Consider the following 57,671-nt stretch of genomic DNA (forward strand, 5'->3'; position numbering starts at 1 on the left):
CGGCGAGCACCTCGCGAACCGCGCGCACCTGCTCGTCGGGGTCCGGGTGTGCGCCGTCGACGACGTGCACCAACAGATCCGCGTCGGCCACCTCTTCCAAGGTCGAGCGAAACGCCTCGACCAGGTGGTGCGGCAGGTGCCGGACGAAACCGACCGTGTCGGACAGCGTGTAGATCCGCCCGTCCGCGCTGGTCGCCCGCCGCGTCGTGGTGTCCAAGGTCGCGAACAGCGCGTCCTCGACCAGCACGCCCGCGCCGGTGATCCGGTTGAGCAGGCTGGACTTGCCCGCGTTGGTGTAACCGGCGATCGCCACCGCCGGCACCGCGTTCCGCCGCCGGGTCGCACGTTTGGTGTCCCGGATGGTACGCATCGACGTCAGTTCCCGCCGCAGCTTGGCGATGCGGTGGTTGATCCGCCGACGGTCGGTCTCGAGCTTCGTCTCACCGGGACCGCGCAGGCCGACGCCGCCGCCCGCGCCGCCACCGCGACCGGATCCACCGGTCTGACGGGACAACGCCTCACCCCAACCACGGAGCCGGGGCAGCAGGTACTGCAACTGAGCCAGCTCGACCTGGGCCTTGCCCTCCTTGCTCTTCGCGTGCTGGGCGAAGATGTCCAGGATGAGCGCGGTCCGGTCGATGACCTTGACCTTGATCTGCTGCTCCAGGGCGCGCAACTGGCTCGGCGACAGCTCGCCGTCGCAGATGACGGTGTCGGCGCCGGTCTGCTCGACGACCGAGCGGACCTCGTCCACCTTGCCGCGGCCGATGAAGGTCGCGGGGTCGGGCTGACTGCGCCGCTGGATCAAGCCCTCCAAGACCTGCGAACCCGCGGTCTCAGCCAGGGCGGCCAGCTCGGTCAGGGAGTTCTCGGCGTCGATCACGGTGCCGGCGGTCCAGACCCCGACCAGGACTACTCGTTCCAGTCGCAGCTGACGGTATTCAACTTCGGTGATATCGGTGAGCTCGGTGGACAGACCTGCGACGCGTCGCAGCGCGTGCCTCTCCGCGAGTTCAAGATCGCCCAGCGTCTCGGCGTCACCGGTCTCGACAAGCGGTTCAGCATGATAGTTCGTCAAAACTTGTCCTCCTCGCACTCAAGCGTGGCACGCCGGGACCCTCCCGCGCATCCCCATTTGCCCGTGTCCGTAGGTCACATGCGAAGGCAGCGGTTCGCTGGTGGGCGTACGACGGTGAGAGAATGGCTGGGCCACGCTGGAGTGTGATGAAAGGGACGAAAGTGTCGACAATGCGCCTGCCGAGTGCCGGATTCTCGATCACCATCCGGGTGGCGGTGACCGCAGACTCGTCGGCGATCGGCCGTCTCACCACCGCAGTCGGCGAGGCGGGGGCCATCGTCACGGCGCTGGATGTCGTCGACTCCGACCACGTACGCGTAGTGGCCGACCTGACGTGTGACACCGCTGACACCGTCCACGCCGATCAGGTGGTGAGCGCGCTCGAGGCGCTCGACGGTGTCGAGGTACGCAAAGTCTCCGACCGGACCTTCCTGCTTCACCTCGGCGGCAAGATCGAGGTCAGTCCCAAGGTCACGCTGCGGAACCGGGACGAGCTGTCGCGGGCGTACACCCCGGGGGTGGCGCGCGTCTGCATGGCGATCGCGGAGAACCCGGCCGACGCCCGGCGCCTCACCATCAAGCGCAACACCGTCGCTGTGGTCAGCGACGGCTCGGCCGTCCTCGGGCTCGGCAACATCGGACCGGCCGCGTCGCTGCCCGTCATGGAAGGCAAGGCGGCCCTGTTCAAGCGGTTCGCCAATGTGGACGCCTGGCCCATCGTCCTCGACACCCAGGACACCGACGAGATCGTCCGCATCGTGCGGGCCATCGCCCCGGCGTACGGCGGGATCAACCTGGAGGACATCGCCGCCCCGCGCTGCTTCGAGATCGAAGCCCGGCTGCGTGATCTGCTCGACATCCCCGTCTTCCACGACGATCAGCACGGGACGGCGATCTGCGTACTGGCCGCGCTGACCAATGCCCTCCGGGTCGTCGGCAAGCAGATCGAGGACGTACGCGTCGTCGTCTCCGGCGCGGGGGCGGCCGGCACCGCCATCATGAAGCTGCTGCTGAAGCAGGGCGTCGGTGACGTGATCGCATACGACCGGGCCGGGGCGCTGCACCGCGGGATGACCGGCTTGAACCCGACCCACCAGTGGCTGGTGGAGCACACCAACCAGGCCAACTATTCCGGGGATCTGCCCGGTGCCGTCAAGGGCGCCGACGTCTTCATCGGCGTGAGCGCACCGAACCTGCTGACCGGCGAGGACATCGCGCAGATGGCGGACAAGGCGATCGTCTTCGCGCTGGCCAACCCCGATCCCGAGGTCGACCCGCGAGAAGCCCGCAAGTACGCCGCCGTCGTGGCGACCGGCCGCTCGGACCAGCCCAACCAGATCAACAACGTGCTCGCCTTCCCCGGCATCTTCCGGGGCATGCTCGACGCCCAGGCCTCCGCGTACACCGAGGACATGGCGCTGGCCGCCGCCCAGGCGATCGCCGACGTCGTAGGCGAGGAGAAGGTCAACGCGAGCTACATCGTGCCGAGCGTCTTCGACCCGAAGGTCGCCCCGGCCGTGGCCGCTGCCGTCACCGCCGTATGCCGGGCGGCCTCGGCTCCTCCGGAGCCGGTCGCCTGACCGCACCGCTGCACAGCCCGGCTTCGGCGTCGCAGTATCCCGGGACTGCGCATTCCCGCGCTGCGGCGGCGCAGTATCCCGGGACTGCGCATTCCCGCGCTGCGGCGGCGCCGTATCCCGGGATAACGCGCTTATTCGGCCGCGGATAGCCGCGTTATGCCGGATAACGCGAAGCCGCACAACCCGGCGCGCCCCGCGACAACGCGAAGCCGCACAACCCGGCGCGCCCCGCGACAACGCGAAGCCGCACAACCCGGCGCGCCCCGCGACAACGCGAAGCCCTCGAAGGAGCTAGAAGCGAAGCGCGGAAGTGTCGACGAAGCCGTGACCGACGATGACAGCGGGCCCGGCGAGCCGGCTGGTCGCCTCGTCGACGTCGACGACAAGTCGCCCACCAGGGACGTCCACCGTCACCGTGCCAGTCGCCCGGCCCTGCGAGTGCAGGTACGCGAAAGCGACCGCACAAGTCCCGGTGCCGCACGAGAGAGTCTCTCCGCTGCCCCGCTCGTAGACCCGCATACGCAGATGGTCGTCGGCCAAGATTTCGTAGAACTCGACGTTGACGCCCTCGGGGTAGAAGTCGCTGTCGAAGGCGGGCGATTCCCACAGCCGCAACGGTTCGACGTTGGGCACCGGGCAGACGAGGTGGGGGTTGCCCATCGAGACGCCGATCCCGTCGAACTTGTGATCGCCGATCTGCGCCCACGACGTGCCCAGGAGGACCGGTGCGCCCATGTCGACCCGGAAGCCCGGACCGTCCGGCAGCGCAGTACGCAGACCGGCCCGGGTCGCGATGGGGATCGGCCCGTCCCCGGCGGCGCGACCGGTCTCGACGAGGTGCCGGGCGAAGACGCGTACGCCGTTGCCGCACATCTCCGAGAGCGAGCCGTCGGAGTTCCAGTAGTCCATGAACCAGGCGGCCTCCGGCGTCGTGCTCGGCAGCGCCCGCAGTACGCCGTCCGCCCCGACGCCGAAGTGCCGGTCGCACAACGCCGCGACCAGTTCCGGGGTCAACGGGGCGTCGCCATCGACGATGACGAAGTCGTTGCCGGTGCCGTGGCCCTTGGCGAAAGCCAGCCTCACTGCGCGTCCTCCTTGATCACGGAAAGCGCCTGTTCCACCAGATCCTCCCGCGCGCCGTCGAGCCAGACGATCGCGGGGTCCCGCCGGAACCAGGACCGCTGCCGCCGGACGAAGCGCCGGGTGCCCGTGACGGTCGCCTGGAACGCCTCCTCCTCCGTGCACAGCCCGTCGAGGTAGGCGAGCACCTGCTGGTAGCCCAGCGCCCGTGAGGCCGTCTTGCCGTCGCGCAGACCCTGGGGGATCAGCCCCCGCACCTCGTCGACGAGCCCGTTCTGCCACATTGCGCGTACTCGTTGCTCCGTTCGTTGATCTAGATCGGCACGATCGACGGCGAGTTGGAGACTCGCGTAGCGCGGGGTCGGATCGGGCAGCGCGGCCGTGAACGGACGCCCGGTGATCTCGATCACCTCCAGCGCGCGAACGATGCGCCGGCCGTTGCTCGGCAGGATCTTGGCCGCGGCGGCCGGGTCGCGATCGGCCAGCCGGCGATGCAGCGGGAGCGGCCCCACGGCCGCGAGTTCGGCCTCCAGCCGCGCGCGCACGTCCGGGTCCGTGCCCGGAAACTCGAACTCCTCCAGCACCGCGCGCAGATACAGGCCCGTGCCGCCGACGAGCATGGGGGTACGCCCACGTGCCGCGACCTGCGCTATCGCGTCGCGTGCGAGATCCTGGAAGACCGCCACGCTGGCCGTCTCGGTGACCGGCCAGATGTCCAGCAGATGATGCGGTACGCCTTCCCGCTCGGCCGGGGACAGTTTGGCGGTTCCGATGTCCATGCCGCGGTAGAACTGCATCGAGTCGCAGTTGATCACCTCGGCGTCCAGGAGGTGCGCGAGCTCGATCGACAAAGCCGACTTTCCGGCCGCTGTCGGACCCACGATGGCGATCACCCGCATCGGACAACCGTAACCTTTTCGTGCCCCGCGACCCGCGGGTGAGAGGCTGTCAGAATCATCAAGGACACCGTATGGTCACGGTCGGCCGCAGGCGGTGGACGCACACCGGGTAAGACCTGTGACAATGCGGGAGCAACTTTCTACGCGCGCTGGCGGGCGGCTCCGGAGGACCGGACCGGCCGGGAAGACTGAGGATGGGCACAATGAGCGACTGGACGACCTTCGGCCGGATCGACGAGGACGGCACGGTCTATGTGCGGACCGGCGAAGGAGAACGAGTCGTCGGATCCTGGCAGGCAGGCACGCCGGAGGAGGGCCTGGCCCACTTCGCGCGGCGCTACGCCGACCTGCTCACCGAGGTGGAGCTGCTGGAGACCCGGCTGGGCAACGGCTCGGCCGATCCCGGTCACACCCTGACGGCGGTCCGGAAGCTGCTGGCCGGGATGCCCGAGGCGCACGTCGTCGGCGACATCCCCACGCTCACCGCCCGTCTGGAGCGGCTGGCCGCCAAGTCGGAGGAGAAGGCCGGCGAGGCCAAGGCCGCCCGGGACGCCGCCCGCGTCGAAGCGGTCGCCCGCAAGACCGCACTGGTCGAGGAGGCCGAGAAGCTGGCCGCCGAGGCGACCGGCTGGAAGGCGGCAGGCGACCGGCTCAAGGAGATCCTCGATGAGTGGAAGACCATCCGCGGGATCGACAAGAAGACCGACGGCGAGCTGTGGAAGCGGTTCGCGGCCGCCCGCGACGGCTTCACCCGCCGCCGGGGCGCCCACTTCGCCAGCCTCGACGCCCAGCGCAAGCAGGCGCAGGGTGGCAAGGAAGAGCTCGTCGCCGAGGCGGAGAAGCTGTCTGACTCCACCGAGTGGAACGCGACCGCAGCCCGGCTCAAGGAACTCATGAACGAGTGGAAGGCCGCTCCCCGCGCCGCCAAGGAAGCCGAGCAGAAGCTCTGGGAGAGGTTCCGCGCCGCGCAGGACGCCTTCTTCACCCGTCGCAGCGAGGTCTTCTCCGCGCGCGACGCCGAGCAGAAGGCCGCCCTGGGCAAGCGCCAGGAGCTGCTGACCCAGGCCGAGGCGCTGGACGTGGACGCCGACCCGAAGGCCGCCCAGGCGGCGCTGCGGGACATCCAGGGCCAGTGGCACGACTCCGGCCGGGTCAGCCGCGAGGCCGCCGCCGGGCTGGAGCGCCGGCTGCGGGCGGTCGAGGACAAGGTGCGCTCGGCGATGGACTCGGCCTGGCGCCGGGTCGAGCCGTCGGCCAACCCGATGCTCGACCAGATGCGCAAGCAGGTCGCCGAGGCCGAGCAGAAGCTGGCCAAGGCGCAGGCGGCCGGTGACGCCAAGCGGATCAAGGAGGCCCAGGCCGCCCTCGACTCCAAGAAGGCGTTCCTGGCGCTGGCCGAGCAGGCCTGATCCCTTTCACGACAACGGCCGCCTCCCGCACGGGGGCGGCCGTTCCGCGTTGCCCACTTCTTCGCGTTGATCATGAACCCAGGGTCCGGATGGGCGGCCTAGAGCCTGCGTCGTCGCCTGGGGTGAAGGCTGCGGTTTCGGGTGGGCGCTGTCCGATATCGCACCGAAGAGGGTGGGGCGTGGGCTTTGTTCGTTGGCGAATTGTCCGAGTTTCATGATCATGGTCAATTCTGGGCGGTGATAGCGACGCAGAATTGACCATGATCGTGGGCGGCCATGATCAGCGGAAGATTCGCGGTGCCATAGCCCCACATTTTCTCCGTTGATCTCCGCCATGAACGTGACGGGCGGGCAGCGCGCGGGACGGGGGCGGTCAGCAGGCGCAGGCGTCGGCGGCCGGTTCGGTCTGCTTCGGGGCGCCGACGGTCGGCAGACCCAGCAGCACGCCGGGCGTACGGGCGACTCGGCCGGCTTCGAAGGCGTCGCCGGCTCGCGTACGCCGATGGCTGAGCACTGCGCCGTCCGCGTTGAGGTGGTGCGGGGCGGCGTACGTGAGCTCGGTGGTGATGACGTCACCGGGGCGGATCGTCGCCGCCTCCGCCGGCGTGACGGCGAAGTGGACCAGGCGGCCGTCTCGGGCTCGCCCGGACATCCGGCCGGTGGCGGCGTCCTTTCGGCCCTCCCCCACGGCCACGAGCACCTCGGGGCGCGTCCCGATGAGTTTCTTGTTCTCGTCCCAGGTGACTTCTTCGACCGCTTCCGCGAGACGCTGGTAACGCTCCTGCACGACCTGCTTCGGCAACTGATCCGGCATGGTCGCGGCGGGCGTACCGGGGCGGATCGAGTACTGGAAGGTGAAGGCCGACGCGAATCGAGCCTGCCGGACGACGTCGAGGGTGGCCTGGAAGTCCTCCTCGGTCTCGCCGGGGAAGCCCACGATGATGTCGGTCGTGATCGCTGCGTCCGGCATCGCCTCGCGTACCTTGTCGAGGATGCCGAGGTAGCGCTCCGACCGGTAGCTGCGCTTCATCGCCTTCAGTACCCGGTCCGACCCGGACTGCAGCGGCATGTGCAGCTGGTGGCAGACGTTCGGAGTCTCCGCCATGGCGGCGATGACGTCGTCGGTGAACGCGGCCGGATGCGGGCTGGTGAACCGTACGCGCTCCAGCCCCTCGATCGTCCCGGTGGCCCGCAGCAGCTTGCCGAATGCGAGGCGGTCCCCGAACTCCACGCCGTACGTGTTGACGTTCTGGCCGAGCAGGGTCACTTCGAGGACACCGGAGTCGACGAGCGCCTGAACTTCGGCGAGCACGTCGCCGGGGCGGCGGTCCTTCTCCTTGCCCCGCAGGCTCGGGACGATGCAGAACGTGCAGGTGTTGTTGCAGCCCACCGAGATGGAGACCCACCCGGCGTAGGTGGATTCGCGCCGGGTCGGCAGGGTCGACGGGAAGACTTCGAGGGACTCGAGGATCTCGACCTCGGCCTCCTCGTTGTGCCGGGCCCGTTCCAGCAGCACCGGCAGCGAGCCGATGTTGTGCGTACCGAAGACGACGTCGACCCAGGGAGCCTTCTTGACGATCTCGCCCTGGTCCTTCTGCGCCAGGCAACCGCCGACGGCGATCTGCATGCCCGGGTTCTTCACCTTCTGCGGGCGTAGGTGACCGAGGTTGCCGTAGAGCCGGTTGTCGGCGTTCTCGCGTACCGCACAAGTGTTGAACACCACGACATCAGCGTCATCGCCGGAAGCTGCCTTGACGTAACCAGCGGCATCCAGGAGCCCCGAAATCCGCTCCGAGTCGTGCATGTTCATCTGGCAGCCGTACGTGACGACCTGATAGCTCCTGGACACCCGCGGACTCCTTCGTTACCCGACCCCCCAGCGTACCGGGGGGTCGGGACGCGCGGACATGACGGCGACTGACTGCACTCCTGGCGGCTCGGGCAAGCCCTCCCCGGCTGGAGGGACGGTCCGGACCACCGCGGACGTCCGAAATGAAACGTTTATCGTCCTTCGACGGGCGGATAGTCGCGCGAGGGGTGACCGACGTAGAGCTGCCGCGGACGGCCGATCTTCGTCTCGGGGTCGTTGATCATCTCGCGCCACTGGGCGATCCAGCCGGGCATGCGGCCGAGCGCGAACAAGACCGTGAACATCTTGGGCGGGAAGCCCATCGCCTTGTAGATCAAGCCCGTGTAGAAGTCGACGTTCGGGTAGAGCTTGCGCGAGACGAAATAGTCGTCGGCGAGCGCGATCTCCTCCAGCCGCATGGCGATGTCCAGCAGCGGGTCCGGCTTGTGCAGACGGGCCAGGACGTCGCGGGCGGCCTTCTTCACGATGGCGGCGCGCGGGTCGTAGTTCTTGTAGACCCGGTGGCCGAAGCCCATCAGGCGGACGCCGTCCTCCTTGTTCTTGACCCGGCGCACGAACGCCTCGACGTCGCCGCCGTCGGCCTGGATGTCGCCCAGCATCTCGAGGACAGCCTCGTTCGCGCCGCCGTGCAGCGGCCCGGACAGCGCGTTCACGCCGGCTGAGATCGAGGTGAACAGGTTGGCCTGGGCCGAACCCGCGAGGCGCACCGTCGAGGTGGAGCAGTTCTGCTCGTGATCGGCGTGCAGGATCAACAGCATGTCGAGGGTACGCGCGAGGACCGGGTCGACGTCGTACGCCGCCGCCGGCACCCCGAAGGTCATGCGCAGGAAGTTTTCGACGTAGCCGAGGGTGTTGTCCGGGTAGAGCAGGGGCTGCCCGATCGACTTCTTGTACGCGTACGACGCGATCGTCGGCACCTTGGCGAGCAGCCGGATGGTGGAGATCTCGACGTGCTCCTGGTCGAACGGGTCGAGGCTGTCCTGGTAGAACGTCGACAGCGCGGTGACGGCGGAGGAGAGCACCGGCATCGGGTGCGCGTCGCGGGGGAAGCCGTCGAAGAAGCGCCGCAGGTCCTCGTGGAGCAGGGTGTGCAGGCGGATCTTGTCGGTGAACTCGGTGAGCTGGGCCGCGGTGGGCAGCTCGCCGTAGATGAGCAGGTAGGAGACCTCCAGGAAGGAGGACTTCTCCGCGAGCTGCTCGATGGGGTAGCCGCGGTACCGCAGGATGCCCGCGTCCCCGTCGATGTAGGTGATCTTCGACGAGCACGTGGCGGTGTTCACGAAGCCGGGGTCGTAGGTCACATAGCCGGTCTGGCTGAGCAACTTGCTGACGTCCGCGCCCGCCGGTCCCTCGACGGCCTCGTGTACCGGGAGGAGGATCTGCCCGCCCGGGTGCTCAAGCTTTACGTCCGACATGGTGGTCCCTCGCACGCTTGGTGATAGTCAAAGTCCTTGGTAATTCGCTTCAGGTTTACGGTAACGGCTTGGCCACAAGGTGCGGCGAGGTCCAGCGGTGTTGTCTGCGTCACGCGATCGGCGGTCCTGCCGATCCCCCGGACGGCCAGGCCGCCGCCACCAGGGTGTTATGACCCCGTGACCAAACGGGTTGACTCCTGTCACTCGGGTCGCTCTAGACTGCGTTCGCATCAAGACCCCTCATGCCGGCTCGGCTCACGGACGCGCCTCGCCGGTCACCTCTCGGAGGACATCTGCATGACCACTGCGTCACCGGCCGCGCCGCAGACCCTGATCGAGTTGGACGGTGTCAACAAGTGGTTCGGGAAGCTGCACGTCCTCCGGGACGTCAACCTCTCGGTGAACCGCGGTGAGGTGGTCGTCGTCATCGGCCCCTCCGGCTCCGGCAAATCGACCCTGTGTCGTGCGATCAACCGGTTGGAAACGATTGACTCCGGCTCGATCACGTTCGACGGCCAGCCGCTGCCGGCCGAGGGCAAGGCCCTGGCGCGCCTGCGCAGCGACGTCGGCATGGTCTTCCAGTCCTTCAACCTGTTCGCCCACAAGACGATCCTCGACAACGTCACGCTCGGGCCGGTGAAGGTACGCAAGGAGACCAAGGACGCCGCGCGCGGCCACGCGATGGAGCTGCTCGAGCGGGTCGGCATCGCCGACCAGGCCGGCAAGCATCCCGCGCAGCTGTCGGGCGGCCAGCAGCAGCGCGCCGCGATCGCCCGCGCGCTGGCGATGCGGCCCAAGGCGATGCTCTTCGACGAGCCGACGAGCGCTCTCGACCCGGAGATGGTCGGCGAGGTGCTGGACGTCATGACCTCGCTGGCTCGCGAGGGCATGACGATGATCGTGGTCACCCACGAGATGGGCTTCGCCCGGCACGCTGCCGACCGCGTCATCTTCATGGCCGACGGGCAGATCGTCGAGCAGGCGACGCCGGCCGAGTTCTTCGCCAACCCGCAGACCGAGCGGGCCCGGGACTTCCTGGGCAAGGTGCTGACGCACTGATCGTGCCGGGTAGCGCGACGACCAGAGTTCTCCGCTGCCGGCCCGATGCCGGCCAGCGGTGTTGAGGGAGGAGACACCATGCGTTTGACGCGCATCGCCGCGGTGGCGCTGGCCGCCGCGCTCGCGTTCGGCGCGGCCGCTTGTGGCGGCAGCGATGATGACAAGAGTTCGAGCAAGTTCGCCGCTGGTTCGACCATGGAGAAGCTGGCCAAGGCCGGCAAGATCAAGGTCGGCACGAAGTTCGACCAGCCGCTGTTCGGCTTGAAGGGCCTGGACGGCAAGCCGGCCGGCTTCGACGTCGAGATCGCCAAGATCCTGGCCAAGGAGCTGGGCATCGACGCCGACAAGATCGAGTGGGTCGAGTCGACGTCGAAGGTCCGCGAGGACTACATCCAGCAGGACAAGGTCGACCTGGTCGTGGCGACGTACACGATCAACGACACCCGCAAGGAGAAGGTCTCCTTCGCCGGCCCGTACTTCATCGCCGGTCAGGACATCCTGGTCAAGAAGGACGACACCTCGATCGCCGGGCCGGAGACCTTCCGCGCCGGTGACAAGAAGGTCTGCTCCGTGACGGGCTCGACCCCGGCCAAGAACATCGAGCAGTACCTCAAGGACAAGAACACCCAGCTGGTGCTGTTCGACGTCTACTCGAAGTGCCTGGACGCCCTGAACGCCGGTCAGGTCGACGCGCTGACCACGGACAACGTGATCCTGTCGGGCTACGCGAGCAAGGAGCCGGACAAGTACAAGGTCCTCGGCCAGCCGTTCACCCGTGAGCCCTACGGCATCGGCGTGAAGAAGGACGACAAGGTCTTCCGCGACTGGATCAACGACGTCCTCGAGGCGGCGTTCAAGGACGGCCGTTACAAGGCCGCCTGGGATGCGTCCATCAAGGACCTCATCAAGGTCCCGGACGCGCTGTCCATCCAGCGCTACTGAGTCAACCCGCGTGGCCCGGGCTGGATAGCCCGGGCCACGCCCCGTAAAGAGAAGGGGCACGCCGTGGAGGTCTTCTCCGAAAAGCTCGGCGTCTTCTGGGACGGCTATCTCGGCACGCTGCAGATGTCGCTGCTGGCCGCGATCGGCGCACTGATCCTGGGCGGCGTCGTCGCGGTCTTGCGCATCGCGCCGCTGCCGCCGTTGCGCGGCGTCGGGACGGCGTACGTGACGATCTTCCGCAACGTCCCGCTGACGGTGGTCATGTTCTTCACGGCGTTCGCCCTGCCGTTGCTGGGCAGCAACGCCGGCTTCCTGAAGATCCCCGGCCTGACCTCGGTGATCAAGCCGCTCGGCACGGACCTGCCCTTCTTCCGGTTCGCCACGATCGCGCTGACGGTCTACACCGCCGCGTTCGTCTGCGAGGCGCTGCGTAGCGGCATCGGCGCGGTCCCGCCCGGCCAGGCCGAAGCGGCCCGCTCGCTCGGGCTGACCTTCGGGCAGAACCTCCGGCACATCGTGCTGCCACAGGCTTGGAAGTACGCGGTGGTGCCGCTGGGCAGCGTGATCATCGCAATGATCAAGAACTCCGCGCTGGCAGCCGCCTTCGGCGTCATCGTGACCCTGATGGGCGTCGTCGACGAACTCGTCTCGCAGGAGTACTACGACGCCCTCCCGGTCTTCCTGGGCGTCGTAGTCGGCTACCTCACCATGACGATTCCCCTCGGCCTGGCGCTGGACGCCGTCGAACGTTCGCAGAAGAAGGCGGTCCGCCGATGAGCAGCGTCCTCTACGACTCGCCCGGTCCGCGTACCAAGGCGATGACGATCATCGGCAGCGTCGTCGCGGTGCCGCTCATCGGGCTCGCGGTCTACCTCTGGATCTACCGCCCGCTCGCCGACGCCGGCCAGTTCAAGGGCGAGCTCTGGGGTCCGATCGTCGACCCGAACAACCAGTACTTCTCGCTCGTCTGGGAACGCTGGGGGGACGGCTGGCTCAACACGCTCAAGGCCGCGGTCCTGTCCATCATCGCGTCTCTCCTGCTCGGATCATTGATCGCTTTGGTACGCCGAGAGCTGCGCGAATTGCGTCACCGGCGATTCCCCGGCTCCCCGTTCGGCGGCTTCGGCCGATTCGGCGTACTCGTGGGGCGGGGTCTGACCCGAGCCTGGGTCGAGATCGCCCGTGGTACGCCGGTCGTGACGACGCTGTACTTCGTCTTCCTGGTGCTGCCGATCTGGGGCATCGACTTCGACGACCGCATGTGGTTCCTGGTCATCGGCCTGACGATCTACAACAGCGTGGTCATCGGCGAGATCATCCGGTCCGGAATGGACGGTCTGCCGCAGGGCCAGGACGAGGCCGCCCGCGCAGTCGGCCTCAGCACTTGGCAGTCGTCCCGGATCGTCATGTTCCCGCAGGCGTTCCGCGTCATGCTGCCGGCCCTGATCAGCCAGGTCGTCGTGATCCTCAAGGACACCTCGCTGGGCGGCGTCATCATCTCCTACGAGGAGGCGCTCGGCGTCACCAAGCAGATGGTGGAGGCGTTCCGGGGCGAGCATCTCGCGATCGGCATCCCGATGTACTTCTCCATCGGCGTCATCTACATCGTCGTGAACTACGCCTTGTCGAAGCTTGCGGCGTACCTGCAGAAGCGGCTGTCCCGGCGCGGCTTCAAGCCCATCGACAAGCCTGCTACCGCGCTTGTGGCGGAGGCCTCCGCGGGCGCAGGCGGCGCGGGCAGCCTCTAGGCACGCATGATCCACATCCCGTTTCGTGTCGAGATCGGCCCCGATTCTGACGCGAAACGGGATGTGGATCTTCCGTTTCTGCGGGCTCTAGGGGTCAGCGGGCGATCTCGGTCGTCCGCGACTCGCGTACGACGGTGACCCGGATCTGACCGGGGTAGGTCAGCTCCTCCTCGATCTGCTTCGCGACGTCACGGGCGAGCACGGCCGCCCCGATCTCGTCGACGTCCTCGGGCCGGACCATCACCCGGATCTCCCGCCCGGCCTGCATGGCGAACACCTTGTCGACGCCGGTCTTGGAGCCGGCGATCTCCTCGATGCGCTCCAGCCGCTTGACGTAGGCCTCCAGGCTCTCCCGCCGAGCCCCCGGCCGCCCGCCGGAGCACGCGTCGGAGGCCTGCGTGAGCACGGCCTCGATGGTCTGCGGTGCGACCTCGTTGTGGTGCGCCTCGATGGCGTGGACGACTTCTTCGGACTCGCCGCACCGGCGGGCCAGGTCGGCGCCGATGAGCGCATGCGAGCCTTCGACTTCGTGGGTGAGCGCCTTGCCGATGTCGTGCAGGAAGGCCGACCGCTTGATCAGCGCGGGGTCGAGACGCAGTTCGGCGGCCATGATCCCGGCGATGTGGGCGGTCTCCACCAGATGCTTCAGCACGTTCTGCCCGTACGACGTCCGGTAGCGCAGCCGGCCCAGCATCGTCACCAGCTCCGGGTGGATCTCGGTGATGCCGACTTCGACCAGGGCGTCCTCGGCCGCTCGGTGACACAGCCGCTCGACCTCGTCGCGGGCGGTCTCGTAGACCTCTTCGATGCGGTGCGGGTGGATCCGGCCGTCCAGCACCAGCTTCTCCAGGGTGACCCGGCCGATCTCTCGGCGTACCGGATCGAAACAGGACAGCAGCACCGCCTCGGGCGTGTCGTCGATGATCAGGTTCACGCCGGTGACCTGCTCGAACGCCCGGATGTTGCGGCCTTCGCGGCCGATGATGCGGCCCTTCATCTCGTCCGAGGGCAGGTGCAGGACGCTGACGACGCTCTCGGCGGTCTGCTCGCTGGCCACTCGCTGGATGGCGTCGACGACGATGTGCCGGGCGCGGTGCTCCGCCGTGCTGCGGGCGTCGTTCTCGATGTCGCGGATCAGGAGGGCGGCTTCTCGCTTGGCCTGCACCTCCACCGCCTCCACCAGCTCGGCCTTCGCGCTGTCGGCGGTGAGCCCGGCGACTCGCTCCAGCTCCCGGCGGCGGGCCTCCTCGGCCCGGTCGAGCTCTTCCGACCGCTTGTTGAGCTCGGTCTCCCAGCGGACCAGGTCGAGTTCGGCGGCGGCGATCCGGCGATCCCGCTCGGCCAGCCGCTCGGCCTCCTCGCCGTGCAGGCGCTCCCGTTCGGCGAGTCGGTCCGCCTCCTCGGCGTGTCGCCGCTCCCGTTCGTCGAGCCGTTGAGCGCGCCGCTCGGCGTCCTCGGCCTGCTCCTTCGCGGTCGCGGTGAGCAGCCCGATCTCCCGTTCGGCGCTCCGCCGGGCGGCCTGCCGGGTCTGCTCGGCGTCGATCTCGGCCTGCTTGTTGGCCCGCTCCAGGATCTGCTCGGACTCGGCGTGGGCGGTGTCGATGATGCGCTGTGCCTCGGCCCGGGCCGCCGTAGCCTCCGCCTTCGCCGCGGCCGCGTCCGCCTTGGCCGTCGTCGCGTCACCCCGGGCCGAACTGGCCTCCCGCTGCGCGGTGACGGTCAGCGCCCGGGCCTGTTCCAAGGCGGCGGCCGCCTCGATGGCGGCCGCGTGGATCTGACGGGACTCGGCGTCGTCCTCTTGAGCGATGGGTCGCTGCCACAGCGAATGATCGTCGACGGCCTTCGTCCTCGGTTTACCGCCACCAAGCTGCCTGACGACGCGTACGCCGAGAAAGAGCAGCGCGACGACACCGAGGGCGAGTAGGACGACCGCGCCGGTCAGCACTCCTTCGAGCGGACTCATGGGTCGCTCCCTTCGCCGTCACACGCCGTTGTTTCGCGACGCCCGACCATGGCGAGGGTGCACGTCAGCTACTCGCGCCCGGATCAACGTTTGCCCAGGTAGGCGAGCGCTGAGCCGATGCCGAGAGGCAGATCGACACTAAAACTGTTGCTCTACTGTTACGCGATCTATGTTGTGTGCGTTAACCCAAGGTGGTCGGAGGTCGCCCTCGTACCACGAGGCTAGGTTGTACGGGACGCTCGGTCAAGAACTCATGATCAGACACGATCCGGGCGTTCCCCCTCCGAGTCCATCGCTTCGAGGGCCAGCCCTTCGGCCCACTCCTGCTTGGCCTCCCAGCCCATTTCCCACACCTTACGGCCCTCGGTGAACTCCTCCGCCTGGTCACTGACCTGAGCCAGCACGTCCTTCACAGCTCGGAAGGCGATGCCTGGTGGGTAGCCCTTCCGCGCCAGCATGGCGACCAGCTTGCGGAACATCGCCTCCGGGTCACCTCGCATCGTGCGGAGTTTCCGTTCGACGAGCTCACGGGCGGTGACCTCCTCGGTCTCCACCTCCAGCTCCGCCAGCGCGCCCTTGATGACCTCCTGGTCGACGCCACGCCGGCGCAACTCCTGGCCGAGCGCCCGGCGGGCCAGTCCCTTGCCGTAGTGCCTCGACTCGACCCAGGCACGGGCGAAGGCGGCGTCGTCGATGATGCCGACCTCGTCGTAGCGGTCGAGCACCTCCTCGACGATCTCGGCGCTGATGCCGCGCTTCGTCATCGCCGTGGCCAGCTCCGACCGGGTCCGGGGGCGTACGCCGAGCTGGTTCAGGCAGATCTCCCGGGCGCGTTCTCGCTCGTCCTTCGGCGGTTCGGGCTTCTTCTCCTCACGCGGCTGCCGTCTCTCCGGTGCGACCTCGGCGGCTTCGGGGTCCGGCCCCCACAGGTCGGGATCGTTCTCCGGCTCCACCGGCCGTTTCCGGGACCGGCGGGGCGGTCTCGGCGTGGCGGCGTCCCATCCCCGCCCCGTACGCCCTCGAATCGTCATCCGACTCCCCCTCCGTGCTCTCCGTCAGTCGGGGCGCGACTTGATCTTGGCGAGTTCGGGTCGCTATAGCGACATTTTCTCGCCAAGATCAACCGATCCTCCCGCTGACGCAAAAGGGGCGCGGCCGCCGACAAGCAGCGCCCACGCCCCCAGGTTGGTGCGAAGAGATCAGAAGTCGACGGGCGGCAGCGCGGGGCCACCGGCCTCGTCGTTGCCCGCGTTCACGCCGACGCCCAGCTTCTCGAGGATCTTCTTCTCGATCTCGGCGGCGACGTCGGGGTTCTCCTTGAGGAACTCCCGCGCCTTCTCCTTGCCCTGGCCGAGCTGGTCGCCCTCGTACGTGTACCAGGCACCGGCCTTGCGGATGATGCTCTGCTCCACGCCGACGTCGATCAGCGAGCCCTCACGGGAGATGCCCTTGCCGTACATGATGTCGAACTCGGCCTGCCGGAACGGGCTCGACACCTTGTTCTTCACGACCTTGACCCGGGTCCGGTTGCCGACGACCTCGGTGCCGTCCTTCAGGCTCTCGATGCGGCGGACGTCCAGCCGCACCGACGCGTAGAACTTCAGCGCCTTACCACCCGTGGTGGTCTCGGGCGAGCCGAACATGACGCCGATCTTCTCGCGCAGCTGGTTGATGAAGATCGCGGTGGTGTTCGTGTTGTTGAGCGCACCGGTCATCTTCCGCAGCGCCTGGCTCATCAGCCGGGCCTGCAGACCGACGTGGCTGTCACCCATCTCGCCCTCGATCTCGGCCCGCGGCACGAGGGCGGCCACCGAGTCGATCACGATCAGGTCGAGCGCGCCGGAGCGGACCAGCATGTCCGCGATCTCCAGCGCCTGCTCACCGGTGTCGGGCTGGGAGACCAGCAACGCGTCGGTGTCGACTCCGAGAGCCCGCGCGTACTCCGGGTCGAGCGCGTGCTCGGCGTCGACGATCGCGGCGATGCCGCCACTGCGCTGCGCATTGGCAATGGCGTGCAGGGCCAGCGAGGTCTTACCCGACGCCTCCGGGCCGTAGATCTCCACGATCCGGCCCCGCGGCAGCCCGCCGACGCCCAGCGCCACGTCGAGGGCGATCGAACCGGTCGGAATCACCGCCATCTGCACCTGCGGGCGCTCGCCGAGGCGCATCACGGAACCCTTGCCATGGGCCTTCTCGATCTGCGCCAGCGCTAGATCGAGTGCCTTCGTCTTATCAGGACTAGTCACAGCCATGCCTGCCACCCCTTGTTGGCCCGCCTTCGAGGGGGCCTTCACCGTCGAGCTCTTCGTCACGCCGGACACGTTATGCGCCGGGTCTGACAAAACCGCGCCACCCCGCCGATCGTCCGGACCGAGTCCGGATCGAGTCCCGATCGAGGACGATACCCGTACACCTGTACTATGCGCTACCTTGACACGCTATCGCAGCCGGGACGGCACCCGGTCGGGGTAAGTCGCCACGACGGCCCGCCACACGGTGACCGTCTCGACCCCGGACCGCAGTGCGTCGTCGACCGTCTGGCCGAGCTGCGGCAACACCTGATCGGCCGCCACCGATCGGGCGTACGCGGGACCGAAGGACTCCCCCATCCGCCGCCAGAAGTCGCTCAGCTTCATGCTCACCGTCCGCTCATCGTCACGTCTGTCGACCCAGCCTGCCCCGTTCGCAGCACGAGCGCCAGCAACGGCACCACCGCGAACGCCGCCAGCAATGTGAGCACTCCGTAGGAGGCGTACTGCACGATCACTCCGGACAGCAGTCCCGCCGACGCTCCGGCCACCCCGGTCGTCAGGTCGGACAATCCCTGGGCGGCCGCCTTGACCGGCAGCGGGACGCTCGCGGCGAACAGCGTCGAACCGGCCACCATCGTGCACGACCAGCCCTGACCCAGCAGAATCAGGCCCAGCGTCAGGCGTACCACATCATCGCCGGAGGCGCCCGCGACCGCACAGGCCGCGACCAGCAGGACCACCCCCGCCAGAATGACCCGCCGCGGCCCGAGCCGGTCGGTGGCCCAGCCGACCAGCGGGGACAGGCCGTACATGCCCGCGATGTGCAGGCCGATCACGAACCCGACGATGGTCAGTGAGGCGGTGCCGTGATGCGTCTGCCCGATGTGGATAGGCGTCATGGACATGACGCCGACCATCACCAGATGGCCCAGGGCGGTAGCGACGAGGCCGAGCCGCGCGCCGGTCACCGACCAGACCACCGCCGCGGCCTCGCGGAAGGTGACCCGTGTCGCCGTCGTGACCGGCGGGGCCACCGTCGCGACCGCGCCCGAACCGACCGGCTCGATCACGGGCAACGGCGTGGGCGCGAGCTGTTTGGCCAGCTTGAGCGGGTCCGGCCGCAGCACGGCCAGAATCCAGACCGCGCAGGCCAGGAAGGTCGCGGCCGAGGCGAGATAGGGCGCGGCCAGAGTGGGGATCCCGGTGCCCGCCACGAGCCGGCCGACCGGTGCCGCGAGGTTCGGCCCGGCCACCGCGCCGATCGTCGACGCCCAGATCACCCAGGACAGCTGCCGCCCGCGCTTCTCCGGCCGGGCCAGGTCGGCCGCCGCGTAGCGCGATTGATACTTCCCGGTGTTACCGGCCCCGAACAGGAACATCCCGACGATCAGCAGCGCGATGTGCCGCCCGGCCGCCGCGGCGACCACCGTGATCGCACCGGCCGCACCGACCAGATAGGACAGCGCCAGGCCCGGACGGCGGCCGTACCGGTTCATGATGCGGCTGGCCGGCAGCGCGCTCAGGGCCGCGCCGACCACCGCCACGCTCTGCGCCACGCCGGACAGCGCGGTGCCGACCATCTCCTTGGTGAGCAGCGCGCCGACCGAGATGCCGATGGCCACGCCGAGGCCGCTGACGATCTCGTTGGCGACCAGGACGCGCACCGTGCGGCGCTGAATGCGCACGACATCGACAGACGACACTTCGGATGCTCCGAGGGGTAAGGAGTGAGGGTGGATCTGTCACCCTACCCTTGACGATCATCCGGCGGTGATGCCAACCCGCTCCGGTGCAGGTCAGACCGTCCAGCGTCCGCCGGTCGCCGCCGCCGCGAAGGCGTCCGCGAAGGGCTCGATGTCCGCTTGGGTCAAGTTCGCGATGGTTACTCGTACGCCGGGCGGACTGGCCACTCGGTGCAAGCTGCCGGGGGCGACCGCGTAACCGGAATCGCGAAGCGCGGTGAGGACTCGGGTCTCGTCGTCGACGGGAACCCACACGTTGATGCCGGTCCGGCCGTGCGCGGTGAAGCCTCTCGCGCGCAGCGCGCCGACGAGCGCGTCGCGGCGGGCGTCGTACTCCCGGGCGGCGGCGGACGTGTCGACCGTCTCCCACACCCGGACGAGGGTGCGTTGCAGCACGGTGGAGACCCAGCCCGCGCCGAGCCGTCGCCGTCCCTCGACGCGGGCGACCGTGGCGGGATCGCCGGCGAGCACGGCGATCCGCAGATCTGGCCCGTACGGCTTGGACGCGCTGCGCAGGAAGGCCCACCGCGGCGTCACCCCGGCCAGCGTGGCGAGCGGGACGCCGGCCAGTTCGCCGGCATGGTCGTCCTCGATCAGCAGGACGTCCCTGTCCCTCAGCTCGGTGGCCAGATGCTTGGCACGCTTGGTGGTCACGGCCGCGCCGGTCGGGTTCTGCGCCCGGGTGGTGACGATGACCGCCTTGACGCCCTTGTGCAGGGCGTCTCGCATACCTTGCGGCGTCGGGCCGTCGTCGTCGACCGGGATGGGGACCACCGACAGGCCGTGCGCCGCCGCCAGATCCAGCGAGGCCGCCCAGCCGGGATCCTCCACGCCGACCTGGTCTCCGGGTCGCAGCGCCGTGCCGAACAGCAGATCGAGCCCGTCCAGCGCGCCGCCGACGACGGTGAGCGCGGCGTCGGGGGGAAGATCCGGCAGCCGCTCGCGGGCCCGCTCGGCCAACTCGGGCAGCACACCGGCATCCCGGTAATTCGCGGTCACGCCCTGCGCCGCGACGTGAGCCAGGGCGGGGCCGAGATCCGGCAGCAGACTCGGCTCGCCTACGGCCAGATCGAGTACGCCGTCCGGCACGACCGGACCGCGGCTGCTGCGATCGGCCGAGATCGGCGGCTCGGGGCGTACGCGAGTGCCGTGGCGGCCCTGCGTCTCCACGATCCCCCGCTGACGCAGCTGCTGGTACGCCGCCGCCGCAGTATTGGTCGCGACGCTCAGCTCGGCCGCGAGGGCCCGTACCGTCGGCAGCAGGTCGCCTGCTCGCAGCGCACCCGTACGCACGCCGTCCTCCACGCTGCGGACGATCTCGGCTGCGGTCTTCCCGGCGATCTGATACTGTACTGCCACAGTTTCAAGACTGTACCAGAACAATGAGCATTAGGTGGGACCTCATGTACGCCAAAACCCCTCGGACCACCAGTCTTCGCGAGAAGGAGCGGATGAGCTACTCCCGCGAGGAGGCGCACGCCATTCTGGACGAGGCCTGGTTCTGCACACTGTCGTTCATCGTCGGCGACGAGCCGCGCGCCCTCCCGACCCTGTTCGTACGCGTGGACGACGTCGTCTACGTGCACTTCTCGACCGGATCCCGGGTGGGCCTGGGTGGCCGCGCCGAGGGGCTGCCGGTCTGCCTGAGCGTCACCCACCTCGACGGCCTGGTCCTGGCCCGGTCGCAGTTCAACCACAGCGCCAACTACCGGTCGCTGGTGGCGCACGGAGTCGCGATCCCGGTCACCGACCCGGCCGAACGCGATCTGGCGTTCACCGCGCTGACCGAGAAGGTCGGCCCCGGCCGGGCGGCCGACACGCGTCCGCCGACCGCCAAGGAGTCGGCGCAGACCGCCGTTCTGCGGCTCGATCTGACCGAGGTCAGCGTCCGTGGGCGTACCGGTGGGGTCGTGGACGACGCCGAAGATCTCGGGCTGCCACACTGGGCCGGTGTCGTGCCGATGCGTACGGTCGTCGGCACTGCCGAGCGGGACGCCGGGGTCACCGCTCCCCTGCCCGACTATCTGCGTACCGTCCCCAGCGAGTGGCACGAAGCGCCGACGCTCAAGGGCGAACACGTGGTCCTCGAACGCCTCGACTTGTCCCACGCGCCGGGCCTGTTCGCCGCCGTCGGCCAGGACGAGGAGGTATGGCGCTACCTGCTCAACGACACCCCGCGCACGGTCGAGGAGATGGCCCGGCTCGTCGCCGACGCCGAAGACCAACATGTACGCGGAGCGCGGGTGCCCTGGGTGCAGCGGGATGCGGTCACCGGCGAGATCGTCGGCACTACGTCGTTCTACGGAGTCGACCCGCACAACCGCTCCGTCATCATCGGCATCACCACCCTCGGGCGGCGCTGGTGGCGTACCGGGATCAACACGGAGTCGAAGCTGCTCCTGCTCCAGCACGCCTTCGACACCCTGGGGTGCGTACGGGTGCAGTGGGAGGCCAACTCGAAGAATGAGCGGTCGCATGCGGCGATCGAACGGCTGGGTGCGACCCGGGAAGGCGTGCTGCGGCGGCACAAGAAGCTGCTCGACGGCACCTGGCGGGACACCTACGTCTTCGGCCTGACGGCCGAGGAGTGGCCTGCCGCGCAGTCCGCTTTGCGAGCGCGGCTGCGCCCCAGGCTCGCCTGACGCTGCGTTGCCATGATCAGCGGAAGTTTCGCGGCGTGATGGCACCACATTTTCTCCGTTGATCATGGCGGCCAACGAACGAGGCCCAACCCCCACCCTCTTCGGCGCGCTCTTCCAACACCACACCGAACGAAGGGCAACCGAAGGTCAGGTAAGAGCGAGAGCGAGATCCCCACGACCAAGAGCGGTGACGATCTCGTTGAGGACAGGAACGTCGGCGCTCACAGGCCGCCGGGCGAAGCGCTGTTGGCTGCGATGCCGCCTGACGACGACGAAGTGCACCGCTGCGCGTACCATCGCTCGATCCGCGGCACTGGAGCGAGACGTCTCCGCGACCAATCGGCGCAGGGTGACCGCGATGCGTTCGGCGAGCGGCAGGTCGTGCGGGGCGCGGACCTGGACCCAGGCCAGGTGACCGTCGAGCTGGCGGAGGAGGACGTCTGATTCGTGGGCGGCGGTGCGGCGCGGGCGGATTCGACGGTCGTCCATTGCTCAGACCCCCAGGCTGGTTCGATGGACTACTCAACGTCTTTACGACGGTAACCGAGCGTCACGAAACGGGCAAGACTTGCAAGGCGGACGATTTTGGTCATGCTGCCGATTGTCAGGGGCTCGGGGCAGGATGGATGGCGTGACCGACGTGCTGGAGCTGTTCGGCCCGGCGACCCGGGAGTGGTTCTCGACCGCCTTCGCCGCCCCCACCGCCGCCCAGGCGGGTGCGTGGCAGGCTGTGGCGGCGGGCAATCATGCCCTGGTGGTGGCTCCGACGGGTTCCGGCAAGACGCTCGCGGCCTTTCTGTGGGCCCTGGACCGGCTGGCCCACGAGCCGGTGCCGGCCGAGCCGGAGAAGCGCTGCCGAGTGCTCTACGTGAGCCCGCTGAAGGCGCTGGCGGTCGACGTCGAGCGCAACCTGCGGACGCCGCTGACCGGCATCCGGCATGCCGCCGACCGGCTCGGGCTGACCGAGCCCGCGGTGACGGTGGCGATGCGTACCGGTGACACCCCGGCCGACGAGCGACGGGTGTTCGCCAAGCGCCCGGCCGACATCCTGATCACCACGCCCGAGTCGCTGTTCCTGCTGCTCACATCGCAGGCCCGGGAAGCGCTGCGGGGCGTCGAGACGGTGATCCTCGACGAGGTCCATGCGGTCGCGGGGACGAAGCGCGGCGCTCACCTGGCGCTGTCGCTGGAGCGCCTCGACGCACTACTCGCCCGGCCGGCCCAACGGATCGGGCTGTCCGCGACCGTCCAGCCGACCGAGGTGGCGGCCCGGTTCCTCGGCGGGGCCGCGCCGGTGGCGGTCGTCCAACCGCCGACGGCGAAGACGATCGAGGTCTCGGTCGAGGTGCCGGTCGAGGACATGACGGCGCTCGACGAGGGACGTGCCGACGACGAGGGTCCCCGGCGCGCGTCGATCTGGCCCGCGGTCGAGGATCGGGTCTACGAGCTGATCAAGGGGCATCGCTCGACCATCGTCTTCACCAACTCGCGGCGGGGCGCGGAGCGGCTGTGCGCCCGGCTCAACGAGCTGGCGGTAGAAGACCTCGATCGCGCGATCCAGATGCCGGCGCAGATCATGGCGCAGGCCGGCGCGGGTTACGGAGCGCCAGGCGTGATCGCGCGGGCTCACCACGGTTCGGTGTCCAAAGAGGAGCGAAAGCACATCGAGGAGGAGCTGAAGTCGGGGCGACTGCCCGCCGTCGTCGCCACCTCCAGCCTCGAACTCGGCATCGACATGGGCTCGGTCGACCTCGTCGTGCAGGTCGGCGCGCCGCCCAGCGTCTCGGCCGGGTTGCAGCGCGTCGGCCGGGCCGGGCACCAGGTGGGCGCGATCTCGCGCGGCGTGGTCTTCCCCATGCACCGCGGCGATCTGCTCACCTCGGCCGTGGTCTCGCGGCGGATGGTCGGCGGCACCCTGGAGTCGCTGGACTACCTGCACAGCCCCCTAGACGTCCTGGCGCAGCACATCGTGGCCATGACGGCGCTTGACGAGTGGACGGTCGCCGACGCCGCCACCCTCGTCCGGCGGGCCGCCCCGTTCGCGGAGCTGCCCGATTCGGCCCTGCACTCCGTCCTCGACATGCTTTCCGGCCGATATCCGTCGACCGCCTTCGCCGAACTGCGGCCGCGGATCGTCTGGGACCGCGCCACCGACCGGATCACCGGACGTCCGGGCAACCAGCGGCTGGCCGTGACCAGCGGTGGCACCATCCCCGACCGGGGGCTGTTCGGCGTCTTCCTCGCGGGATCGGCGAAACCCGCCCGCGTCGGCGAACTCGACGAGGAGATGGTCTACGAGTCCCGGGTCGGCGACGTCTTCGCCCTCGGCACTAGTTCGTGGCGGATCGAGGAGATCACGCCGGATCGCGTACTGGTGTCGCCGGCTCCCGGCCAACCGGCCCGGCTGCCGTTCTGGAAGGGCGACCAGGCCGGGCGGCCGGTCGAGCTCGGCAAGGCCATCGGCACCTTCCTCCGCCAGCCCTCCGATGTGGATGGACTCGATCCGGCGGCCCGGGAGAACCTGTCGGCGTACCTGGCGGAGCAGCGCGAGGCGACTCGGCACCTGCCCGACGATCGCACCGTCCTCGTCGAGCGGTTCCGGGACGAGCTCGGCGACTGGCGGATCGTGCTGCACTGCGTACTCGGGGCACCGGTCAACGCGCCCTGGGCGCTGGCCATCGGGCAGCGGCTTTCCGAGCGGCTCGGCGTCGACGCTCAGGTCCACGCGGCCGACGACGGCATCGTCATCCGGCTCCCCGAGGGCGCGGAGGAGCCGCCCGGCGCGGCCGACCTCGTCTTCGACGCCGAAGAGATCTCGATGATCGTGGCCGACGCGGTCGGCGGCTCGGCCCTGTTCGCGTCGCGGTTCCGCGAATGCGCCGCACGCTCGCTGCTGTTGCCCCGGCGCGATCCGGGCAAGCGGCAACCGTTGTGGCAGCAACGTCAGCGCGCTGCCCAGCTGCTCGACGTCGCCCGGGACTTCCCCGACTTCCCGGTCACCCTGGAGGCGGCTCGCGAGTGCCTGCGCGACGTCTTCGACCTGCCCGCCCTGACCGACCTGATGCGCTCGGTCGCTGCCCGACGCGTACGCCTCATCGACGTGACCACGGCCAAGCCGTCGCCGTTCGCGCGATCACTGCTCTTCGGCTACGTCGGCGCATTCCTCTACGGCGAGGACGTCCCGCTGGCCGAACGCCGGGCGGCGGCCCTGTCGCTCGACCCGACGCTGCTCGCCGAGTTGCTCGGCCGGGTGGAACTGCGGGAACTGCTCGATCCCGCGGTCATCGAAGCGGTCTCGCAGCGCTTGCGGTGGGCCGAGCGGCAGCTGCGCGACGGCGAGGACGTCGTCGAGGTGCTGCGCCAGCTGGGCGAGCTGACCCTGGACGAACTGAGCGCGCTCGGTGCTGCCTTCGAGTGGCTGCCCCCATTGGAACGGGCCAACCGGATCGTCCGCGTACGCGTCGCCGCCCAGGACTGCTACATCCTCGCCGAGGACGCCGGCCGCTATCGCGACGCCCTCGGAGTGGCGCTGCCACCGGGTCTGCCCGCTGCGTTCACCGCCCCCGTCCCCGACCCGCTCACCGACCTGATCAGCCGATACGCGCGTACGCACGGGCCGTTCCGGGCCGAGGACTGCGCAGCGCGCCTGGGTCTCGGGGTGGCCGTCGTCGACCACACGCTCCGCCGGCTCGCCGCGACCGGCCGGGTCGTGTCGGGCGAGTTCACCGCGGCTTCCGACGGCGGTCACGTCGAATGGTGTGACGCCGAGGTCCTCCGGATGCTTCGGCGCAGGTCGCTGGCGGCGCTGCGCAAGGAAATCGAGCCGGTGCCGCCCCGGGTTCTCGGCCGGTTCCTCTCCCGGTGGCAGGGCATCGGACGAAGCCGGAACGGCCTCGACGGCGTCGCCGACGTCATCGCTCAGCTGCAAGGCGTACCGGTGCCGGCGTCGGCGCTGGAACGATTGATCCTGCCCGCCCGCGTGGACGGCTATCGACCGTCCGATCTGGACGAGCTGTGCGCCACCGGCGAGGTCGTCTGGTGCGGGGCCGGTCCGATCCAGGGCAACGACGGCTGGATCGCCTTGGCCTTCGCCGATTCCGCGCCGTTGCTGCTGCCGCCCGCCCTCGATCAGGAGTGGCCCGAACTACATCAGTCCATCTTGGATGCACTGAGCGGCGGCGCGCTGTTCTTCCGGCAGCTACCTTCGACCGCCGACGAAGCCGAAGTCGTCGAAGCGCTGTGGGATCTCGTGTGGGCGGGCCTTGTCGGCAATGACACGCTCGCGCCGGTGCGAGCGCTGCTCTCCGGCGGCACGGGAGCCCACAAGTCCCGGCCGGCTCCCGGTCGTTCGCGCTACCAGCGCAGCGGACGCGTCTCGCTGACGACCTTGCGGCAGGGCCCGCCGACGGTGGCTGGGCGGTGGCATCTCGTCGCCGACCGTGACCTCGATCCCACTCGACGCGCAGCCGCCCTCGCCGACTCGTTGCTGGAACGGCACGGCGTCGTCACTCGGGGCGCAGTGGCGGCCGAAGGTCAGCCCGGCGGCTTCGCCGCCGTCTACCCCGTCCTCGCCGGCCTCGAAGAACGGGGCGCGGCCCGCCGGGGGTACTTCGTCGAAGGACTGGGAGCGGCGCAGTTCGCCCTGCCCGGTGCGGTCGACCGCCTCCGCTCGTACGCCGACCGCACGTTCCCGGCTCAGGTGCTCGCGGCGACTGATCCGGCCAACCCTTACGGCGCAGCGCTCGACTGGCCCCCGGCCGACGGCGGGCACCGGCCCGGTCGCAAGGCGGGTGCGCTCGTGGTGCTCGTCGACGGCGACCTCGCCCTCTACGTCGAGCGTGGCGGGCGTACGCTGCTGACCTTCGCCGAAGAGCAGCTCACGCCGGCTACCAAGGCTCTCGCCGAGGCCGTACGCGGTGGCGCGCTCGGCAGCCTCAGCGTGGAACGGGCCGACGGCGAGGCGGTGCACGACAGCGTCCTGGGTGAGGCGTTGGCGGCGGCCGGGTTCACTGTGACGCCTCGGGGACTTCGGCTACGCGCCTGATCCGCTGCGGAGCGTCGGGCAGCAGACCATACGGTGGCACCGATTCTGGCATAGTCGTCGGGCATGAGCGCCCCCACGGCAGTCACCGAGACGACCCCGAAAGCCGGGTCCCGCGACGACTACGTGGACTTCCTCCGGGCCGCCAGCCTGATCGTCGTGGTTTTGTGGCACTGGGCCTTCACCATCCTGACCTGGGAGCCGAACGGTCCTCAGGCCGGCCCGCACGCCACCAGCCCGCTCGGGTTCACTCGCGGATTCTGGCTCGCCACTTGGCTCTTTCAAGTCATGCCGCTGTTCTTCTACGTCGGCGGGTACGTCCATCTCCGCTCCTGGGAACGGGCTCAGCTCAACGGCGTACACATTGGAGCGTTTGTCGGCCGGCGGATCCGCAAGCTGGCCGTGCCGGCCGTGGTGGTGATGCTGGCCTGGATCGCGGTGGGCTCGGCCATCGGCGGGTATTTCAAGCTGGAGGGGATCGGCCGGGGCGTCCGGCTCATCATCAGCCCACTGTGGTTTCTGGCGATCTACCTGATGCTGATCGTGCTCCTGCCGGTGTCGCTCTCGCTGCACCGCCGGTACGGCAGCCTCGTGCTGGTCTGGCTCGGCGGCGCGGCGATGATGATCGACGTGGTCCGGTTCAACTACCACCTCGAGGCAGCGGGCTGGGCGAACATGGTGCTCGTCTGGGGCCTCGCCCATCAGGCGGGATTCTTCTACCAGAAGGTGGTCGACGCGCCGCGCCGTGCCGATTGGACGCTGCTGTGGGCCGGGCTCTTCGGCCTGGTGGGACTCGTCGGCTCGGGGCTCTACCCGGGATCGATGGTGGGCGTGCCCGGCGAACGGTTCTCCAACATGGCACCGCCGACCTTCGTCATCGTCGCCCTGCTGCTCTTTCAGATCGGCGTTGTCGAACTGCTCCGACCGACGATGCAGCGGGTGCTGCTGCGACCTCGGTGGCATCGGGCGAACGACCTGATCAACCGCTTCTCACTGCCGCTCTATCTGGTCCACACGACCGGGCTGGCGATATTCCTTTTCCTCGCTTGGTTGCTGTTCGGTTACGAGTTCACGGACCGGAGCGACGATCTGCGCATCGATCTACAGTGGTGGCTGACCAGACCCCTCGCCGTCGTGGGCCCGCTGATCTGCACGCTTCCGGTGATCGTCCTTTTCAGCAAGATAGGGGTACGCCGAGAGCAGGGGCAGTGACGCACCGCATTCTCGCGGTAACTTCGAGACATGCCCGGTTATGACTGGATCTCGCTGACGACCGACTACGGCCTCTCCGACGGTTTCGTCGCCGCTTGCCACGGTGTGCTCGCCCGGCACTCCCCGGCCGCCCGCGTCATCGACGTCTCTCACCTCGTCCCGCCAGGTGACGTCGCCCGAGGCGCCGCCGTCCTCGCGCAGACGGTCCCCCACCTGCCCCGCGCCGTCCACGTCGCCGTCGTGGATCCCGGCGTCGGCACCCTGCGCCGGCCGGTTGCGCTGATCACGCCGGGTGGCATCCTCGTCGGCCCGGACAACGGACTCCTGCCCTGGGCGGCGCGCGAACTCGGCGGGGTCGTCGGCGGCGTACACCTGACCAACGAGAAGTGGTTCGCCGGGCGCGTTTCGCGTACGTTCCACGGCCGGGACGTCTTCACTCCAGTGGCCGGGCGGATCGCCGCCGGCGCCTCGCTGATGGACGCCGGTCCCGAGATCGACCCGGCCAGCCTGGTCATGCTTCCCGATCCGGTGGTGGCGATCGGCGACGGCTGGCTGGAGGCCGAAGTACTGACCATCGACCGCTTCGGCAACGTGCAGCTGGCCGCGGACGGATCGCTGCTGGCCGGACTACCCGGGCAGATCGTCGTCGGCGGCTGCCGGGCGATCAACGGCGCGACCTTCGCCGACGTGCCGCACGGCGGGATGGTCGTCTTCCCCGACTCGGCCGAGCGGTTGGCCGTCGCGGTCAACGGCGGACGGGCGGCGGTCGTGCTGGGCGTGACCGCCGGGGACGTCCTACGCATCACCACCGACTGACGTCGCCTTGCCGCTGCGTCGCGTTCGTCGCCTCTCCGCGTCTCCTGCGCGACTCCTCCGCGTCTCCTGCGCGACTCCTGCGCGTCTCCTCCGCGTCTCCTCCGCGTCTCCTCCGCGTCTCCTGCGCGTCTCCTGCGCGTCTCCTGCGCGTTGATCATGAACTTGCGGTCATTCTCGCCCGGCGTGGCGCGTCCGCGAGCCCATGATCGTTCCCCGGGCTCGATGATCGTTTCCCGAGGATGTGGATCACGACGCTGGGGAAATGATCAGGGTGCCGTGGACGCGACACGCCGGGCGATCATGCCCGGTAGTTCATGATCGCGCGGACAGTCGGGGGTAGCGAAACGGCGCGCCTGCCACGAAGGCGGGCGCGCCGTTGACGTGCGCTGATGGGTCAGCCGGCAGTGCGCTCGAGCGTACGCCCCGGCCGCCGGTTGCGAGTCGCCATGAGGGTGGTCCGCAACGGCGAATCGTGGCGTACCGTCACCGACACCTGGCCATCCGTGATCTTGGTGTCCGGCGTGGTTACCTTGCGCGTACCCGGGATGACCTTGCGGGCAGCGGGTGCGGCCGGAGCCGTGGCAGCCTCGACCGGCCGGCCGTTCTCCAGGCCCTCAAGCTGCTCGGCGAGGGCGAGCGTGTCACTGACCTCCCGGAGCACCTCGGACAGCTGCGCGCCGAGGGCATCACAGATCGACGAGAGCAGCTCTGACGAGGCCTCTTTCTGGCCGCGTTCGATCTCCGAGAGGTATCCGAGGCTCACGTTGGCCGCGGTGGAGACCTCTCGCAGGGTCCTGTGCTGGCGCTGGCGGCGCCCGCGCAGTGCATCGCCGATGACGCGTCGCAACAGCACCATGACACACCCCCTAGCGGATCATTGCCGGCAGATAGTGCTTGCCGTCGGTTGTCACCGACGGCTGATTACGACCCTACCCCTTGTCGAGACCCTCAGCCAGCAGCGTGAGCGCCGCTGAGACGGCCTGTGCCCGGATCGTGGCGCGATCGCCGTCCAACCGCAGCCCACGAACTTCGCGGTAGCCCTGCGGGCCCGCCACGCCGACGAAGACTGTTCCCACGCTCACACCGTCCTGCGGTTCGGGACCAGCGACCCCGGTGGTGCCCAGCCCCCAGTCAGCGCCGCAGGTCAGCGCGGCACCACGGGCAAGCTGAGCGGCCACCTCGGGATCCACCGGCCCGTTCGCCGCCAGCAGGTCGGCATCTACGCCGGCCAGCTTGGCCTTGAGATCCGTCGCATACACGACGAGACCGCCTCGGAACGTGCGGGAGACTCCAGGCACCTCGACCAAGGTCGCGGCGAGCAAGCCGCCGGTCAGCGACTCCGCCACCGCGATCGTCTGGCCACGTCGAACAAGAACGTCGACCATTTCACGCACATTCCCCAGCGGGTGGCTCACCGAACCTCCGGCACCTGACTCGCCAACCAGGCCTCATGATCAGCGTGGACTTTCGCCCACAGCGTATTCGGGTCGAGTCCCTCCAAAGATAGGCCAAACCGGGCAATCTCCGCGAGCCATTCGGCCTGGCTGGTCACCTCCCGCACGCTTTTCCCCTCGGCGGACCGCCGGATCATCTGGCAGCCGCGCAAGATGTCAACCCCATCCGCGTCCCGGCGCTGAATCGTCAGCGTCCTGGTGAAGCCGGACTCCAGCGAAGTCGACAGGTACGCGTGATTGGCGGCAAAAGCTTGTACGCCGTCGGCGACCGGGCCGAAGTCCATCCCGGCGAACGAGGAGCCGGCCGCATGCGTGAAATGCCAGCCGCCTTCGACGATCTTGGAGGGCTCGAGGGCGTACTCGAAGGGACCTTGCCGATAGCTGCCCGTGCGCAACGGCAACGGCTCGTGCAGGGCGTCACCGAGACCGGCGTCGACGAACCAGATGCCCTCGGGACACTCGGGTGAGGGCAGCCCCGAGACGGTCAGCGCCAAGTGGTTGCCCGTCGCCCCGACCGGCTCCTCAGCGGTGTGCACTCCGCCGACATGCCAGGTCACGGCGTACCCAAGGGCGGTGAGCAGAGTCGCGAAGGCACCGTTGAGCTGGTAGCAGTAGCCACCCCGGCCCCGGGCGACCCAGCCGAGCGACTCGTCGGTCTCGATCCCCGGCGGTTGCCCGCGGTAGATCTCGATGTTCTCGTACGGAATCCGCTCGACGTGCGCTCGGTGCAGCGCGACGAGCTCGTCGACGCTGGGCTTCGTCGGGCGTACGCCCAGCCGGTCCAGATAGGCGTCGATCACGACTGCCCTCCCCTCTCGCGGGTCAGGCCCTCTTCGCCGCCCGCATCCGCAGTGCGGTCACGGCGTAGTCGACCCCCGTGACGACGGTAACGATCAAGGCCGCAGCCATCAACCACGGTCCCACCGCGCTCAGCGGTGATCCGAAGGGCCACAAGTACCAGGTGATGGCCGCGATCTGCAGGACCGTCTTGACCTTCCCGCCCCGGCTCGCTGCGATCACGCCGTATCGGATCACCCAGAAACGGAGCGCGGTCACGCCCCATTCGCGTACCAGAATAAGGAGCGTGACCCACCACGGCAGCACGCTGTAGACGGAGAGCAGCACGAGCGCAGCGCCGGTCAGGGCCTTGTCCGCGATCGGGTCGGCGACCTTGCCGAACGAGGTGATCAGGCCGAACCGGCGCGCGATCCAGCCGTCGACGAAGTCGGTGAGCGACGCGACGCCGAAGGCGACCGCGGCCGCGATCCGCCACTTGGTGTCGGTCATCCCCGACACGATCACCAGCGCCACGAAGACCGGGACCAGCACGATGCGCAGCGCGGTCAGCACGTTGGCCGCGTTGAGGACCGGAACCTTCCGCACTCGCTCCTGCACAGCCGACACGTTAGTGGCCCCGGTGACTCGGTGTCCGGCGTGCGTCGATCATCGCCACCGGCGTGGCGACCAGATCGACGCCCTCAGTGGCGATCACGCGGGCCTGGACCAGGTCGCCGGGCTGGAGCGCGCCGAGGTCGACTGCCTCCGCGGCGCTCACGAGGGTGGTGGACCCGTCGACCTCGGGAGCCTGGTGCTCGGCGCGGCCTTCGATCTCGCCCTCGACGACTGTGTCGATCAGGACCTCGACAAGGGCGCCGATCCGCTCCTCGGCGCGCTGAGCCGACAGCTCCTCGGCGAGCGACAGGAACTTGTCGTAGCGACGCTGAACCGTCCGCGGCGTCACCTTGCGGTCGAAGCCGGCCGCCTCGGTCCCGTCTTCGTCGGAGTAGTCGAAGATGCCGATCGCGTCCAGCCGCGCCTCGGTCAGGAATCGCTCCAGCTCACGAACGTCAGCGGGGGTCTCGCCCGGGAAGCCCACGATGAAGTTGGATCGCGCGCCCGCATGCGGTGCGAGCTCCCGGGCCGAACCGAGCAGCTCCAGGAACCGCTCGGTCGAACCGAACCGGCGCATGCGCCGCAGCACCGCCTCCGACGAGTGCTGGAACGACAGGTCGAAGTACGCCGCCACACCTGGCGTCGTCGCGATGGTCTCGACCAGCCCCGGCCGGGTCTCCGCGGGCTGGAGGTAACTCGCGCGTACGCGGACGATGCCGTCGATCGCGGCCAGCTGCGGCAGCAGCTTCTCCAGCGCCCGGGGGTCGCCGAGATCCTTGCCGTATGAGGTGGAGTTCTCGCTGACCAGGACCAGTTCGCGTACGCCGGTCCGGGCCAGCCACTCGGCCTCGGCGAGCAGCTCGTCCGGCGTACGCGAGACGAACGCCCCACGGAAGGCCGGGATCGCGCAGAAGGAGCACCGGCGGTCGCAGCCGCTGGCGAGCTTGAGGGAGGCGACCGGCGAGCTGTCGAGCCGGTGCCGCAACACCGGCCGCAGGTGCGCCGGGGTGGCCGCGTCGACGGTGGTCGCCGCGTGACCAGGGATGATCACGTCGGCCGACCGGCGCTCGACCGGCGTCACCGGCAGCAGCTCGCGCCGGTCACGCGGCGTATGCGCAGCCAGCCGCTCGCCGTGGCGGACCTTGTCCAGGACGGTGGCGATGCCCGGATAGTCGTCGAAGCCGAGCACGGCGTCGGCCTCGGGCAGGATCTCGGCCAGCTCCTTGCCATAGCGTTCGGCCATGCACCCGGCCGCGACGACCTTCGCGCCGGTCTTCGCGGCGTCGATCAGGGTGTCGATCGAATCGCGCTTGGCCTTCTCCACGAAGCCGCAGGTGTTGACGAGCACCACGTCGGCGCCCTCGCCGTCGGTCGTCACCTGCCAGCCCTCACCCGCCAGGCGGGCGGCGAGCTCTTCGGAGTCGACCTCGTTGCGGGCGCAGCCCAGGGTGAGGAGGGCCACACGGGGCTGAGAAGTGGTGGAAGGCGGCACCCGACAAGACTACCGGGGACCTGCGACACACCCCGTTCTCGTGTCCGCATAGCGGCAGATGCTTCCGCTTCGGGCCATCGTCGAAGGGGATTTGCGGCGGATCAGGGATCCGTGTCGAATCTTGGCGAGAGATTCGACCGCAATCCCTGATCCGGCCGAAATGGCCCGCCGATTACCGCGCCGCGGCGCGCGGCTTATCGGGCGAACGCCGTTCCAGCAGGAGCAGCGCCGCCAGCAGGAGCACGAGCGCGCTCAGCTGAGCGACCGCGTTCAGCCACAGCCCGAGCGGGACGGTCAGCAGCGCGCCGAGCCCGGCCACGACCCGGAACCACGGCGTACCGATGCGCAGGATGCGGCGGAAGAGCCCGTCACCCAGCAGGAAGACGGCGACACCGCCGCTCAGTACGAGCGCCTGAGCCACCGAGATGTGCTCGGTGGCATGCCCGATCGCCTTCTTGACGCCGGCCGCCAACCCGATGATGCCCAGCAGGAGTGGCACATGGGCCCAGCCGAACGCGTGCAGAGCCGCCCGCCCGCGCTTCTCGACCGGCGTACGGTCCAGCGCTTCTTCGGCCGCCGAGTCGTCGCCGCCGAAGTACACCCACCAGAGGAGGAAGGAGAGCACCAGGCCGAGGAAGGCGACGAAGATCAACGTCGGCGTCAGCTTCAGGCCCGAGGCCCCGACGCCGATGGCGACGATCGACTCGCCCAGGGCGATGATCACGATCAGCCCGTGGCGCTCGACGAAATGCGCCGAGCTGATGTTCCACTCCGTCAGGGGATGCAAGTAAGGCGAAGCCGTCATGACGAGGGCCGCCCCGATCCAGAGAATGATCCGCCAGGGGTCCGGCACCAATCCGCCCGCCAACACGAGGGACGCGCTGAGCAGGTTCAACGGGGCGAGCTTGCGCATCGCGTCCGGAGCTACGCGCAGCAGCAGTCCGCTGTGGATCGCGTTGACAAGGAAGTACCCCGCGCCGACCGCCCAGCCGGCAGCGCCGAAGGCGTCCGGCAAGGCCAATGCGATCAGCAGGAATCCCGCCATCCCGAGCAGGAGGAGCGCTCGGCGTACCGGATCGGTCGGGGCGGCGGTGTTCGTCATCCAGGCGAAGCCGTCGTACATCCACCAAATGATCAACAGCAGCAGGAGCACCCGGAGCGCGGTGCCGACCGTGAGGTCATGGGCCAGCACGGCGGTGAGCTGGGTAATGGTGAAGACGAAGACAAGATCGAAGAAGAGTTCCAGAGTGGAGACGCGGACGACCGACTCACGGTCGGCCGATACCTCGGGTGCTGTCACGGCGACACCGTAACTTGTCGCCTAGTTGATCACCCGCTCAGGGAGTTGATCAGGGGGCTACGGACACGACACGCCGGTCGACAGCCCCCATAAGTTCATGATCAACGGGAAAAGACGCGGGAAGCGAGCCTTAGTCGGAGGCGCCGAGGGACTCGAGGACCTCGGGGAGTTCGTCGGGCTTGATGAGCACCTCGCGCGCCTTCGACCCCTCGGAGGGCCCGACGATGCCGCGGGTCTCCATGAGGTCCATGAGCCGCCCGGCCTTGGCGAAGCCGACCCGCAACTTGCGCTGCAGCATGCTCGTCGAGCCGAGTTGCGAGACGACGACCAGCTCGATCGCCTGCAGCAGCAGCTGCAGATCGTCGCCGATCTCCTCCTCGGCCTTCTTCTTGTTGTCGACCGGCGGTGGGGCGGTCACGTCCGAGCGGAACTGCGGATCGCGCTGTCGCTTGCAGAACTCGACGACCTCGACGATCTCCTTCTCGTCGACCCACGCGCCTTGGATCCGGATCGGCTTCGACGCGCCCATCGGCAGGAAAAGGCCGTCACCCCGGCCGATCAGCTTCTCCGCGCCCGGCTGGTCCAGGATGACCCGGGAGTCGGCCAGGGAGCTGGTGGCGAACGCGAGGCGGGACGGGACGTTGGCCTTGATGAGGCCGGTGACGACATCGACGCTCGGCCGTTGGGTCGCGAGGACGAGGTGGATGCCGGCCGCCCGGGCGAGCTGCGTGATGCGTACCACCGAGTCTTCGACGTCGCGCGGCGCGACCATCATCAGGTCGGCCAGCTCGTCCACGATCACCAGCAGGTACGGGTAGGGCTCGATGACCCGCTCCGACCCGGGTGGCGGCTTGACCTGCCCGGCCCGCACCTTGCGGTTGTACTCGTCGATGTGGCGTACGCCGGCCGCGGCGAGGTCGTCGTAGCGCATGTCCATCTCGCGGACGACCCAGTCGAGGGCGTCGGCGGCCTTCTTCGGGTTGGTCACGATCGGCGTCACGAGGTGCGGAATCCCCTCGTACGCCGTCAGCTCCACCCGCTTCGGGTCGACCAGCAGCAGCCGCACCTGGTCCGGAGTGGACCGGGCGAGGATGGAGACCAGCAGCGAGTTGAGGCAGCTGGACTTGCCCGCGCCGGTCGCGCCGGCGATGAGGATGTGCGGCATCTTGGCCAGGTTGGCGACGACGTAACCGCCTTCGATGTCCTTGCCGAGGCCGACCACCATCGGGTGCGATTCCTGCTCGGCCACCCGGGAGCGCAGCACGTCCCCGAGGGCCACGTCCTCCCGGTCGCTGTTGGGGACTTCGATGCCGATCGCGCTCTTGCCCGGGATCGGGCTGATGATCCGCACGTCCTGCGACTTGACGGCGTACGCGATGTTCCGGGAGAGCTGGGTGACCCGTTCGACTTTGACGCCCCGGCCGAGCTCGACCTCGTACCGGGTGACGGTGGGACCGCGGTTGAACCCGGTGACCGCGGCGTCCACGTCGAACTGGTCGAAAACGTGCCGCAGTGCCTCGATGACGTCGTCGTTGGCCTTCGACCGGGCGCGCGGCGCGGCCCCGTGGCCGAGCATCGTCATCGGCGGCAGGACGTAATCGCCGCCCAGTCCGGGCACCGCGAGCTGCTCCGGCTTGAGCTCCTTGGCCGGTGGCGGGGTGTGCGCCGGGGCCTCCAGCTGCTTGCGCTCCTTCTTCCGCGTACGCGGAAGGACGATGGTCTCCTGGAGGTCTTCGATGATCTCGCCGTCGATGTCCGCGGGCCCGAACGGGTCGGGCAGCGGCTTGCGGCGGCGCGGCGGCAGCGACGGCCGCTCGTCGAGATCGGCGAGATCCTCTTCGTCCTCAGTGGAGGTCCGGCCGCCGAAGAGCCGATCGCTCAAGGCGGCCAGCCGTTCGGGCACCTTGTTGAGCGGCGTCGCGGTCACCACGAGCACGCCGAAGACCAGCAGCACGAGCAGCGCGGGCACGGCGACCCAGCCGCTGACCGCGTCCTTCAGCAGGCCACCGGTGAGCGCGCCGATCACGCCACCGGCGGCGTCGCGCCCCGTCTGATCGGCCGGGGATTGACTGATGTCGAACAGACCGGCCAGCGCCAGCAACAGGCTGCCCCAGCCCACCAGGCCGCTGCCCTGCCGATTCTCCTCCGACGCGTGCCGCATCATGCGGATCGACACGAAGCCGAGCAACAGCGGCAGTCCATTCGCGACAGAGCCGAAGAAGAATCGCACCCGGTCCGCGATCCACGCCCCGACCGGGCCGCCGCCGTCGAACCACAGCGCCACCACCAGCAACAACGCGGTCACGAGGCCGAGCAGGCCCAGACCGTCGCGCCGATGCTCCGTCTCCAGCTCGCGCGCCGTCGCGGCCTGCCGCCCCACCGCCCGCGCCGCCCAGCCGGTCGCCCCGGCCAGGCCGAAGAACAGCCCGCCGGTCACCTTGCCCAGCACGTCCAAAGGCCCGGGGAAGCTCGCGGTCCGCCGTCGTGCGGTCGTTCTAGCAGGGGTACGCCGAGTGGTGCGGGACGCGGAGGTACGTGCCACCGCAGTGGACGCCTTCGGCGGGTTCACGCGGCGGCTCGTGGTCGGGGTGGTACGGCGCGCCATGCTTGACAGCGTAGAGGAGATCATCAACGAGGTGCCGCATTCGCGAAAGCGTGTCACACCCCGCTATGTGGTCAGACCTCCAAAACCGACGGCACGATCATCGGCCGCCGCCGGTACGCCTCGTTCACCCACTTGCCGACGACTCGGCGTACCAGTTGCTGAAGCTGGTGGGGGTCGGTGATGTTGTCCGCCGCGGCCCGGTCGAGGGCCTGAGTGATGAGCGGCAGCACCGGGTCGAACGCGGCCGGATCCTCCGAGAAGCCCTTCTGCGAGATGGTCGGGCCGCCCACGACCTTGCCGGTGACCGAGTCGACGACCACCGTGACGGCGATGAATCCGCCGTCGCCCAAGATCCGGCGCTCGGTGAGCAGGCTCTCGCCGACGTCGCCGATGGCCAGGCCGTCCACGTAGACGTAGCGGCTCTTGACGTGACCGACCAGCTCGGCCCGGCCGTCGACCAGGTCCACGACGTCGCCGTCCTCGCACAGCACGATGCGGTCGGGCGCGACGCCGCTCTCGACGCCGAGCCGGGCGTGCGCCCGCAGGTGCCGCCACTCGCCGTGGACCGGCATGAGGTTGCTGGGCTTGACCACGTTGAGCAGGTAGAGCAGCTCGCCGGCGGGCGAGTGGCCGGAGACGTGCACCTTGGCCACGTCCTTGTGGATGACGTTGGCACCCTGCCGGGCGAGCTGGTTGATCACCCGGTAGACGCTGGTCTCGTTGCCGGGCACCAGCGAGCTCGCGAGCACCACGGTGTCGCCCGAGGCGATGGTGATGTGTCGGTGGTCGCCGGTGGCCATCCGGCCCAGCGCGCTCATCGGCTCACCCTGCGACCCGGTCGACATCAGCACGATCTGCTCGGGCGGCAGCGTGGTCGCCTCGTCGATGCCGATCAGCAGACCGGGCGCGATGTGCAGCAAGCCGAGTTCGCGCGCGATGCCCATGTTGCGGACCATCGACCGGCCGATGAAGGCGACCTTGCGGCCGTGCTCCTCGGCCGCGTCGAGCACCTGCTGGACACGGTGCACGTGGGAGGCGAACGACGCCACGATGATGCGGCCGGTGGCCTTGGCGAAGATCGAGCTGATCACCGGCCCGATCTGGCGTTCGGAGGTCACGAAGCCCGGGATCTCGGCGTTCGTGGAGTCCGACAGCAGCAGGTCGACGCCCTCCGCGCCGAGCCGGGCGAACCCGGCCAGGTCGGTGATCCGGCCGTCCAGCGGCAGCTGGTCCATCTTGAAGTCACCGGTATGCAGCACGAGGCCGGCAGGCGTACGGATGGCCACCGCCATCGCGTCCGGAATGGAGTGGTTCACCGCGAAGAACTCGGCCTCGAACGGGCCGAGCTGCTCGCGCTGTCCTTCCACGACGGTCAGCGAGTAGGGCGTGATCCGGCGCTCGGCGAGCTTCGCCTCGACCAGGGCGAGCGTGAAACGCGAACCCACCAGCGGGATGTCGGGCTTGTGCGCGAGCAGATAGGGCACCGCTCCGATGTGGTCTTCGTGCCCATGCGTCAAGACGATGGCCTGGACGTCTTCGAGACGGTCCAGAATGGGCTCGAAGTCGGGCAGGATCAGGTCGACGCCGGGCTGTTCGGTGTCGGGGAAGAGCACTCCGCAGTCGACCACGAGCAGCTTGCCGTCGAATTCGAAGACGGTCATGTTGCGCCCGATCGCGCCCAGTCCACCCAGGGGGATGACGCGTAGCCCGCCCTCCGGCAGTGGGGGCGGTGCGGGCAACTCCACGTGCGCTTCGGTCACTTCATTACTCCTGTGGTCCATGGGCGGCCGCCGGCTGCGCAGCCGCGATTCGCGAGTCAGAGAGGCAGGCCGGCGGCGTCGCAGTCGGCTCGCAGCTGCGCGAGCTCGGCTTCGGTGGCGTCGACCAGCGGCGGGCGCAACGGTCCGGCAGGCAGGCCCTTCGCGTTCATCGCGGCCTTGACGAGGATCGCGCCCTGCGTCCGGAAGATCCCGGTGAACAGCGGCAGCAGCTGCCGGTGCAGGCGCAGCGCCTCCGCCGTGTCCCCGTCGTGGTACGCGGAGATCATGCGGGTGGCGATCGCGCCGGTGAGGTGCGTGGACGTGCCCACGAGACCGCTCGCGCCGACGGACAGCAGCGGAAGGGTCAGCGCGTCGTCGCCGCTGTAGTACGCGAGGTCGGTGTCGCGCAGCACCTGGGAACTGGCGGTCAGGTCGCCCTTGGCGTCCTTCACGGCCACGATCCGGTCGTGCTCGGCCAATCGCAGGAAGGTCTCCGTCGCGATCGGTACGCCGCTTCGGCCGGGGATGTCGTAGAGCATCATCGGCAGCCCGGTGGCGTCGGCGACCGTGCGGAAGTGCGCGAGGAGCCCGGCCTGCGGGGGCTTGTTGTAGTACGGAGTGACGACGAGCAGACCGTGTGCGCCCGCCTTCTCGGCGGTCCGGGCGAGCTCGACCGTGTGGGGCGTGTTGAACGTGCCGACTCCGGCGACGATCTGAGCCCGATCGCCGACCGCCTCGATGACGGCCCGGAGGATCGTCTCCTTCTCGGCGTCGGAGGTGGTCGGGCTCTCCCCGGTGGTCCCGTTGATCACGAGCGCGTCGTTGTGCTGCTCGTCCACGAGGTACGCGGCCAGCCGGGCGGCGCCGTCCACGTCGAGCGAGCCGTCGGCCCGGAACGGGGTCACCATGGCGGTGAGCAGGCGGCCGAACGGTCGCCGGGAGTCGCGCGTCATACTTGCCAACTTATCGTCAACTGCGGTCCGGAGTGAACTGGCTGCGAAGGGCGGTCAGCCCTGCCAGAGGTACTCGCTCGCGGCGATCTCGGTGCCGTCGGCCAGCTTCGTGATCTTGAAGTCGTTGAACACGTTCGGCGCGACCCGCTGCAGCTGGCGCAGGCACTCGATGGCCAGCTCGCGGATCTCGACGTCGGCGTGCTCGGTCGCCCGCATGGCGATGAAGTGCCGCCAGGCGCGGTAGTTACCGGTGACGACGATGCGGGTCTCGGTCGCGTTCGGCAGGACCGCGCGGGCCGCCTGCCGAGCCTGCTTGCGCCGGAGCGTGGCGTTCGGGACGTCGGCGAACTTGGCCTCCAGGCCCTCCAGCAGCTCGTTGTACGCCCGCACCGCAGCCTCGCCGGCCTCCACGAACTTCTTGTGCAGCTCGGGGTCGGAGGCGATGGCCTCCGGGGCGACCATGGCCGCCTCGCGCTCGGGCACGTACCGCTGGGACAGCTGCGAGTAGCTGAAGTGCCGGTGCCGGATCAGCTCATGGGTGAACGAACGCGACACGCCGGTGAAGTAGAAGCTGACCGACCCGTGTTCGAGGACGGACAGGTGACCGACCTCGAGGATGTGACGCAGGTACCCCTCGTTGGTCGCGGTGGCGGGATTCGGCTTGCTCCAGGACTGGTAGCACGCGCGCCCGGCGAACTCCGCGAGGGCCTGTCCGCCGTCGGCGTCGGTCGACCACGGAACGTCGTCCGGGGCCGCGAATTGCGTCCATGCGATCAACTTGACCTGGGGCTCCACGATCTCCGTCACAAGCGACACTCTAGACCCACCCTCTCCTGACATCAGGAAGACACTTGCGTGATGTCAAGGACGATGTCATAGTGAAGTCATGGAGCTGTCGCCGTACCTCGAAAACCTTCAGCGAGACCTGACCGCAGCCGCCGCGCCCGGGGGTGACGACGTCACCCGCGCCGCCGGACTGCTCGCAGGCTCCCTGGAGGCGTCCGCCCGCCTCTGCCTCATGGAGGCGCTGTCCGACGCCGCCGCCGAGATCACCAGCAAGCTGAGCAGCGCCAGCGTCGAGGTACGCCTCCGCGGTCGCGACGCCGACCTGGTCGTCACCGAGACCGTGTTCGAGCCCGAGCAGCCGATCCCGGCCGCCACTACACCGCCGCCCACCGAAGGTGAGCAGGCGCGCATCACGCTCCGGCTGCCGGAGCAGCTCAAGGAGGCGGTCGAGCGGGCCGCCGCCGCCGAAGGCGTCTCCGTCAACGCCTGGCTCGTCCGGGCGCTCTGGGGCGCCACGCAGCCGGCCCCTCCCGGACCGGGTTTCCGTCCCGGTCCCGCCTTCCCGCCCGGCCCCGGCCAGGGCTTCCAGCCGGGCCGCCGGATCACCGGCTACGCCCAATCCTGACTTCTCGCCTGGCATACCCCTCGAAGGGATTGATCATCATGTACGAGTTCCCGGTCTCAGGCCCCCTCTCCGCCGAGGTACGCGTCAGCGCCGGGCGGCTGGAGATCGCCGCTCAGCCCGGCCTGACCACCGCAACCGTCCGGGTGGAGCCGGCCGACGGCTCGGACGCGTCCAAGGAGGCCGCCGAGCAGACGGTGGTCGAACTGCGCGGCACGAACCTCATCGTCAAGGCTCCCGAGAACAAGGGCTGGCTGCGGATGCGCTTCCCGCGGCTCGCCATCACCATCGCCGTACCGGCGGACAGCACGCTCGACCTGAAGACGGCGTCGGCCGATGCCACCTGCACCGGGGCGTACCGGACCGTCCAGGCGAACACCGCCTCAGGCGATGTCTTCGTCGAGACCGTCACCGGTGACTTCGCGATCACCACGGCCAGCGGCGACGTCCGGACCATGCAGGTCGGCGGCGAATTCAAAATCAAGTCTGCCAGCGGCGACATCAGCGCCGACACCATCGACGGCTCGGCAGTTGTGCATACCGCCTCCGGGGACGTCGAGATCGGCACGCTGGGCGGCGACCTGCACGGCACCACGGCATCCGGCGACTTCGCCGTGCGTACGCTGCGCCAGGGCACCGCCAAGGTGAACTCGGCCAGCGGCGACATCTCCGTCGGCGTCACGCCCGGGGTCGCGATCTGGCTGGAGCTCAGCTCGATGTCGGGCCGTGCCCGCAGCGACCTGCAGCCCTCGGGCGCACCGGCGAACGGTCAGCCCGCAGTCGCCCTGCACCTGCGGTCGATGAGCGGCGACATCCTGGTGAACCGCGCCGCCGGCTGACCTCCGCGAGCGGCCGTGACCTCCGTGAGGTTGCGGCCGCTCCGCTTTCGGGTGGGCGCTGCGGCTTTCGGGTAGGCGCTGCCCAAAATCGCACCGAAGAGCGGGGGCGGGGCTTCGCTGTTAGCTGCCATGATCAGCGGAGAAAATGTGGGGCTATGGCACCGCGAATCTTCCGTTGATCATGGAAGTCGGACAATTCGCCAACGGCGAAGCCCAACCCCCACCCTCTTCGGTGCGATTTTGGGCAGCGCCCACCGAAAGCCGCGCCCACCGGCAAAGCCGTGACGAAGGCGGTTCCGATCAGACGTAGAGCCAGGTGAACGGGGCCCAGGGCAGGTTGCGCAGGATCGTGAACGCGCCCCAGATCCCGAGGAACCAGGCGATCGTCTTGGGACCCACGCGCAGCTGCGGCAGCTGCTTGTCGAAGACCTTCTTGCTCGCCCACGCCACGTACGCGTACAGGAGGAACGGCACCGCGAAGACGAACAGCAGGTGGTGCCGGGCCGCAGCGGCGAGATCGCCGTGCATGAGGTACCAGGCGGCGCGGGTGCCGCCGCATCCCGGGCAGTCGAAGCCGGTGGTCAGCTTCAGCAGGCAGGACGGCGGCTCACCGGCGGACGAGTGGGTCGGGTCGGTGATCTGCGTGTAGCCGAGGGCTCCCGCGATGCAGACGAGAGCGGCGGCGGGACCGGCCCAGGCCGGCAGGGCCGCGCTACGGCGGATGAACCAGGCGGTGACCCGATCGGGCGGGCCGACGATCACCTGGCCGGGCGGGACGGACTCCACCTGCGTCATGCCGTTGACGTTACACCGTTGAGAAAAGCCGCGAGATCCCCTCGCTCGGCCTTGTCGACGCCGCTCAGCCCGAGCCATCCGGCCAGCCGGTCGAGCTCGGCGCGCAACGCGGGGGCGGTGCTCTCGGGATCGGCGCCCGGCTCCAGCCATGCCGCTGGTACGCGCAGCACACCGGCCTTGCGGTCGGCCTTGAGGTCGACCCGGGCGGTGAACCGCTCGCCCTGCAGGAACGGCAGCACATAGTAGCCGTGGACCCGTTGTGGCTCGGGCACGTAGATCTCGATGCGGTAGCGCAGGCCGAACAGCCGCTCGGTTCGGCCCCGCTCCCAGATCAGCGGGTCGAACGGGCTGATGAGAGTGCCGCCGGTGAACCGCCGCGGCCGGGGCGCTTCGCGATGCAGGTACGCCTGTGGCTTCCAGCCCTTGACCTGGACCGGAACGAGGACCTCGCCGTCGACGAGATCGGCGATCGCCTGCCGCGCGCCGTCGACGGGCAGCCGGAAGTAGTCGCGCAGCTCGGCTTCGGCCGCGACCCCGAGGGCCCGAGCCGCCCGCTCGACCAGCCGGCGATGGGCGTCGGCGGCGGCCGGGGTCGGCGCGCCGACCACCTCGGCCGGCAGGACCCGGGAGGTCAAGTCGTAGCGACGGGCGAACGACGTGTTCCGGCCGGCGCTCGTGACCGAGCCCTCGTAGAAGAGGAACTCCAGCGCCTTCTTCACGTCGGACCAGTTCCAGCCCCAGTTGTCGCCCTTCGGCTTCGGCACGTCGGCCTCGATCTCGGCCGCGGTCACGGGCCCTCGGTCGGCCACTTCGGCGAGCACCCACTCGACGAGCTCCGGCCGCTCCCGCGCGATGCTGCGCGGACCGCCCCACGCCTTCTCCCGGGCGGTGGCCATCCGCCAGCGGAGATCCGGCTGCAGCTCGACCGGGACGAGCGAGGCTTCATGTGCCCAGTATTCGAACAGCCAGCGGGGACGCCGGGAGCTGCCGCGATCGAGCAGCGCCGTTTCATAGGGCCCAATCCGGCTGTATGCCGGCAGGTAGTGCGCCCGCTGGAGGACGTTGACCGAGTCGATCTGGAGCAGTCCGGTGCTCTCGACCACCCGCCGCAGGTGACGGCCGGTCGGCGGGGCGGCGAGCGCCCGCCCGCCGAAGCCGGAGGCCGCCAGCGCGATCCGGCGGGCCTGAGTAAGCGTCAACGTCTCCATCGGGAGCAAAGATAACGACCGGCTACGACAGAACGCCCGGGTCACCTACCGACCGACCACGTTCCGCTATCCCGAGCTGCGCTACCACCTCGTGCGGTGACCGGATCGGGGTCAGGAACAACAACGCCAGTGCGATGAAGACGTAGACGTTGCTGCCCAGGAAGCCCCAGAAGCTGCTGAAGTGGTTGTCGAACGGCCAGACCACTTTGCTGCACAGGAAGGCGTAGCTGACGCCCGCGATCGCCCAGTACCGCCGGCGGTGCGCCCGATCGGCGAGGCCGGCGTTCACCAGCAGGATCAGTGACGGGATCAACCAGACCAGGTGGTGAATCCACGTCACCGGGCTGACAAGGCACGAGACCACGCCGGTGAGGGCCAGTCCGGCGGCCTCGTCCCCGGCGGCGTACGCGCGACGGCTGCGTACCACCCACACGACGAGTACGCCGATCGCCAGCACCAGCCAGAGCAGGCTCGACGGGTGCTCCGGGTTCAGCCGCGCCACCAGCCCTTGCAGCGACTGGTTCGAGATGAAGGCCAGCGAGCCGATCCGGTCGGTGTCCCAGAGCGCGTTCGTGAAGAACTCCCGGGCCATGTCCGGCGCGATCGCCGCCGTGGCCAGCGTGGTCACCGCCGCGGTGCCCATCGCCACGAGCGCCGCCCGCCAGCGCTTGGTGAGCAGTAGATAGAGGATGAACAGGCCCGGCGTCAGCTTGACCGCGGTGGCCAGGCCGATCCCGACGCCCGCCCAGCGGCGGTTCTTGCCCACCCCGAAGAACAGGTCCCCGGCGACGAGCGCCACGAGGAGCATGTTGACCTGGCCGAAGAGAAAGGTCTCGCGCATCGGCTCGTACGCGATGAGCAGCGCCAGGATCAGGGCCGCCTTGTAGCGGCGGTCCGGTTCGGCGACGAGCCACCAGACGACCAGTCCGGTCGCGACGATCGTCAGCAGTGAGGCGATGACGATCGCCACTCCCCACGGGACGAACGCCATCGGCAGCATCGCCACCGCCGCGAACGGCGGATAGGTGAAGCCGTAAGTGCTGCGCGGCTTGATGAAGTCGTAGAGCTCCCCGTGCCCGTGGACCCACCAGTTGACGGCGCCGTAGTAGACCTTGAGGTCGAAGAAACCGTGCCGGGTGGCGAATGCGGCGTCGAAGGCGAGGGCGGCCAGGGCCAGCACGGCCACGATCGCGATCCGATGTCTCACCCGTTCCCTCTCCCCGATCCGGCACTTCGTTAGGCTCTGACGTCGTGGCTGTAGGACATGTCCGCCCCGGGCGGCCCGGCGACGCCGGGGAGATCGCACGCATCCAGGTGGCGACCTGGCGGATCGCCTACCGTCGGCTCTTTCCCCGGCACGTCCTGGCGGAGCTGGACGAAGGAGAGTTCGCCGCAACCTGGCGCGATTCGATCATGGCGCCGCCGACCGAGCGACACCGGGTCCTCGTGGCCGTCGAGCAGTCGTCGACCTCATCGTACGTGGTGGGCTTCGTCGCCTCCGGGCCCAGTGATGATCTCTCCACGGCGGCCGAAATCGGCGAGCTACTGGTCGAACCGCGCTGGGGCCGGCGGGGACACGGCAGCCGGCTGCTCGCGGCGGCTGCCGACCACTGGCGCGACGACGGCTTCACCTCAGCCCTGGCCTGGGTCTTCGATCAGGCTCCCGCCACGCCGAAGTTCCTCGGCTCGGCGGGCTGGGCGCCGGACGGGGCGCAGCGGGCGCTCGACGTCGAGGACATGCTCGTGCCGCAGTCGCGGTACGCCACTCTCCTCTGAAAGGTCAGAGGAGCGAGTTGATCCCGACGGTCAGCCCCGGACGGGATCCGACGGAGCGTACGGCGAGCACGACGCCGGGCATGAACGACGCCCGGTCGAACGAGTCGTGCCGGATCGTCAACGTCTCGCCTTGCGTACCGAAGAGGACCTCTTGGTGCGCGACGAGTCCCCGGAGGCGCACGCTGTGCACCGGTACGCCCTCCACCGTGGCCCCGCGAGCCCCGTCGAACTCGTCCTTCGTCGCGTCGGGGATCTCGCCCAACCCCGCCGAGGCCCGGGCCGCCGCGATGAGCTGGGCGGTACGCAGAGAGGTCCCGCTCGGCGCGTCCACCTTCTGCGGATGGTGCAGTTCGATGATCTCGGCCGAGTCGAAGTACTTGGCGGCCTTCTCGGCGAACTCCATCATGAGGACCGCGCCGATCGCGAAGTTCGGCGCGACGACCACCCCGACCTCCGGCGTGGCCGCGAGGTAGGAACGCACCTCGGCGAGTCGCTCCTCGGTGAATCCGCTGGTCCCCACCACGACGTGGATGCCCCGGTCAACACACCAGCGCACGTTGGCGAGCACCACGTCGGGGTTGGTGAAGTCGACGACGACCTGGGCACCGGCCTCGGTCAGCGCGTCCAGTGGGTCACCCTGGTCGATCTGCGCGACCAGTTCCAGTCCGTCGGCGGCCGAGACCGCCCGGCAGACCTCTTGACCCATGCGCCCACGGGCGCCCAGCACTCCGACCCGAATCGTCACAGCCTCAACCTAACAGTCGGTGCCCTGGTGCCCGTCCACCCTGCCGGGTCCGCGCCGCATCGAGCGACCGAAGCAGCCACATCGAGCGACCGGAACAGCCCGATCGAGCGACCGGAACAGTCAGTGCGGGCCGATCATCGCCAGGTACTCCGGGCCGGTCAGCACCGCGCGAGCGACCTCGGTGACATCCGCGATGGTGACGGCTTCGATCCGGCGCAGCAGATCGTCCACATCGAGCAGATCGCCGTAGAGCAGCTCGCCCTTGGCCAGCCGGGTCATCCGCGACCCGGTGTCTTCCAGGCCCAGCACGAGAGCGCCCTTGAGCATCCCCTGCCCCCGGCGTAGCTCCTCCTCCGAGATCGGCTCGGCCGCGGCTCGGGCCAGCTGATCGCGGACGATCTCGAGCACCTCGTCGACCTTGCCCGGCGCGCATCCGGCGTACACCCCGAAGGTGCCGGTCTCGGCGTACTGCGAGGTGTAGGAGTAGACCGAATAGGCCAGCCCGCGCTTCTCCCGGATCTCCTGGAACAGCCGGCTCGACATGCCACCGCCGAGCACGTTGTTCAGTACGCCGACCGCGAAGCGCCGCTCGTCACGCCGTCCGATCGCCGGCCCGCCCAGCACCAAGTGCGCCTGTTCGGTGTCCTTGCGGCGGGTGACCGACTTCGGTTCGGCGTACGAGATGGGCGTCTGCATGGAACGCGGCCCGACGGGCGACGCGGAGCCGGTGTCCAGCGGTGTTCCCGCCAGCGCGGCGACCACCTGGTCCACGACCTGGTCGTGATCGAGACGACCCGCCGCCGCGATCACCATGACCGGAGCGGAGTACCGCGCGCGGTAGAACTCGTGAATGCCGTCGCGGGTCATCGGCGTGATGGAGTCGACGGTGCCCGAGATGAGCTTGGCCAGCGGATGATCGCCGTAGACGAGCTCGGCGTGCAGGTCGTGAACCTCGTCCGAGGGCTCGTCCTCGCTCATCGCGATCTCTTCGAGGATGACCCCGCGCTCGGTCTCCACGTCGGGATCGGCGAGCACCGAACTGGCGACGGCATCGCACATGACGTCGATGGCCAGCGGCAGGTCGGCGTCGAGCACCCGCGCGTAGTAGCAGGTGTATTCCTTCGTGGTGAAGGCGTTGGTCTCCCCGCCGACCGCCTCGATCGCGGCCGAGATGTCCAACGCGGTACGCCGGGCCGTGCCCTTGAAGAGCAGGTGCTCGAGGAAGTGCGAGGCGCCGCCTTCGCCCTCCAGCTCGTCGCGCGAACCGACGTTGACCCAGATCCCGAAGGACACGCTGCGCATGGCAGGCACGTCCTCGGTCAGGATGCGAAGCCCGCTCGGAAGCACTGTCCTACGGACCGTGCCGTCCAGAAAAGCGCTGGACGGCACGGTTACCTGTTGCTGCTTGTGGCGCCTAGGCGCCGTGCCGTCCAGAAAAGCGCTGGACGGCACGGTCATGTTCGGCTGATTCACGGTCAGCGGTCAGTCGCGCCGCTGCTGCCGACGACGCTCACGGCCACCGTCGTCACCGTCACGACGCGGTCCGCGATCGCCACGGTCCCGGTCACGGGGGCCACGGTCCTCACGGTCCCGGCCGGCCGGACGCTCGGCCGGAGCCGGCTTCTCGACGCCTTCCGGGTAGACCTTGTCCAGGTAGATCTTGCCGCGGGAGTCGACCTCGGCGATCTCCACCTCGACCTTGTCCCCGACGTTGAGGAAGTCCTCGACCTTCTCGACCCGCTTGCCGTCGCCCACCTTGGAGATGTGCAGCAGACCGTCGCGGCCCGGGAGCAGCGAGATGAACGCGCCGAACGCGGCCGTCTTCACCACGGTGCCGAGGAACTTGTCGCCGACCTTCGGCAGCGTCGGGTTGGCGATCTGGTTGATCCGATCCACCGCCGCCTGCGCCGACGGTCCGTTGGTCGCGCCGACGTAGATCGTGCCGTCGTCCTCGATGGAGATCTCGGCGCCGGTCTCGTCCTGGATCGCGTTGATGGTCTGCCCCTTCGGGCCGATCACCATGCCGATCTTGTCGACGGGGATCTTCACCGAGGTCACCCGCGGGGCGTACTCGCTCATCTCGCCCGGCGACTCGATGGCCTCCTGCATGACGTCCAGGATCGTCTGCCGGGCGTCGTGGGCCTGACGCAGCGCGGCGGCGAGGACGTCCGACGGGATGCCGTCGAGCTTGGTGTCCAGCTGCAGCGCGGTGACGAAGTCCCGCGTACCGGCGACCTTGAAGTCCATGTCACCGAAGGCGTCCTCGGCTCCGAGGATGTCGGTCAGCGTGACGTACTCCGTCTTGCCGTCGACCTCACCGGAGATGAGGCCCATGGCGATGCCGGCCACCGGCGCCTTCAGCGGCACACCCGCGGTCAGCAGCGACATCGTGGAGGCGCAGACCGACCCCATCGAGGTCGAGCCGTTCGAGCCGAGCGCCTCGGACACCTGGCGGATCGCGTACGGGAACTCCTCACGCGACGGCAGGACCGGGATCAGCGCCCGCTCCGCCAGCGCGCCGTGGCCGATCTCGCGGCGCTTCGGGGCGCCGACGCGACCCGTCTCACCGGTCGAGTACGGCGGGAAGTTGTAGTTGTGCATGTAGCGCTTGGTCTTCTGCGGCGACAGGGTGTCCAGCGCCTGCTCCATGCGCAGCATGTTCAGCGTGGTGACACCCAGGATCTGGGTCTCGCCCCGCTCGAACAGCGCCGAACCGTGCACTCGCGGGAGCACCTGGACCTCGGCGGTCAGCGGCCGGATGTCGGCCAGGCCGCGGCCGTCGATGCGGATCTTGTCGCGCAGGACGCGGCTGCGTACCTCGGACTTGGTCACCGAGCGGAAGGCCGCGGAGACCTCCTTCTCGCGCCCCTCGAACTGCGGGGCGACCGCCGAGATCACCTTCTCCTTGACCAGGTCGAGAGCCTCTTCCCGGTCGGCCTTGCCGGCGATCTTGAGCGCCTCGGCGACCTCGGCCGCGCCGGCCGCCTTGACGGCCTCGTACACGTCGTCCTGGTAGTCCAGGAAGACCGGGAACTCGCTGACCGGCTTCGCGGCGACCTCGGCGAGGGCGTCCTGGGCCCGGCACAGCTCGCGGAGGACCGGCTTGGCGGCCTCCAGACCGGCGGCGACGATCTCCTCGGTCGGGGCCTTGGCCCCCGCGCCGACGAGCTTGACGGTGTTCTCGGTGGCCTCGGCCTCGACCATCATGATCGCGACGTCGTCACCGACCACGCGACCGGCGACGACCATGTCGAAGACGGCCCGCTCGAGCTCCTCGTGGGTGGGGAAGGCCACCCACTGGCCGTCGATCAGGGCCACCCGGGTCGCCCCGATCGGGCCGGAGAACGGCAGGCCGGAAAGCTTGGTGGACATGCTCGCGGCGTTGATCGCGACCACGTCGTACGGGTGCGCCGGGTCGAGCGCGAGCACCGTCTCGACGACCTGGACCTCGTTGCGCAGGCCCTTGACGAACGACGGGCGCAGCGGCCGGTCGATCAGGCGGCAGGTCAGGATGGCGTCCTCGGTCGGGCGCCCCTCCCGGCGGAAGAACGAGCCGGGAATCCGGCCCGCCGAGTACATCCGCTCCTCGACGTCGACAGTGAGCGGGAAGAAGTCGAACTGGTCCTTCGGCGTCTTGCTCGCGGTGGTCGCGGAGAGGACCACGGTGTCGCCGAGCTGGGCGAGGACCGAACCGGCCGCCTGCCGGGCGAGCCGCCCGGTGGAGAAGGTGATCTCCCGCGTGCCGAACGCGCCGTTGTCGATCACGGCGGTGCTGTGCTGGGTGCCGAGAGTGGTCTCGGTCATGGATGAATACTCCTCTTCGGTCGTCTGGCGCGCGGCATGCGCTGGCGGCGGACGGCCGGTCTTCGATCGAAGCCCTCGGGCTCCGCTCCCGCGACGGCGGGGCGGCTCCGGGAGCCACTACCGAGGACCGAGCGTCAACCTGTGGCCGCCGATCGCGCCTCGTCTTTCTTGCATTGTCAGCCCGGCTGACCGGGCTGTCTTGCCAACAGGGGAGCGACCCGCAGGTCACTCCCCTGTTTGATGCGTCAGCGCCGGATGCCGAGGCGCTCGATGAGCGCGCGGTATCGGGCGATGTCCGTCTTCTGGAGGTACGCCAGCAGCCGCTTGCGGCGGCCGACCAGCAGCAGCAGCCCACGGCGGCTGTGGTGGTCGTGCTTGTGCACCTTCAGGTGCTCGGTCAGGTCCTTGATCCGCTTGGTGAGCACGGCGACCTGGACCTCCGGCGAACCGGTGTCACCCTCGGTCGTCGCGTACTCCTGCATGATCTGAGTCTTGACTGCAGCGTCGAGCGCCATGTTCTCCCATTTCGCGTGTGAGCCGAAGGCTCATGGATACTCCGGGCTCCGCACCCACGGCGTCGGGCAGGCGTACGCGGAGCCTCGTCAAGGTTACCTTACGGAGTGGATCATGCGCTTTGGGCGCGATGATCACGCCAGCCAAGCGATGATCACGCCAGCCAAGCGATGATCACGCCAGGCCGAGGACGTCCCGGGTACGCGAGACGTCGTCGGTGATCGCCGCGACCAGCGCCTCCAGCGTGTCGAACTTCACCGTCGGCCGCAGATGCGCCATGAAGTCCAGCGCGACCCGCTCGCCGTAGAGGTCGCCGGAGAAGTCGAGGACGAACGCCTCGACCCGGCGCTCGGTGCCCGCGAAGGTCGGGTTCGTGCCGACCGAGACCGCTGCCGGGAGCTGCTTGCCGTTGCGGAGCAGCCAGCCTGCGTACACCCCGTCGGCCGGGATCGCGGCGTGTGGCCCGCACAGGAGATTGGCGGTCGGGAAGCCCAGCTGACGTCCGCGCTGGTCACCCCGGACCACGACGCCTTCCAGCCGGTGCGGGCGGCCGAGCGCGGCGGCGGCCGCGGCGACGTCTCCGGCGGCCACGCACGAACGGACGTAGGTCGAGGAGAACACGGTCGAGTCGTCGGCCAGCAACGGAGCGGCCGTCGCGGTGAAGCCGAACCGGCGGCCCAGGCGCTCCAGCAGCTCGGCGTCGCCGGCCGCCTTGTGCCCGAACCGGAAGTTCTCCCCCACCACGACCTCGGCCGCGTGCAGCTGCTCGACCAGCACGTCGTGCACGAACTCCTCGGCCGGCAGCTTCGAGAACTCGCGGGTGAACGGCTGCACGCAGAGCGCGTCGACGCCCAGCTCCTCGATCAGCTCGGCCTTGCGCTCCTGGGTGGTCAGCACCGCCGGGTGCGAACCCGGGCGCACGACCTCGGACGGATGCGGGTCGAAGGTCAGCACGACGCTCGCCTCACCCAGCTCCCGCGCGCGCTTCACCGCGTACCCGATGGTGGCCTGATGGCCTCGGTGCACGCCGTCGAACACGCCGATCGTGATGACCGAGCGCCCCCACCCTCGCGGCGCCTGCGCCGCGCCCCTCCACCGCTGCATAGGGCCAAAGCTATCAACCTTCACAGTGGTGCCGGCACGTGATCAGGCGCGCTCCCCGCACGTCCTCCTGCAAGATCGCGAGGTGCCCGTCCGGCATCGACACCGGCCAGGCGCGCAGGTCACCGCCGTCGTCGGAGATCTCGTTCCAAGCCCGAGTGGTACGCCGTGAGCAGCTGTCGTCCTCGCAGGTGACGCTGATCACCCGGGGCCGGGGTTCCCGCCCCATCCGCACGTGGAGCCCCGAAGGCGTCGGTGGGGTCTTCCCGGCCAGCACCGCGACCGGCCGCCCGTCCCGGTCGAAGCCGAGCCCGACGATCGTCAGGTCTTCCTCGCCGCCGAGCGTGCCGGCCTCGCCGTACTCCTGGGTATGCCGAGTGCAGTCCCGGTCGGCGCAGCGGACGACTTCGAAGCCCCGCCCATCTTGATGGGCGTACGCGATCATCGGCGCGCCTTCGGGCCCGATCGCGACGGCCAGCGGGAAGTCCTGAGGCGGCTCGTAACTCACCTCGGCCAGCTCGATCCGGTGCGACGACCGGCAGGTGCGGTCGGGGCAGATCCAGGCGACCAGCTTCGCCGTGCCCTCGACGGTCCCGAGCTCGATGACCGGAGCGACGGCGAGGAGACCGCCCCCAGGCAGCGCGCGGGCGACCCAGTGATCCCAGAAGAAGCCGGGCCGCTCCAGCTCCGCCTTCCCCATTGTGCAGAGAGTGCCTTGGCACGTCGTCATTTCGACCGGCCCGTTCCCCGGGTACGCCAACGCGACGAGCGAGGTGCCGCCGTCGAACAGGGCCCGCTTCGTATCCCAGGCGATCGGGCTTTTCGACGCACCGACGCCGAGCCGGGGTTCCCCGTCTGTCGTGACGGCGTACTCGCCGAGGTGCTCAGTGGACTTCAGCGGGCCCGAGCTGCTCAGCACCGGTACGCCCATCGGGTTGACCAGGACGAGCCCGCCCGTCACGACGACGACCGCAGTCAGCCCACCGCACGCCGCCAGCCAGTGCCCCGGGCACGGAGCCGTCGCGCGGCTGAGCCCGCCGTCGAGGCCAAGCCGCCAGCGGGCCAGCAGCGCGCCCTGTACGCCGATCGCCCCGACGGTCAGGGCGGCCACGGCGAGCCGGCCGAGCGCGGCGGTGATCGGACCGGCGGTCACGTCGGGTAGCGAGCTGGACAGCCAGCCCGCCGGGACTCCGGCGACGACTACTCCGAGCATCACGAGGAAGACGCGCCAGCGGCGGCCTTCGGCGTACGCGACGCCCCGGCTGACCGACGCCCAGATCCCGAGCCCGTCGAGCGCCGCCACCGGCAGCGTTCCCACGAGCGAAGCGGCAGCGAAGACCGCGACGGCCACGACGACGAAGACCAGCGGACCGGCGAAGCTCCCCACGACTCCGGCGAGAAGCAGGCAGGCGGTCGCGCCGATCCCGCCGATCACCAGTACGCCGAGGAACGTCGGCAGCCGTCGCGCAGCCTGCCGCAAGGCCTCGAACGCGCTCGGCGGCTCCCCCGTCACCAGGCCCCGGAGGGCGATCATGACGGCGCTCACCGCCCACGCCCAGGCAACCAGCCAGACCAACCCCGCGAGGGCGTCCGGCCAGCCCGGCGTACGCAGCGTCAGTCCATCCACGACAGCGGAGTTCCCGCCCGAACTCAGCACATCGAGCATCGACTGCACGAGCGTCGCGACGGCGACGACCGGCGCGACGACGGCCACGAGCAGCCGCCAGTGCTGCAACGTGCCGTCCTCGGGCAGCCCGGCGGTGCCGACCGGAGTGTCCGTCATGTGCGGCAGCGTATGTCAGCTCCGCCAATCTCGCGGGACACCGCATGATCGTGTCCCGTCGTAGGCTGGCCGCCGATGCCGTTCACGCCCAGTCACATCGCCGCCGTCCTGCCCTTCGTCCGCCGCCCGGTCACCGGATGGGCGTACGCGCCCGCAGCGCTCGCCATCGGTTCGATGATCCCCGATGTGCCGCTGTTCACCAGGCGCTGGCCGGCGTACGCGGAAACCCACTCGGTCAAGGGCATCCTCACCGTCGACGTCCTCGCCACTTGTGCGGTGGTCGCGCTTTACTACCTCGTGTTCCGGACGGCGTTGCTTCAACTGCTACCGCGCGCGGTCGGCGACCGCATCCGGCCCCCGACCCGGCTGCGTCAGCCCGCCCATCTGGTCTGGGTGCCCGTCGCGGCTGTCTTCGGGGCGGCGACGCACGCCTTCTGGGACAGCTTCACGCACGCCCGCAGCGTGACGATCTGGGGATCCGCCCTCGGCACCCAGGTGCTGGGACTTCCGCTCTACAAACTTCTGCAGTACCTCTCGGGCTTGTTCGGCCTGATCGTCTTGGCCGCATGGGCGTTGTTCCGGCTACGACGGTTCACTCCGCAGCCGAGTCCGGGCCTGCGTCTCGGTTCGCGAACGCGGGTCACGGCGTTGGCGTTGCTAGTGGTAGCGACCGGCATCGGCGCGGTGTGGAGCGTGCTCACGACCCCGCATCCAGACGAACTCGCCTGGCATCTGCACTGGGCGGCGATCGGCGGCTGCAGCCTGGCCGCCCTGGCGACGACGGCCTACGCGGCGTTGTTCACAGTGGTTCAGGCGGCGGCGAGGACGATCTCCGGGCGCGCCTTGCCGCCCCGTTCCGAGACGACCGCGAGCGGCGTGCCGTCCGGGCCGAGCACGCCGTAAGAGCCGTCGAGGCCGATCGGCTCCAGCGGCCGGCCGTGCGACAGGACCTTCGCGGCGGCCTCGTCGACCTCACGGATCGGCATCGCCCGGCGCAAGGCCGCGGCCAGCGGCAACGTCACCGGATCGCCGCCGGCTTCCGCCAGGTCCGCGAGTTTTTCCAACGGGTACGCCTCATCGAGGGTGAATCCGCCCACCGCGGTCCGGCGGAGCGCCGTGAGATGGCCGCCGACGCCCAATGCCACGCCGAGGTCCCGCGCGATGGCCCGGATGTACGTTCCGGCCGAGCAGGCGACCTCGACGTCGACGTCGACGAAGTCACCGTCGGTCCGCACGTCGAAGACGTCGATCCGCTCGATGGTCACCCTGCGGGCGGCCAACTCGGGCGCTTCGCCGTCCCGGACCATTTTGTACGCGCGTACGCCGTTGACTTTGATGGCGGAGACGGCGCTCGGCACCTGATCCACTTCTCCGGTCATCGTGGACAGCTGTGTGCGTACAAGTTGATCGGAAAGATGCGCGGCCGGGACCGAAGCGGTGACCTCGCCCTCCGCGTCGTCGGTGACCGTGGTCTGGCCGAGCCGGATGGTGGCGCGGTAGATCTTGCGCGTGCCCACCACGTAGGTGAGCAGGCGGGTGGCCTTGCCGACGCCGATCACCAGGACGCCCGTGGCCATGGGGTCGAGGGTGCCGCCGTGGCCGACCTTGCGCGTGCGCGCGATCCGCCGGCAGCGGGCGACGACGTCGTGCGAGGTCATCCCCGGCGCCTTGTCGACTACGATCAGCCCGTCGGTGACCTGGTGTTCCGCCATGCCGACAGGGTACGGGCTAGGGATCGGTCAGCGGTTTGCTGGGGCAGCCGTGCTGCTTCTGCCAGGCCTGGATCGCTGCTACCGGCGATTGGTTGACACCCTTGCGCCAGGCGTCCAAATAGGACCACGGGAAGATCACGCCTCGGCGGACCCACCAGTCCCCCGTCTTCTTGCAGACGGGCGAGATGCCGAAATGCAGATGGCACGCGGTCGTGTCGCCGGTCTTGCCGACCTTGCCGATGTGCTGACCCGCCACCACCCGCGCGCCGGGCTTGATGGTCTTGTCGACCTCCGACAGGTGCGAGCCGTAGTAGCGCACGCCGTCGTCACCGAGCAGCGACCAGGACAACCCGCCGCGGGTCGCGCCCGAGTTGACCTCGGCGTCCCAGGTGTCCTCCAGGCTCACCTCGAGGATCACGCCGTCGATCGGAGCGACTACGCCACTGCCGCACTTGGCCATGATGTCGGTGGCCGGATAGTCGTGGTGGGTGTGGGCGTACGACGCCGTGCCCTGCACCGGGAACTTGTAGACCAGCGCTTTCGGCGTCTTCACCGCCGGACTGGGGCTCGCCGACGGGCTCGACTCGAGCTTCGCCTGCGCCCGGTCGTCCAGGAACGACGCCGGCGTGTTCTTCCCCGCCGCGCCGCCGCCGAGCAGCGCGACCCCACCGATCAGGCCCAGCCCGAGCACCACCGCCACGATCGCCAGGATCAGGGGAATCCGCCGCACCGCGCGAGTCTAGACCTTTCGCCCGTTCCCCGCAGATCACGCCCACCCTCCCCCTCCCCACCCCGTTGATCATGTCGCGCCCCCATGATCGTCTCGGATGCATCACCGACGCGACCCGCGCGGGCACGGGCTCCAGTCAGGCGCAGGCTCCCGTCAGGCGCGGGCGACCCCGGGCACCGCCCACGAGCCGTCGCGCAGCCGAAGGAGCAGCGCACCCAGCCGGAGGACGATGAACAGGGTCAGCCCCGCCCACACGCCACCGAGTCCGAGGTCGAGCCACAACGCCAGCCAGATGGCGGGCAGGAAACCGCACAGTGCGGCAACGATCGTGAGATTCCGCAGGTAGCGGGCGTCTCCCGCACCGACGAGTACGCCGTCGAGGGCGAAGACCACTCCGTTGAGCGGGAGCATCCCGATGAACCAGGGCCAGACGATGGCCAGTTGACCGAGTACGTCCGGGTCGTTGCTGAACAGATGCGGTAACACCGGAGCCAACGCCAGCACCAGGACGCCGAAGATCACTCCGCAGGCGAGCCCGATCTGCCCGATCCGAGTCGCCGTACGCTTCGCGGTGACCACGTCGCCCGCCCCGAGCGCGGCGCCGACCAGGGATTGCGCCGCTATCGCGATCGCGTCGAGGGCGTACGCGCAGAACATCCAGAGCTGGAGCCCCACTTGATGGGCGGCGACCGCGGCAGCGCCGAATCTTGCGGCGACCGCCGCCGCGGACAGGAAGCAGAGCTGGAAGGCGAGTCCCCGGACGAGCAGGTCGCGGCCGAGGACGAGGTGTTGCCGCAGCATGGCGAGGCGCGGCGCGAGCGGTACGCGTTCCGCGACCAACGCCCGGACGAACAGCGCTCCCCCGACGACCTGAGCGGCGACGTTGGCGACGGCGGAACCGGCGAGCCCGAGGCCGGCCGGATAGACCAGCAGCGGGCAGAGGATCGCGGAGAGGACGTTGGCTCCGAGGACGTACCACAGCGGTCGTTTGGTGTCCTGTACGCCGCGCATCCAGCCGTTGCCTGCGAAGACGAGCAGGATGAACGGAATCCCCAGCGAAGCGATCCGCAGCCACAGTTCGGCGTGCTCGGCGATCTCGGGATCACCGCTGAGGGCGCGAGTGACCGGCCCGGCCAGCAGCTGGGCGAGGAGCACGAAGCCGAGACCAGCCGCCAGGGCGAGCCAGGATGCCTGGACGCCCTCTTCCACCGCAGTACGCCGAGAGCCCGCGCCGAAGCTGCGCGCGGCTCTTCCCGTGGTGCCGTACGCGAGGACGTTGCCGAGCCAGGCGGTCACGGCGAGGATCGTCCCGCCGATCGCGAGCGCGGCTAGTGGCACTCGGCCGAGATGGCCGACCACAGCGGTGTCGACCAGAAGATAGAGGGGCTCAGCGGCGAGAACTACGAGCGCGGGTAGCGCGAGCGCCGCTATACGCCGAAGGCTGGGGGTCACCCGCCTATGGTGCCGTTCTCCTTGTAAGGAGTCAATTCGGCAGTGCTAGTTACGGCTACTGGCGGGTGTCCATCGACGTCTGCAGGGCACGGCGGATCTGC

48 protein-coding genes (1 of these 48 cut by a window edge) are annotated in these 57,671 nt (G+C 69.3%); 14 read left to right on the forward strand and 34 right to left on the reverse strand.

The features are described 5' to 3' along the window. Window positions 1-1,078: the 5' portion of a GTPase HflX gene (gene hflX / locus HOV77_RS11130; protein WP_290861050.1), read on the reverse strand. Its footprint begins 371 nt before the window's first position; the window shows 1,078 of its 1,449 coding nt (coding positions 1-1,078); it begins with the start codon at window positions 1,076-1,078; its stop codon lies beyond the left edge, outside the window. A gap of 122 nt (window positions 1,079-1,200) precedes the next feature. On the opposite strand from hflX, the gene HOV77_RS11135 reads away from it, so the two are divergent. Next, the gene (locus tag HOV77_RS11135) at window positions 1,201-2,658 is read left to right on the forward strand and encodes an NAD-dependent malic enzyme (RefSeq protein ID WP_290861052.1); all 1,458 of its coding nucleotides are present in this window, start codon (window positions 1,201-1,203) and stop codon (window positions 2,656-2,658) included. 291 nt (window positions 2,659-2,949) lie between these two features. Here the strand turns inward: HOV77_RS11135 and dapF are convergent, their stop codons facing one another. Beyond that, window positions 2,950-3,735 (reverse strand): diaminopimelate epimerase, encoded by a 786-nt coding sequence (gene dapF / locus HOV77_RS11140; RefSeq protein WP_290861163.1) that lies wholly within the window; start codon window positions 3,733-3,735, stop codon window positions 2,950-2,952. Window positions 3,736-3,737: 2 nt separating this feature from the next. After that, complete coding sequence (miaA, locus tag HOV77_RS11145; protein ID WP_290861054.1) at window positions 3,738-4,637, reverse strand: tRNA (adenosine(37)-N6)-dimethylallyltransferase MiaA; 900 nt, start codon at window positions 4,635-4,637, stop codon at window positions 3,738-3,740. Between the two features lie 203 nt (window positions 4,638-4,840). On the opposite strand from miaA, the gene HOV77_RS11150 reads away from it, so the two are divergent. Beyond that, on the forward strand, window positions 4,841-6,046 hold the full coding sequence (locus HOV77_RS11150; RefSeq protein ID WP_290861056.1) for a DUF349 domain-containing protein: 1,206 nt from the start codon (window positions 4,841-4,843) through the stop codon (window positions 6,044-6,046). Window positions 6,047-6,419: 373 nt separating this feature from the next. On the opposite strand, the gene miaB is transcribed toward HOV77_RS11150, so the two are convergent. Then, complete coding sequence (gene miaB, locus HOV77_RS11155; RefSeq protein WP_290861058.1) at window positions 6,420-7,895, reverse strand: tRNA (N6-isopentenyl adenosine(37)-C2)-methylthiotransferase MiaB; 1,476 nt, start codon at window positions 7,893-7,895, stop codon at window positions 6,420-6,422. Between the two features lie 152 nt (window positions 7,896-8,047). Further along, window positions 8,048-9,331: a citrate synthase gene (locus tag HOV77_RS11160; RefSeq protein ID WP_290861061.1), complete on the reverse strand. Its 1,284-nt coding sequence runs from the start codon at window positions 9,329-9,331 to the stop codon at window positions 8,048-8,050. 297 nt (window positions 9,332-9,628) lie between these two features. On the opposite strand from HOV77_RS11160, the gene HOV77_RS11165 reads away from it, so the two are divergent. The 4 genes from HOV77_RS11165 to HOV77_RS11180 all read left to right on the forward strand — a co-directional run bounded on the left by HOV77_RS11165 (window position 9,629) and on the right by HOV77_RS11180 (window position 13,080). Continuing rightward, window positions 9,629-10,390, forward strand: a complete 762-nt coding sequence (locus HOV77_RS11165) for an amino acid ABC transporter ATP-binding protein (RefSeq protein WP_290861063.1) — start codon at window positions 9,629-9,631, stop codon at window positions 10,388-10,390. 78 nt (window positions 10,391-10,468) lie between these two features. After that, entirely contained in the window at window positions 10,469-11,332 is an 864-nt protein-coding gene (locus HOV77_RS11170; RefSeq protein ID WP_290861065.1) for a glutamate ABC transporter substrate-binding protein, read from the forward strand. A gap of 63 nt (window positions 11,333-11,395) precedes the next feature. Further along, window positions 11,396-12,109, forward strand: a complete 714-nt coding sequence (locus HOV77_RS11175; RefSeq protein ID WP_290861067.1) for an amino acid ABC transporter permease — start codon at window positions 11,396-11,398, stop codon at window positions 12,107-12,109. Next, complete coding sequence (locus HOV77_RS11180; protein WP_290861069.1) at window positions 12,106-13,080, forward strand: amino acid ABC transporter permease; 975 nt, start codon at window positions 12,106-12,108, stop codon at window positions 13,078-13,080. The genes HOV77_RS11175 and HOV77_RS11180 overlap by 4 nt, the downstream gene beginning before the upstream one ends. 94 nt (window positions 13,081-13,174) lie before the next feature. Here HOV77_RS11180 and rny read toward each other — a convergent pair whose 3' ends face one another. From rny to HOV77_RS11210, 6 genes are all read right to left on the reverse strand, one after another. Continuing rightward, window positions 13,175-15,043: a ribonuclease Y gene (rny, locus tag HOV77_RS11185; protein WP_290861071.1), complete on the reverse strand. Its 1,869-nt coding sequence runs from the start codon at window positions 15,041-15,043 to the stop codon at window positions 13,175-13,177. Between the two features lie 257 nt (window positions 15,044-15,300). Then, entirely contained in the window at window positions 15,301-16,074 is a 774-nt protein-coding gene (locus HOV77_RS11190; RefSeq protein ID WP_290861073.1) for a RecX family transcriptional regulator, read from the reverse strand. A gap of 168 nt (window positions 16,075-16,242) precedes the next feature. Beyond that, a complete protein-coding gene (gene recA / locus HOV77_RS11195) occupies window positions 16,243-17,295 on the reverse strand; it encodes a recombinase RecA (protein ID WP_290861075.1) in 1,053 nt (350 codons plus the stop codon). 186 nt (window positions 17,296-17,481) lie between these two features. Beyond that, window positions 17,482-17,679, reverse strand: a complete 198-nt coding sequence (locus HOV77_RS11200) for a DUF3046 domain-containing protein (RefSeq protein WP_290861164.1) — start codon at window positions 17,677-17,679, stop codon at window positions 17,482-17,484. A gap of 2 nt (window positions 17,680-17,681) precedes the next feature. Continuing rightward, window positions 17,682-18,998 (reverse strand): MFS transporter, encoded by a 1,317-nt coding sequence (locus tag HOV77_RS11205; RefSeq protein WP_290861077.1) that lies wholly within the window; start codon window positions 18,996-18,998, stop codon window positions 17,682-17,684. 93 nt (window positions 18,999-19,091) lie between these two features. After that, complete coding sequence (locus HOV77_RS11210) at window positions 19,092-20,396, reverse strand: aminotransferase class I/II-fold pyridoxal phosphate-dependent enzyme (RefSeq protein WP_290861079.1); 1,305 nt, start codon at window positions 20,394-20,396, stop codon at window positions 19,092-19,094. A gap of 92 nt (window positions 20,397-20,488) precedes the next feature. Between HOV77_RS11210 and HOV77_RS11215 the strand changes: the two genes are divergently transcribed. Beyond that, the gene (locus HOV77_RS11215; protein WP_363260030.1) at window positions 20,489-21,679 is read left to right on the forward strand and encodes a bifunctional pyridoxamine 5'-phosphate oxidase family protein/GNAT family N-acetyltransferase; all 1,191 of its coding nucleotides are present in this window, start codon (window positions 20,489-20,491) and stop codon (window positions 21,677-21,679) included. 147 nt (window positions 21,680-21,826) lie between these two features. On the opposite strand, the gene HOV77_RS11220 is transcribed toward HOV77_RS11215, so the two are convergent. Then, window positions 21,827-22,168, reverse strand: coding sequence for a hypothetical protein (locus tag HOV77_RS11220; RefSeq protein WP_290861083.1), 342 nt, complete (start codon window positions 22,166-22,168; stop codon window positions 21,827-21,829). A 133-nt stretch (window positions 22,169-22,301) separates the two neighbouring features. Here HOV77_RS11220 and HOV77_RS11225 point away from each other — a divergent pair, with 133 nt between their 5' ends. From HOV77_RS11225 to HOV77_RS11235, 3 genes are all read left to right on the forward strand, one after another. Further along, window positions 22,302-26,723, forward strand: a complete 4,422-nt coding sequence (locus HOV77_RS11225) for an ATP-dependent helicase (RefSeq protein ID WP_290861085.1) — start codon at window positions 22,302-22,304, stop codon at window positions 26,721-26,723. 63 nt (window positions 26,724-26,786) lie between these two features. Further along, the gene (locus HOV77_RS11230; RefSeq protein ID WP_290861087.1) at window positions 26,787-27,932 is read left to right on the forward strand and encodes an acyltransferase; all 1,146 of its coding nucleotides are present in this window, start codon (window positions 26,787-26,789) and stop codon (window positions 27,930-27,932) included. Between the two features lie 30 nt (window positions 27,933-27,962). Beyond that, a complete protein-coding gene (locus tag HOV77_RS11235; protein ID WP_290861089.1) occupies window positions 27,963-28,748 on the forward strand; it encodes an SAM-dependent chlorinase/fluorinase in 786 nt (261 codons plus the stop codon). A gap of 394 nt (window positions 28,749-29,142) precedes the next feature. Here the strand turns inward: HOV77_RS11235 and HOV77_RS11240 are convergent, their stop codons facing one another. The 10 genes from HOV77_RS11240 to thyX form a co-directional block, all read right to left on the reverse strand. Further along, the gene (locus HOV77_RS11240; RefSeq protein ID WP_290861091.1) at window positions 29,143-29,604 is read right to left on the reverse strand and encodes a helix-turn-helix transcriptional regulator; all 462 of its coding nucleotides are present in this window, start codon (window positions 29,602-29,604) and stop codon (window positions 29,143-29,145) included. 73 nt (window positions 29,605-29,677) lie between these two features. Continuing rightward, window positions 29,678-30,133, reverse strand: coding sequence for a CinA family protein (locus HOV77_RS11245; RefSeq protein WP_290861093.1), 456 nt, complete (start codon window positions 30,131-30,133; stop codon window positions 29,678-29,680). 26 nt (window positions 30,134-30,159) lie between these two features. Beyond that, window positions 30,160-31,002, reverse strand: coding sequence for an arylamine N-acetyltransferase (locus HOV77_RS11250; RefSeq protein ID WP_290861095.1), 843 nt, complete (start codon window positions 31,000-31,002; stop codon window positions 30,160-30,162). Window positions 31,003-31,024: 22 nt separating this feature from the next. Next, window positions 31,025-31,597 carry a CDP-diacylglycerol--glycerol-3-phosphate 3-phosphatidyltransferase gene (pgsA, locus tag HOV77_RS11255; RefSeq protein ID WP_290861097.1) on the reverse strand — a complete coding sequence of 191 codons (573 nt, stop codon included), beginning with the start codon at window positions 31,595-31,597 and terminating at the stop codon, window positions 31,025-31,027. A gap of 10 nt (window positions 31,598-31,607) precedes the next feature. After that, window positions 31,608-33,086, reverse strand: a complete 1,479-nt coding sequence (rimO, locus tag HOV77_RS11260) for a 30S ribosomal protein S12 methylthiotransferase RimO (RefSeq protein ID WP_290861099.1) — start codon at window positions 33,084-33,086, stop codon at window positions 31,608-31,610. 172 nt (window positions 33,087-33,258) lie between these two features. Beyond that, complete coding sequence (locus HOV77_RS11265; RefSeq protein ID WP_290861101.1) at window positions 33,259-34,386, reverse strand: low temperature requirement protein A; 1,128 nt, start codon at window positions 34,384-34,386, stop codon at window positions 33,259-33,261. A gap of 130 nt (window positions 34,387-34,516) precedes the next feature. Then, a complete protein-coding gene (locus HOV77_RS11270; RefSeq protein ID WP_290861103.1) occupies window positions 34,517-36,991 on the reverse strand; it encodes a DNA translocase FtsK in 2,475 nt (824 codons plus the stop codon). A 71-nt stretch (window positions 36,992-37,062) separates the two neighbouring features. Continuing rightward, on the reverse strand, window positions 37,063-38,751 hold the full coding sequence (locus HOV77_RS11275) for a ribonuclease J (RefSeq protein ID WP_290861106.1): 1,689 nt from the start codon (window positions 38,749-38,751) through the stop codon (window positions 37,063-37,065). Between the two features lie 56 nt (window positions 38,752-38,807). Continuing rightward, a complete protein-coding gene (dapA, locus tag HOV77_RS11280) occupies window positions 38,808-39,704 on the reverse strand; it encodes a 4-hydroxy-tetrahydrodipicolinate synthase (protein WP_290861107.1) in 897 nt (298 codons plus the stop codon). Between the two features lie 54 nt (window positions 39,705-39,758). Next, window positions 39,759-40,502 carry an FAD-dependent thymidylate synthase gene (thyX, locus tag HOV77_RS11285; RefSeq protein ID WP_290861166.1) on the reverse strand — a complete coding sequence of 248 codons (744 nt, stop codon included), beginning with the start codon at window positions 40,500-40,502 and terminating at the stop codon, window positions 39,759-39,761. An 88-nt stretch (window positions 40,503-40,590) separates the two neighbouring features. Here thyX and HOV77_RS11290 point away from each other — a divergent pair, with 88 nt between their 5' ends. Both HOV77_RS11290 and HOV77_RS11295 read left to right on the forward strand, forming a co-directional pair. Next, window positions 40,591-41,115: a toxin-antitoxin system HicB family antitoxin gene (locus HOV77_RS11290; RefSeq protein ID WP_290861108.1), complete on the forward strand. Its 525-nt coding sequence runs from the start codon at window positions 40,591-40,593 to the stop codon at window positions 41,113-41,115. Between the two features lie 38 nt (window positions 41,116-41,153). Then, window positions 41,154-41,951: a DUF4097 family beta strand repeat-containing protein gene (locus HOV77_RS11295; RefSeq protein ID WP_290861109.1), complete on the forward strand. Its 798-nt coding sequence runs from the start codon at window positions 41,154-41,156 to the stop codon at window positions 41,949-41,951. A gap of 300 nt (window positions 41,952-42,251) precedes the next feature. On the opposite strand, the gene HOV77_RS11300 is transcribed toward HOV77_RS11295, so the two are convergent. Genes HOV77_RS11300 through HOV77_RS11310 form a run of 3 tightly spaced genes read right to left on the reverse strand, consistent with a single transcriptional unit; the run spans window position 42,252 to window position 45,149 of the window. Further along, entirely contained in the window at window positions 42,252-42,746 is a 495-nt protein-coding gene (locus tag HOV77_RS11300; protein ID WP_290861110.1) for a DUF2752 domain-containing protein, read from the reverse strand. Then, the gene (locus HOV77_RS11305) at window positions 42,743-43,963 is read right to left on the reverse strand and encodes a crosslink repair DNA glycosylase YcaQ family protein (protein WP_290861111.1); all 1,221 of its coding nucleotides are present in this window, start codon (window positions 43,961-43,963) and stop codon (window positions 42,743-42,745) included. Before HOV77_RS11305 ends, HOV77_RS11300 begins: the two co-directional genes overlap by 4 nt. A gap of 13 nt (window positions 43,964-43,976) precedes the next feature. Then, window positions 43,977-45,149 (reverse strand): glycosyltransferase 87 family protein, encoded by a 1,173-nt coding sequence (locus HOV77_RS11310; RefSeq protein WP_290861168.1) that lies wholly within the window; start codon window positions 45,147-45,149, stop codon window positions 43,977-43,979. Window positions 45,150-45,205: 56 nt separating this feature from the next. On the opposite strand from HOV77_RS11310, the gene HOV77_RS11315 reads away from it, so the two are divergent. Next, window positions 45,206-45,730, forward strand: coding sequence for a GNAT family N-acetyltransferase (locus HOV77_RS11315; RefSeq protein ID WP_290861113.1), 525 nt, complete (start codon window positions 45,206-45,208; stop codon window positions 45,728-45,730). A 4-nt stretch (window positions 45,731-45,734) separates the two neighbouring features. On the opposite strand, the gene dapB is transcribed toward HOV77_RS11315, so the two are convergent. The 6 genes from dapB to HOV77_RS11345 form a co-directional block, all read right to left on the reverse strand. Further along, on the reverse strand, window positions 45,735-46,475 hold the full coding sequence (gene dapB, locus HOV77_RS11320) for a 4-hydroxy-tetrahydrodipicolinate reductase (RefSeq protein ID WP_290861115.1): 741 nt from the start codon (window positions 46,473-46,475) through the stop codon (window positions 45,735-45,737). A gap of 120 nt (window positions 46,476-46,595) precedes the next feature. Beyond that, window positions 46,596-47,864: a pitrilysin family protein gene (locus tag HOV77_RS11325; RefSeq protein WP_290861118.1), complete on the reverse strand. Its 1,269-nt coding sequence runs from the start codon at window positions 47,862-47,864 to the stop codon at window positions 46,596-46,598. A gap of 93 nt (window positions 47,865-47,957) precedes the next feature. Beyond that, window positions 47,958-50,279 carry a polyribonucleotide nucleotidyltransferase gene (locus HOV77_RS11330; protein ID WP_290861121.1) on the reverse strand — a complete coding sequence of 774 codons (2,322 nt, stop codon included), beginning with the start codon at window positions 50,277-50,279 and terminating at the stop codon, window positions 47,958-47,960. Between the two features lie 245 nt (window positions 50,280-50,524). Beyond that, window positions 50,525-50,794, reverse strand: a complete 270-nt coding sequence (gene rpsO, locus HOV77_RS11335) for a 30S ribosomal protein S15 (RefSeq protein WP_253756812.1) — start codon at window positions 50,792-50,794, stop codon at window positions 50,525-50,527. Between the two features lie 172 nt (window positions 50,795-50,966). Continuing rightward, window positions 50,967-51,896, reverse strand: a complete 930-nt coding sequence (locus tag HOV77_RS11340) for a bifunctional riboflavin kinase/FAD synthetase (RefSeq protein WP_290861124.1) — start codon at window positions 51,894-51,896, stop codon at window positions 50,967-50,969. 13 nt (window positions 51,897-51,909) lie between these two features. Beyond that, on the reverse strand, window positions 51,910-53,676 hold the full coding sequence (locus HOV77_RS11345) for a hypothetical protein (RefSeq protein ID WP_290861126.1): 1,767 nt from the start codon (window positions 53,674-53,676) through the stop codon (window positions 51,910-51,912). A gap of 75 nt (window positions 53,677-53,751) precedes the next feature. Here HOV77_RS11345 and HOV77_RS11350 point away from each other — a divergent pair, with 75 nt between their 5' ends. Continuing rightward, window positions 53,752-54,579: a DUF4184 family protein gene (locus HOV77_RS11350; RefSeq protein ID WP_290861128.1), complete on the forward strand. Its 828-nt coding sequence runs from the start codon at window positions 53,752-53,754 to the stop codon at window positions 54,577-54,579. On the opposite strand, the gene truB is transcribed toward HOV77_RS11350, so the two are convergent. The 3 genes from truB to HOV77_RS11365 form a co-directional block, all read right to left on the reverse strand. Then, a complete protein-coding gene (gene truB / locus HOV77_RS11355; RefSeq protein WP_290861130.1) occupies window positions 54,486-55,388 on the reverse strand; it encodes a tRNA pseudouridine(55) synthase TruB in 903 nt (300 codons plus the stop codon). The genes HOV77_RS11350 and truB overlap by 94 nt on opposite strands. Window positions 55,389-55,404: 16 nt before the next feature. Next, window positions 55,405-56,118, reverse strand: coding sequence for a M23 family metallopeptidase (locus tag HOV77_RS11360; protein ID WP_290861132.1), 714 nt, complete (start codon window positions 56,116-56,118; stop codon window positions 55,405-55,407). A gap of 153 nt (window positions 56,119-56,271) precedes the next feature. After that, window positions 56,272-57,570 carry an MATE family efflux transporter gene (locus HOV77_RS11365; RefSeq protein ID WP_290861135.1) on the reverse strand — a complete coding sequence of 433 codons (1,299 nt, stop codon included), beginning with the start codon at window positions 57,568-57,570 and terminating at the stop codon, window positions 56,272-56,274. Window positions 57,571-57,671 lie beyond the last annotated feature (101 nt).

This window comes from Hamadaea sp. (assembly GCF_013362815.1).
GTDB lineage: Bacteria > Actinomycetota > Actinomycetes > Mycobacteriales > Micromonosporaceae > Hamadaea.

What these genes read in the sequence shown, in the direction of transcription:
- HOV77_RS11135 (WP_290861052.1), top strand. Translation starts at nt 1,201, where the DNA reads ATGGCTGGGCCACGCTGGAGTGTGATGAAAGGGACGAAAGTGTCGACA.
- miaA (WP_290861054.1), bottom strand. Translation starts at nt 4,637, where the DNA reads ATGCGGGTGATCGCCATCGTGGGTCCGACAGCGGCCGGAAAGTCGGCT.
- HOV77_RS11150 (WP_290861056.1), top strand. Translation starts at nt 4,841, where the DNA reads ATGAGCGACTGGACGACCTTCGGCCGGATCGACGAGGACGGCACGGTC.
- HOV77_RS11160 (WP_290861061.1), bottom strand. Translation starts at nt 9,331, where the DNA reads ATGTCGGACGTAAAGCTTGAGCACCCGGGCGGGCAGATCCTCCTCCCG.
- HOV77_RS11165 (WP_290861063.1), top strand. Translation starts at nt 9,629, where the DNA reads ATGACCACTGCGTCACCGGCCGCGCCGCAGACCCTGATCGAGTTGGAC.
- HOV77_RS11170 (WP_290861065.1), top strand. Translation starts at nt 10,469, where the DNA reads ATGCGTTTGACGCGCATCGCCGCGGTGGCGCTGGCCGCCGCGCTCGCG.
- HOV77_RS11180 (WP_290861069.1), top strand. Translation starts at nt 12,106, where the DNA reads ATGAGCAGCGTCCTCTACGACTCGCCCGGTCCGCGTACCAAGGCGATG.
- rny (WP_290861071.1), bottom strand. Translation starts at nt 15,043, where the DNA reads ATGAGTCCGCTCGAAGGAGTGCTGACCGGCGCGGTCGTCCTACTCGCC.
- HOV77_RS11190 (WP_290861073.1), bottom strand. Translation starts at nt 16,074, where the DNA reads ATGACGATTCGAGGGCGTACGGGGCGGGGATGGGACGCCGCCACGCCG.
- recA (WP_290861075.1), bottom strand. Translation starts at nt 17,295, where the DNA reads ATGGCTGTGACTAGTCCTGATAAGACGAAGGCACTCGATCTAGCGCTG.
- HOV77_RS11200 (WP_290861164.1), bottom strand. Translation starts at nt 17,679, where the DNA reads ATGAAGCTGAGCGACTTCTGGCGGCGGATGGGGGAGTCCTTCGGTCCC.
- HOV77_RS11215 (WP_363260030.1), top strand. Translation starts at nt 20,489, where the DNA reads ATGAGCTACTCCCGCGAGGAGGCGCACGCCATTCTGGACGAGGCCTGG.
- HOV77_RS11220 (WP_290861083.1), bottom strand. Translation starts at nt 22,168, where the DNA reads ATGGACGACCGTCGAATCCGCCCGCGCCGCACCGCCGCCCACGAATCA.
- HOV77_RS11225 (WP_290861085.1), top strand. Translation starts at nt 22,302, where the DNA reads ATGGATGGCGTGACCGACGTGCTGGAGCTGTTCGGCCCGGCGACCCGG.
- HOV77_RS11230 (WP_290861087.1), top strand. Translation starts at nt 26,787, where the DNA reads ATGAGCGCCCCCACGGCAGTCACCGAGACGACCCCGAAAGCCGGGTCC.
- HOV77_RS11235 (WP_290861089.1), top strand. Translation starts at nt 27,963, where the DNA reads ATGCCCGGTTATGACTGGATCTCGCTGACGACCGACTACGGCCTCTCC.
- HOV77_RS11240 (WP_290861091.1), bottom strand. Translation starts at nt 29,604, where the DNA reads ATGGTGCTGTTGCGACGCGTCATCGGCGATGCACTGCGCGGGCGCCGC.
- HOV77_RS11245 (WP_290861093.1), bottom strand. Translation starts at nt 30,133, where the DNA reads ATGGTCGACGTTCTTGTTCGACGTGGCCAGACGATCGCGGTGGCGGAG.
- HOV77_RS11270 (WP_290861103.1), bottom strand. Translation starts at nt 36,991, where the DNA reads ATGGCGCGCCGTACCACCCCGACCACGAGCCGCCGCGTGAACCCGCCG.
- dapA (WP_290861107.1), bottom strand. Translation starts at nt 39,704, where the DNA reads ATGACGCGCGACTCCCGGCGACCGTTCGGCCGCCTGCTCACCGCCATG.
- HOV77_RS11290 (WP_290861108.1), top strand. Translation starts at nt 40,591, where the DNA reads ATGGAGCTGTCGCCGTACCTCGAAAACCTTCAGCGAGACCTGACCGCA.
- HOV77_RS11295 (WP_290861109.1), top strand. Translation starts at nt 41,154, where the DNA reads ATGTACGAGTTCCCGGTCTCAGGCCCCCTCTCCGCCGAGGTACGCGTC.
- HOV77_RS11300 (WP_290861110.1), bottom strand. Translation starts at nt 42,746, where the DNA reads ATGACGCAGGTGGAGTCCGTCCCGCCCGGCCAGGTGATCGTCGGCCCG.
- HOV77_RS11330 (WP_290861121.1), bottom strand. Translation starts at nt 50,279, where the DNA reads ATGACCGAGACCACTCTCGGCACCCAGCACAGCACCGCCGTGATCGAC.
- rpsO (WP_253756812.1), bottom strand. Translation starts at nt 50,794, where the DNA reads ATGGCGCTCGACGCTGCAGTCAAGACTCAGATCATGCAGGAGTACGCG.
- HOV77_RS11340 (WP_290861124.1), bottom strand. Translation starts at nt 51,896, where the DNA reads ATGCAGCGGTGGAGGGGCGCGGCGCAGGCGCCGCGAGGGTGGGGGCGC.
- HOV77_RS11345 (WP_290861126.1), bottom strand. Translation starts at nt 53,676, where the DNA reads ATGACGGACACTCCGGTCGGCACCGCCGGGCTGCCCGAGGACGGCACG.
- HOV77_RS11350 (WP_290861128.1), top strand. Translation starts at nt 53,752, where the DNA reads ATGCCGTTCACGCCCAGTCACATCGCCGCCGTCCTGCCCTTCGTCCGC.
- truB (WP_290861130.1), bottom strand. Translation starts at nt 55,388, where the DNA reads ATGGCGGAACACCAGGTCACCGACGGGCTGATCGTAGTCGACAAGGCG.